Genomic DNA, 57,671 nt, shown 5'->3' on the forward strand with positions numbered 1-57,671 from the left:
GCAAAATGTTGTATTTAGCGTCTCAAAAAATTGTCGAACGCTGGACACAAAGATGTCGAAACTGGGATGTAGTTTTAAGCCAGTTATCAATAATATTTGAGGCCAGAATACCTGCTTGATTTGCCCCTGAGAATAGAATTTCCTGTCTGCAAAATGTTATTCACGCTTTGGCATGCATAACATTCCGCAGACAGGAATGAAAAGTTGACACGGGGCAAATCAGAAAGCCTGATTGCAACCGCAATCCTGTATTCTGTTATTGCTTGAAGGATTATTATTTACACAAAATTTTATGGGTTGCCTTTAAAATTATAAGTGGGAACAGCCTGCATTTGGGTTGTTCCCACTTCTTTAATATTTAACAGGAAAAAAGCTATTGCGCAAACAACACAGGGAATGATTCGATTTGAACCATTCCCTGTGTTTAATTGATTGTCTTTTAGTAATGCCTAATTGACTTTTACTTATTCGGATACAAAAGCTTCAATGGGTTTGAAACATTGTACTTGCCGTTGTCAATATCCTTTTTCTTGGGATACAGCATATTCAGTCCGTTAATTTCGTCTGATTTTGCATTTGTATTGTCTGACAAACGGCTTTTTGGTGTGAGCATTACCAAAGGTTTGATGTTAATGCTTTTTGTTGTTACAGGCTTTTTCTTTGGGTAGAGCATTTGAAGTTCCTTAATTCCCTTGACCGTTCTTGAATCCGGGAAACCCTTGGATGAAGTGCTGTTTTCTTTCAGATTCTCCGAGTTTGTTTTTTTTGTCGGCTTTGGAGAATCCAAAGTAATCTGCCTGAGTTTATTTGATGTAGTTGTCTTTGATACTTTCTCTCTAACAACACTTGGGCTGTCCAAGGTAATCGGACGTTCAGGTTTGTTTACAGTGCTCTGACTGTCTGGAACACTATGTGAAACCTTGTTGTCTAAGTCGGATTTAATTTTAGCCTTGGGCTTTAAAACCTGTGTGTTTTCAGGCTTTGCATTGACCTTGTTTTCGGCATTATTTAAAGTCTGTTTATTGTCGGCTTTTTTTGCCAAAGTTTTGGGCCAATACTTTTTTCTTCTGAACGGATATGTCGGAAGTCTTAACAGCCTAATGTTATTGTCCCACAGATTGTCGATAAATTCGTCGTATCCGATGCAATAAAATTCCGCAAGACTTGTAAGAGCCTTTTTGAAACGCATTTCATCCATTGCTTTTGTTCTCAAAAGTTTGGCTGCATCATTAAGTGAATTTTGAATCTTTTCGTCAGCATTAAAGTTTTTCTTGATACTTCCAATGTAGACATTCGGATTCTTTTCTCCCAAAATTGCAGCTTGTAATGCGTCAACAAGTTCTGCTTTGTTCTTTGCAACAATGGCGGTACGCAGATTAAAATGCTGTCTGCCCTTCATAAGGGTGTAGCTTGCGCTTGCCAATTCATTTTCGGAGCATTCGCTTCTGTTGACAAAGTTAAGTAAGTCTTTGAGTCTGTCAGTCAGCGATTCTTGGCTCTTTGCAGAGAACAACATCAGATATTCTGGTTTTGAAGCATTTGTATTCTTTGGCTTCGGTGCGGATTGCTCGTCATAGCTTTGCAATACTATGTGAGCGTTTGTTCCGCTCATACCGAATGCGCTTACGCCTGCAATTCTCTTTTTGCCGTTGGAATCTTTCCATTCTTTGTTTTCTCTGTTAATAAAGAACGGACTGTCTTTCCAGTGAATGTATTCGTTCACCTGTTCGCAGTTAATGCTTTGCGGAATAGTTTCTTTATACATTGACATAACAAGGCTGATAAAGCTTACTATGCCCGAAGCCGCTAATGCATGTCCGATATTTGGCTTCGTTGAAGTCAAAGCGCAGAAGCCATGCTTGGTGGTGTATTTTTTGAATGCGTTGGCAAGTGAATTGATTTCAATCGGGTCGCCCAGATTTGTGCCTGTGCCGTGAGTTACAATGTAGCTTATGTCCTCGGGATTGATTGCAAATTTATCATAGACTTCTTTAAGTAGGGCGGTTTGTGCGCTTCCGCTTGGAGCGGTAATGCCGTTGGTCTTTCCGTCATAATTAATTCCGCTTCCTATTACCGTTGCATAAATAGGATTTTTGTCTTCCTGGGCTTTATCAAGACGTTTAAGAACAACTGCGGCAACTGCCTCGGCAGGAACCATTCCGTTTGCACGCTTATCAAAAGCATAACATTTGCCGTCAGCGGATAGCATTCCGGCATTTTCCATAGCCTTGTATGTGCCCGGGGTTGTCAGAATGTTGGCACCTGCAACTATTGCTGTGTCACATTCGCCGTTTCTCAAACTTAGGCACGCCTGGTGAATTGCAACAAGGCTTGACGAGCAAGCTGTGTTGATTGCCATATTCGGACCTTTGAGGTTCAGCAGATATGCAAGTCTTGCAGCCAAAACTGCGTTATGGTTTGAGGTTATGCTGAGCTCTTCCGAAAGAATTGTGCGGTAGTCTCCCTCTTCGGCACCTACAAATACGCCAACCTTTTCATTGCTGAGGTTTTCTTTGCCGTAACCTGCGTCCTCAAGTGCTTTCCACATTTCTTCAAGCATAATTCTTTGTCTTGGGTCAATGCTTATAGCTTCTCGAGGAGAAATTTTGAAGAATTGCGGGTCAAATTCGCCGATGTCGGGTAATACGCCCATCTTTCTGCTCTTCAACTGTTCATCGCTGCAGTCGGAATACATTTCCTGCCACTCGGTTCTTTCTTCGGGAACTCTTGAGATTACTTCTCGTCCCTCAAAAAGAATGTTCCACAACTCTTCGATATTCTTTGCGGCAGGGAACTTTCCGCTCATACCTACAACAGCAATCGGAATATTGTCTGCACTTGATTTTGCTTGGGTATTTTTGTTCAGAATAAATTTTTCGTTCTTGCTTTCAATGTACTGTTCGCTGCTGATATTGCTTGCGGAATCGTTGATGTTATCCGATTGCTCGGCTGCAACCGATTCACCATACAAATCATTCATAAGTTCGGAGTGTTCGGTTATCAGGTACTCGGCAATACTCTTTATGCTTGAGTAGCTGAAGAACATATCCGGGGTGATTTCCAAGTCGTATTTTTCACTCAGTGCGGCTGCAAGCTCAACAAGATTAATTGAATCAAATCCAAAGGTCTGCAAGCTGTCGTTTATATCCATCTTGTCAATCGGCAGTTTGAGAATATCGTTAATTACCTTTTTGATGTCGTAGATGATACATTGCTTGACGCTCATATCGCTCATCTCTGAAATCCTCAGCTTGCCCGAAACAAATTGTTTGCTGTCAGAAGTTTTACTTGTTGCGGCAGATACAGGTTCTTTTGGTGTATCTTCTGACGGAGCCTTGTAAAGCTCTGCCATCTTGTCGCTGTATTCTTCTGCAAAATATTTGCTCAGTTCACGAACATTTGGATAACTGTAAAATACGTCTGGGGTTATCTCGATTTCAAGCTTGTCGCTCAAAGCTCCGGCAAGTTCAACCATACTGATTGAGTCAACACCAAAGCTTTCAAAGCTGTCGTCATTGCCGATAATATCGGTGTTGAGTTTCAAAAGCTTGCCCAATACTGACTTAACGTCGGAATTAATGCACTGAAGAACAGACATTCCGTTCATCTCGTCGGTTCGGTTAGTTCCTGCGGATTTTTCGGGCGTAGCCTTGGTTTTGACTTCATTTATTGCAAAGTCTGAGCTTATGCTTGAGTTCAATTCAATGCCGATAAATGAGTTTGCAAGGTTTTTGTCTGAGTCATATACGTTGATGTCAACATATATGATATTGTCTTTTGACTTGCGATATTCAGCCTCAACACTGCCTGTAACAAAGCTGTTGTTCTGAACGTAAATTTCAGAAATTTTTGCAACATTGCAACTGCTAATGCTAAGCGACAAAATTTGTTCAAGCACTTTTACGGCTTTATTGACCGCACCTGTGTCAATTACGCAATCGTGAGTATATGTTGTTGAAGTGTCGGAGCTGTTATTGTTTATGGTAATAACAAATTCTCCCGAATCAGGATTACTTTGTTTGAGGTAGACATTTTCATTGCCTATTTTTTGACTGCTGCCAAGGTTGTTTGTGTCAATCTTGCCTGAGCGGCAGCTTTCCGCAATTTCTGCAACTGCTTCGCAGTTTTTCAGTATATCGGATTCATTTTCTGTTTCCTGATATATTGTGCATCCGTAATTGTTGTTTATCGGATAAATGTTTGTAAAGAAGTCGCTTTCGGGTTTCATCGGCATTGCAGGCACAAGGTCTTTAATAACAACAGCCTTTGGTTTTTGTGTTACTGCCATAACCGTTGCCACACGAACCATTTCTGCCTGTGAAGCAAAGGACACAAAGCCTGATTTATCCAGATATATACCGTTTGTATTATCAGACAAATGTGTTTTGTACTTTTGCTCTGACATATTGGAGATGTTCTCATGTACAAGCGGATGAAGTCTGCTTTGTGTTTCATCAGGGCAAAGGTTTGCCGATGATTTGCTTACAGCATCTTCAACCCAATATTTTTCTTTTGAGAACGGATATGTCGGAATGTCGATGACCTGTAATGTTTCGCCGCCCCAAATTCCGTCAAGATAATTTTCATATCCGCTGCAATAAAGTTCTGCAAGTGAATAGAGTATATCCTGATATTTTCTTGCGTCATTAACAACCGAAAGGCTGCTCTTGGCAAGCTCGTCTACCATTTTGCCCATAGAAACCTTTGGCTTAAATTCTCTGTGGATATTTCCGTAGAATATGTTAGGAGCAACAATGTCGTTTTGAGCTTGTCTCAGCATATAAACGGCGTCTGACTTGTCACGCACAACTATTGCACATCTGTATGTGAAGTGTTTTCTTGTGTCAATAAGCGAGTAGCTTACTCTGTCAAGACTGTTATCCATATCGCTTCTGCTCTCAAGGGCTAAAGCCATGTCCTCAAGTCTTCTTGTGAGGGCTTCTTTGTTTTTGGCAGAGAATACAAGCAGATAGTACGGCCTGTTCAGCTTGGACTGTGCGTTTGAAGCGTCAGACTTGTAGCTTTGAACAACAATATGTGCGTTTGTTCCGCTGAATCCGAATGCGCTTACGCAGCCAAGTCTTCTCTTGTCGCCGTTATCGGTCCAAGGTTTCAGCGATTTGTTAATGTAGAACGGACGTTCATCTGTGTTGATATAGTCGTTTTCCTGTTCGCAGTGTATGCTTGGCGGAATGACGTTGTTATTCATCGCCTTAACAAGGCTGATAAGACTTACAACACCGGAAGCCGCCATTGTGTGTCCTATGTTCGGCTTAACGGAAGTCAGTGCACAAAATTCCTTTTTATCGGTAAATTCCTTAAATGTGTCTGTCAGTGCGTTAAGCTCAATTGGGTCGCCCAGCTTTGTGCCCGTGCCGTGAGTTACAATGTAACTTATATCTTCGGGGTTTATGTTAAATCGGCTGTATGTGTCTTTCAAAAGCTGTGACTGCGCCTTGCCGTTTGGTGCGGTAATTCCGTTTGTCTTTCCGTCATAGTTGATTGCACTGCCTACAATCGTAGCGTAAATTGAATTGTTGTCTGTCTTTGCCTCGTCCAAACGTCTGAGTACCACAACCGCAACTGCCTCACCGGGAACCATACCGTTGGCACGCTTGTCAAATGCATAGCACTTGCCGTCCTTTGAAAGCATTCCGGATTTTTCCATTGCAAGGTATCTTACAGGAGTTGTGAGTATATTTACACCTGCAACGATTGCCGTGTCACACTCTCCGCAGCGCAGGCTTTGGCAAGCTTCATGTACAGCAACCAATCCTGCCGAGCAGGCGGTGTTGATGGTCATATTCGGGCCCTTCATATCCAGAATATACGCGAGCCTTGCGGCAAGAACCGCATTGTGGTTTGAGGTTATTGCGGCGTCGTCGCCTATTATGGTGTTGTAGTCGCCGTCTTCGGCACCGACAAACAATCCGACTCTTTCTTTTGTATAGTTCTTTGAAAAATATCCTGCGTTTTCAAGAGCCTTCCATGTTTCCTGCAACAAAATTCTTTGTCTTGGGTCCATACTTTCGGCGTCTCTCGGCGAAATTTCAAAGAATAGCGGGTCAAATTCATCAATTCCCGACAATGCACCCATTGTGCGCATTGAGGCTTTTTCGGGTTCATCGGCATACATCTTTTCCCACGATTTGCGTTTTACCGGGGCAATGACGTCTTTGCCGTTTTTGATGAGATTCCAAAATTCATCAACGTTGTCAGCCTCAGGGAATTTGCCGCTCATACCTACTATGGCAATCGGGCTGTTTTCTGAAAATGATTTTGAGCTTCCGCCCACAAATGCACTTTGTGCAAATATTTCATTCTGTTTGCAGATTATGCGTTTTCTTGAAGATTTTGTCGTGATTTGAATATCGGTTGGCTTATTGTCGGTGTTTGGAGTTGAAACAAAAGCCTGTGGTTTAATGTCTGCTTCGGCATACAACTTATTCATTTTGTCGCTGTATTTGTTTGAGAGATACTCGCTGATTTTATTTACGGTAGGATAGCTGTATATCAAATCAGGAGTGAACCTTATGTCAAACAGTTCCTCAATTGCGCCTGAAAATTCAACAAGGCTCATTGATTCAAATCCGAAGTTTTCAAGATATTGGTCTGCGTTTATCTTTTCGAGCTTTAACTTTAATACGTCTGCGATAATTTTCTTAAGTCCATATGCAATACATTCCTGTACCGTCATACCTGTCATCTCGGCGGTTCTCCTTGAATCCGAAGCAATTTGTGCCGAATCCGTTTGTACAGGCTGAGGTTCTGCTGTTGCAGGTGTGTTTACAGGTGCGGGAGCAATATTGTTTGTAAGCTCAACAGCCGAAGCAGGGGAGCTTTCGCCGTAATATTCCTCCATTTTGCCGTGATACTTATCGCATAAGAAGTCTTTTAATTTATCAGCCGTGTAATAACTGTAAAATACGTCGGGAGTTACATTGGCTTCAAAATGTTCGGACATAAGTCCCGCAAATTCAACGATTGTCAGGGAATCAAAACCAAAGTCATTGAGGTTATCGTAAGAGCTGATTTTTTCGGGCTTTATTTTCAGAATACTGCCCATAAGCTTTTTAACTTCCCACAAAACGCACTCTTCGACAGTCCAGCCGGTCATTTCTTTTGTGCGCTTTGAATTTGCATTAGCGTTGTGAGCAATATTTTGATTTGTTTCCTGACTTTGAGTTGAGGCTTTGCCTGTCGTTTCGTTCTCTGCATAATCTATTGTGGTTTCAACGATTTCACCGACGCAATTTGCACCGTCAAATCCAAAAACGGGAGAACAATTGTTGTCGTAAGCCGCAATGTTATAACAGCCGTTTTCAGTTTTTTGAATTGTTATCCACTTTATGTTGTCAAGCGAACCGCTGAACATAAAGCTGTCTGTGCCTGATAATACGGAAGAACCGTTAACCGATGACAAGGCAATATTCAGAAGCTTTTGTATCTGTACAGCATTGTTTTCTGATTCCGAATTAAGGTTTATTTCAAGCAAAATCTCATTGCCGGAGTTTACCATAGCCCTGCTTATTGCATCGCCAAAATTGTTATTAATTTTGGTTTCTCGGTTAAAGTTGCTGAGCGACAGTGCAGGTACTATGTTTTTACCCAATGGAATTACGCTTGCCTTACCTTTGCAGGCAACAAGAACCTGTTCGTCATTCAGATTTTGATATACAACCCACTCATAGTTGTTAGGTTTTGAAATGTTTAACGATATATTAAGTTCTTTTTCGTTTTTGTCAACCTTTACCGGTTCACCCCAAATTACTTCTTCAAACTTCAAAGTTTGTTCGGGAACATTTACAATCAGACTTATTGCCTTTGCAGCCATTTCAATGTATGCCATATCTGACATATTTTCGTTAAGAATGTACTGCGAAATATTTTTATCGGTATTTTTAATTTTGGTTGTGAATTTTATACCGTTAAAATCTGATGTGTTTTCCTGAAGCAGAGGGTGGAGATAAGATGTGCCTGCGGGAGTATTGTACTCTGTGATTTTAGGTATGCTGTATTCCTCGTTTGCAAAAGGATAGGTTGGCAGGCTGAGCTTTTTAACAGTTCCGTACTTTTTATATAGCTTTGTCCAGTCAAGTTTGTAGCCCCTTGTCCAGATGTCGAGGAGTTTTTCATATCTGCTGTGCTCAATAAGGTCGTCAACCGTTCTTTCCAATTCCTTGTCTATGATTGAGAACAAGTCGTTGCTCTCGTTTACTTCTCCCTTGTAGATGTTTAAATCATTCTTATCGGGAGAGATGACTTCGTTGAGTTTTTCAACGAGTTCTGAAATTTTAGAAACCGCAAAGCCGATTCTGCAATTCATTGCTTCTCTGCCTGTGGCTAAAGTATAGCTTATTGATAACAAATCATCATCGGTATAATGATTTTCAAAAATGCAGTCTTTTAATCTTGCAGCCTGCTCTTTTACTTGTTCAAAGGTCTTTGCCGACAAAAGAATTACCGCAGTGTAATTATCAGCATGATAATTCGACCTGTTGTCTATGTATTCCTCAACAATAATATGGGCGTTTGAGCCGCCTGCGCCAAAGGCAGAAATTCCTGCACGCCTTGGTGTTTCAATGCCCGAATTGTTTTGGCGTTTCCATTCTGACAGTTCTTCGGAAACAACAAACGGAGTGTCCTTAAAGTCAATGTACGGATTAAGAACCTCGGAATGAAGCGACGGAGCAATTTTGCCGTACTTCATCTGCATAAGCACCTTTGTGAGGCTTGCAATTCCTGCCGCACTTTCGCAATGACCGATGTTTGATTTTACCGAGCCGATTTTACAGAATTGCTTATTGTCGGTGTATTCTTCAAAGGCTTTTGTAAGACCTGTGATTTCAATAGGGTCTCCAAGCGAAGTTCCTGTTCCGTGTGCTTCGATATAACCGATAGTGCCGGCGTCAACATTTGCCTGCTTTAATGCCTTTGAAATGACATTTGTCTGTTGAATCGGATTCGGAACGGTGTAGCCGTTTGTTTTGCCGCCGTGGTTAACTGCGGTGGCTTTTATTACGCCGTAAATATGGTCGCCGTCTTTGATTGCCTTGTCAACAGGTTTTAACAGAACTGCGCCGACGCCCTCGCCTGGAACATAACCGTCGCCGCCTTCGCCGAATGCTGCGCATCTGCCCTTGGCTGAAGCAAATTTGCCCTGTGAAAGCACGAGGAACTTGTTTGGATGAATTGATACGTTTACGCCGCCGGCAATGGCTGCATCACATTCGCCGTTCTTTATGCTCTGGCAGGCAAGGTGAATTGCCGTAAGGGAAGAGGAGCACATTGTGTCAACCACCATGCTCGGTCCGTTAAAGTTGCAGTAATATGAAACACGGTTTGCAATTGACGAAGCCGTGCCGTTTACAGCCACCATATTGCCCTTGAGCTGTTCCTGAGCCGCATACAATTGATATTCTTCGTACATTGTGCCGACATATACGCCCACATTTCTTTCGGCAGAATTTCGGGTGTAGCCTGCGTCCTCCATTGCTTCATATACGCACTCAAGGAAAAGCCTTTCCTGAGGCTCCATAAGCTCTGCTTCACGAGGAGAGATGTTGAAGAATAACGGGTCAAAGTCAAATACGTGGTTTATAAATCCGCCCCACTTGCTGTAAGCCTTGCCCGGCTTGTTTTTGTTGCTGTCAAAGTAAAGTTTGTAATCCCATCTTTCGTTCGGAATTTCTGTAACACAGTCAACTCCGTTTGAAAGGTTATTCCAAAACTCTGTGATATTGTCTGCTTTTGGGTATCTTCCCGCAAGACCTACAATTGCAATGTCGGTTTGGTTTGTGCCGTAGCCACTGCGATTTTGAATGAATCTGGATTTATTCATTCTGTTCTTTAGGCTTGAAGTCGGTTTGTGTTCCGTGACAATGGAAGTTGTGATATTTTCTTTCACATCGTCCGATACGCCTATTATTTCGCTGAGTTTGTCAGCGTGCTTTTCAATAAAGTATTTGCTTAGCTCATCAATGGTTTGATACTCAAAGAACAGAGTTTTTGGCAGTGAACCGAATGTTTTTTCAAGCTGATTTGTCATCTGCATTGTCATTACGGAATCAATGCCGTATTCTTCCATTGAAATGCTTGAATCAATTTTTTGAACAGGTAATTTAATGTTTTCGGAAAGCAGTTTCTTCAAAAATTCAGAAGTTTTTTCAAGAAGTTCTGAGTCTGAAATTTCATTTGCAGACTCTGCGGTTGTTTTTGCAGGTAATGTTTGTCTTGAAACTTCCGCAGCATTGTTTTCCGAAGTTTTTTGCAAAAGACGTCCGAGCTTTTTGTCAGAGCCGTAAAGCACAAGATTCTTGCTGTTGTTTGAATCCAATGCAAAGTAAAATGCGTTGAAAGCGTTTTCTGTGTCAATCAGTTCTATTCCGTTTTCTGACAAGGAGTTTATAACGGCTTCATCAACCTGCATACCGCCGTCTTTCCACAGAGGCCAGCATATTGAAACGGTTTTTCCGCTGCGTTTGCCGCTTTGTGCCAGCAATTGACGGTGCTGTGCAAATGCGTCCATAAATGCATTTGCTGCGGCATAGTCAAGTTGTCCCGCATTGCCAAGTGTGCCTGATACCGATGAGAAATATACCATAAAGTCAAGCGGTATGTCTTTTGTTGCGGTATCAAGATTTACAACTCCGGATACCTTTGGTGACAGGGTGTTCAAAAATTCTTCGCTGCTCTTTTTTATTGCGTAATTATCTTTGATTACTCCTGCGCTGTGAATAATTCCGTTAAGTTTTCCGTATTTGCTTATAATATTCTGTATTGTGTTTTCAACAGATTTAATGTCGGTAACGTCTGTTTGAACATAGCTAACCGAATTTTGACTGTCTGCGTCAAGTCCAAGCTTTTGGGCAAGTCCCTGTTTTGAAGCTGAACGTCCTGTGATTATAATTTTTGCTTTTGGAGCTGAGACAGCGATTTCCTTTGCAAACAACATTCCAATGCCGCCTGCGCCTCCTGTAATGAGGTACACGCCGTCGTCTTTCCATGGCTTTTTATCAGCTTCTGAATTGCATACGGTCTTTTGATATGTTTTGATATACCTTGCTTTTCCGTCAAGTTTTACATATGCATCGGTTGAATACTTGTATTCATCGTACAGTAATTTTGAGATTTCCTCATTGTCTGAACCGCTCCATTCCACTGCCTGTGCGGTAATGTACGGAGTCTCCTTTTCGACGGATTTAAGCATACCGAATATGCCGGAATCTTCGATATTCTCTGTGTAAACAAATTGAAGGAATACATTTTGCTTTTGTGACAGAATATTTTTTATTTCTTCAAATACAGCCAAAGCGTATTTTTTATATTTTTCATCTGCCGATTGATTTTCTGACAAGACGATAACTTCGTCGGCTTTAAGCGGATTTTTGATACGATTTGCCGAGGCAGAGTCAAAATCACAGAGGATTGAAATGTATTTGTCGTATTGATTTTGAGAGTCGGAGATATTAAGAGTTTTTTCACTCCAAGCGTCAGCCGCAATTATCAGTTTTGAAGAATCTTTCAGACTGTCGGAGCTGACGGCACGTGCGGTGTAGCCCTTAATTTCAACGCAAACATTTCCGTTTTCGTCATACAAAGTGATGTCGTATTTGTCAACCTGTCCGTTTGTGCTTTGCATAATGGCAGAAACCCAAACCGACTCTTTGGTACGTTGATAAACCTTTATATCATCAATTGCAAACGGAAGCTTTGCCTGACTGTCGTCGTTATCCATATAAAATGCAATAACGGTCTGGAACGCTCCGTCTATGATACTCGGATGAAGTATATATGCGGATTTGTCATTGCTTTTCGGCATTGTAAGGTGTGCAACTGCTGTATTGTTGTTTTTGCATAATTTATCAATACATCTGAAATTGTTGGAATACTCAATTCCTATATCGGAATACTTTTTGTAACATTCATCTGTATTAATTTCATTGCCGCACTGTGAAAGCAATTCGGAAATATTAACATTAGCCTTACTTTCGTTAGCCCTATCGCTAAATGTAACATAACCTTGGCTGTTGCTTATAATATCTTCGCTGTCCGAATTTTCTGTATAGATTTCATATTTCATTCCCGAATCGGAGTCGGGGATAAGAGATATGTTTATTTGATTTGACTTGCTTGCATTAAATTGACTGAACCAACCGATATTTCTTATTGCAACTTCAATATCGCCGTTATCAAAATCATATTCAAGGTTTGACGCCTTTAAAGCGGCAAAACAAGCCATTTCAAGATATACCGCACCGGGAAGTATTTTCTCACCGTAAATTTTATGTCCTGCAAGGAACGCCTCATTGCCCGTAAAGTGTGAGCTGTATTTTTGCTCGTTAAGGTCAGAGGTGTTTTCCTGCACCAAAGGATGTAAAGCGGCTTTTAATGCACCTATTGAGTTTGAATTTGCCGACTGCGGAATCCAATAGCGTTCGTTGTCAAACGGATAGCCTGAAAGACTGATTTTGTTTGGCACTGAGTGACCGTCATACAGAATATTCCAGTCGATGTCTGCACCCTTTGCCCACAAATCCAAAATTTCATCATATTTTTTGTCAGCCAAAAGGTTGTTAATCCACTGAGACAAATCTTTTTCAATCAATGCGAGTATGTCGGAATCTTTTTTGGCGTTTCCTCTGAAAATATCACTTCTTTGGTCGTCTCCGCCTGCCGCATACAACAGCTTTTCGGAAAGCTCTGCAATGTTACGTGCCGTAAATGCAAGACGATAATCCATAGCCTCTCTGCCAACTTGCAGGGTATAGGCTATGCTGCGCATATCATCTTCGGAGTAATGCTCCTGTGCGATAAATTCCGATAGCTCTTTTGCTTTGATATTTAATTGTTTTTCATTTTTAGCAGATAAAACTATAAGGTAGTTATCTGATGTTTCGCTTTCATTTGGCTTCTTGTTGTATTCCTGAAGAATTACATGGGCGTTTGAGCCGCCTGCGCCAAATGCGGAAATTCCTGCGGTTCTCGGAAATTCCTTTTCGGTTCCGTCAACCTCAATAACAGGTCTTTCCCAGTCGGACAAATCTTTTTGAACAACAAACGGCGTGCCTGCAAAATCAATGTAAGAGTTCAAAACATCTGAGTGAATTGACGGAACAAGCTTTTTGTACTTCATTTGAAGCAAAATTTTTGTAAGTCCCGCAATGCCTGCCGCACTTTCACAGTGACCGATGTTTGATTTTACAGAGCCGATACGGCAGAACTGTTTGTCGTTTGTGTAATTCTTAAATGCCTTTGTAAGTCCCTGGATTTCTATCGGGTCACCAAGCGATGTTCCCGTTCCGTGGGCTTCAACATAGCTTATAATTCTCGGATTTAATCCGGAAGCTTTTATTGCCGAGTCAATAAGACTGCTTTGTGCATTCGGATTTGGCACGGTGTATCCGTTGGTTTTGCCGCCGTGATTTACTGCGGTACCTTTGATTACAGCGTAAATATTGTCGCCGTCCTGCACAGCTTTGTCCAATGGCTTTAGGATAATTGCTCCGACGCCTTCGCCCGGAACATAACCGTCGCCGCCTTCGCCGAAACTTGCACATCTGCCCTTGGCTGATGCAAATTTTCCCTGGGATAGCATAACGTATTTGTGCTGGTGAATTGAAACATTAACGCCGCCGGCTATGGCAACCTCACATTCACCTTGCTTAAGACTTTGGCAGGCAAGATGAATTGCCGTTAGGGAAGAGGAGCACATAGTGTCAATAGACATACTCGGGCCGTGAAGATTACAGTAATATGAAATGCGGTTTGCAATTGAAGCCGGGTTTGAGCTGACAGCTATCATATGACCGTCTTTTTCTTCTTCTGCGGCATACAGCTGGTATTCTTCGTACATAACGCCGACATACACGCCGACATTGCCCGACTTTTCATTTACCTGCGCCAACTTCTGGCGTGTGTAGCCTGCGTCTTCCATTGCGTGGTAAACACACTCAAGGAACAGCCTTTCCTGCGGCTCCATTATTTCCGCTTCTTTTGGTGTTATATTGAAGAAGAGAGGGTCAAACTCATCCACACCGTCAATAAATCCGCCCCACTTGCAGTAGATGGTTCCGTCATTGTTTTTGTCTTCATTAAAGTACGATTCGTATTCCCATCTGTCCTCGGGAATTTCTGTGATGCAATCAAGTCCTGATTTTAGATTCTCCCAGAAAGTGTGAATATCGTTTGCCTTTGGATATTTTCCTGCAAGACCGATAATTGCAATGTCGCAGTTATCATTTGATTTCGGATTGCTTGTGTTTCTTCTTCTGCGGTGCCTCTTTGTCTTTGGCTGATAGCTTTCCGATTCTGACTTTGTGCTGTTGGCATTATTGAGAGAAACAGCTTTTTTGCCAATGAGTTCGGCAATTTTTGACGAGTAGTTTTCTTCAAAATAGTTGCTGAGTTCACCGATTGTTTGATATTCAAAGAACAGGGTCTTTGGCAGAGAACCAAAAACATTTTCAAGCTCGTTTGTCAGCTGCATTGCCATAATTGAGTCGATTCCGTATTCTTCCATAGGAACGTCTATTCCGACCTTGTTAGGCTGGAGCTTCATTCTCTTGGCAAGAATATCTCTTAAAAATACTGAGATTTCGGACTTTGTGGCTTTTGCAGTTACGCCGGAGCCGTTTTGACTGTCGGTATTAATCAGTTCGCTGAGCTTGTCGGCATATTCTTCAATGAAGTATTTGCTCAGCTCTGATATTGTTTGATATTCAAAGAACAAAGTCTTCGGCAGAGAGCCAAACACCTTTTCAAGTTCGTTGGTCAGTCGCATAGCCATAATCGAGTCTATGCCGTATTCTTCCAAAGGAGCTTTTGCGTCAATGCTTTTTAACGGCAGTTTTATTGTGTCTGCAAATATTTTCTTTATAAGCTCTTCAACCTTATTCTTGCTTAGGCTTATGTTATCATTGCCCGTGCTTATAACTTCTTCTTTGCGGACAATCTTTGGTTCAGATATATTGTCAATAAGTCTGGAGAGATTTTTCTTTTTGGCTGAAACACAAATTACTTCGCTTAGGTTTGAACTCCAAGCCTGTTTTAACGCCGCAATACCTTGCTTTGCCGGCATTGGCGACATTCCTACGGAGTCCTCCATGATTTTTTCTATGTTGCTGTCAACCGCCATTCCGCCGTCTTTCCAAAGAGGCCAGTTTATTGCCAAAGTTCTGCCGAATCTTGTGCCGTTGTTTACCTTTGCATTTCTTAGCTTGCTGAAAATATCCATAAAGGCGTTGGCTGCGGCATAGTCTGCCTGACCTGCATTTCCGTTGCTGCCTGTTGTGGAGGAGAACAGAATCATAAAGTCAAGCGGCTGTTTTTTGGTTGCCTCATCAAGGTATTCAACGCCCAAAACTTTTGGTTGAAGCACCGACTTAAATTCCGAGTCGGTTTTGCGGATTATGTAATTATCCCTGATGATTCCCGCACTGTGAATGATACCGTTGATTTTGCCGTATTTGCCTGTGATTTTTTCAATAGCGTTTTTAACCGATACTTTGTTAGTGACGTCCATTTGTACATAAGATACCTTTGAACCGTCAATAGAATCAATTATAGTCTGAATTTTGCTGTCAGGCTTTTTGCGGCCTGTCAATATGATTTTGGAATTTTCTGTGTTGTCTGCAATCTCTTTTGCAAATAAAGTTCCGAGTCCGCCTGTTCCGCCTGTAATTACATATACTCCGTTGTCTTTCCATATAGGTTTGATTTCTTCGTCGGGCTTAAATTCGGAGATAGTTTCGATGTATCTTTCTCCGTCCTTATACAGAATGTTTCCGTTATATGCAAATTCTTTTTCGTTATCAAGAATTTCGGCAATATTTGTTTCGTTGGTTATTCCGATGCTGTGTGCAAAGAACAGGTTTGGTCTTTCAAGGCACGCAGTTTTTAACTCCGCTCCGAGTGCAACGTTTAATTCGTTGAATGATTTGCTGTTGTAAACCAACTGCAAAAGTACCTTTTCGCTTTTGTTTGAGTTAAAAAAATCCTTTAATATGTTAAACAGGCTTACCGCATATCCGCTGTATTTTTCGGCATTGGATTTTCCTTTGCTCTGAAGTTCCTTGATTGCAACTGATTCGTCGCCCTTGTATTTTGCAGACAAAATTGCATATGTTTTTGGCATATTGCAAACCACAACATATCTCTTTGCGAATTGAACATCTTTTTCTGTTCCGACTGTTTTTGTCCAGTTTTTGCAAAGAAGAGCCGTGTCAACCTGTTCGCTGTTATTGCTCTTGGCTTCCATTGTGCGTGAAGCATATTCGGTAATCTTTATGCATACGTTTCCTGCTTCGTCACACAATGAAACGTTGTATTTGTTTATGTTTGAAGACGATGGGCTTGTTTTGCGAACAATTGCCCACATTTCGTCAGTGCATTTTTTGAATACTTCGGCTTTATTAAGCGCAAACGGAATGCTTGGACTTGTTAAGTCTTTCATACTGCCGTCTGCAATATTCATACCGATAATCGACTGCAAGGCACCGTCCAACATTCCTGTGTGAATATACACGTCGTCTCCGATGTTGTTTGACGGCATAACAAGTTTTGCAACAGAGATATTGTTTCCTACATATATGTCCCTGATGCATTTAAAGGTGTCGCCGTACTTCATATCCATCTGCTCGTACTTTTTGTAGCAGTCGTCGGAGGAGATGTGAGTTGAGCACTGTTCTTTTATATTTTCTATGTTTTCCTGAGGAACGACGTCAACCTCTGTAACAGAAATTTTGCCTTGGCTGTTTATTACTTCTTCGTCGCCGCTACCCGTGTAAATTTCGTATTCAATATCGTCTTGATTATCTTCGTACAAAGAAATGTCAACTGTTTGATTTTCGTCGCTTACATCAACAGTAGTAAACCATCCCACATTTTTAAATGTGGTTTTGAGATTTTCCTGCTCTTCTGAATAGCCGCTTGCGTCAAACACAGCTTCACGGGCAAGCTCCAAATATGCAACGCCCGGAAGTATCTTTCTGCCGCCGATGATATGTTCTTTGAAAAATACCTCATTTCCGTCAAAAACAGAGGAGTAGCTTTGACAATCAAAATCTGAAATATTTTTGTGGACAAAAGTGTGCAGCTTTGTAACAGCCTCTTCGGATTTCTTTTCTGCCCAGTATTTTTCCCTCAAGAACGGATAACCGGGGAGTTCAATCGGCTTTTGCTTGCCGAAGATTCCGTAAATTGCGGTTTCGTATCCGCCGCAATAATACTCTGCCAGCTTAAGCGTATTTTGCTCAAAGTTTTCAGAGGTTCTATTGATTTTTGACGCAATGTCAGATACCTTTTTGCTTATGTCTGACTTTGGCTTAAATTTTCTTTCAAGCTCGCCGTAGAATATGTTGTCAGAAGCGTCGCCCTGAATTGCCTTTTGTAACAATTCAACCGCATTTTTAACGTCTTTGGCAACTATTGCACAGCGGTGATTAAAGTGTTGTCTGCCCTCAAGTAGAGTGTAGCATATTGCCTCAAGCGTACCGTTGTTTATATCATTGTTTTCAAGAACATCCTTAATTTCCGATAATTTAAGTTTGAGCGACTCTTCTGTTTTTGCGGAAAAGGCCATAAGGTAACACGGAAGTTTTTTGATGTTGCTTAATTCTTCCTTTTCTTCTCTTTCGCAGCCGCAGCTCTCAACAACAACATGTGCGTTTGTACCGCTGAAACCAAATGCGCTTACGCAGCCCTTTCTTGTGTGGGCGGGACTGTCTTTCCACTCTTTATTTGACAGGTTGAGATAGAATGGGCTGTTGTTCCAGTGAATATAATCGTTGGGTTCATCACAGTTGATTGTTGCCGGAATAACCTCTTTTCTCATTGACATAACAAGGCTGATGAGGCTTACAAGTCCCGACGCTGCCATAGAATGTCCGATATTTGACTTGGTTGAGGTTAATGCACAATATGAAGTTTTGTCTGTATATGACTTATAAACGTCTGTCAAAGCGTTTATTTCAATCGGGTCTCCAAGCTTTGTGCCTGTGCCGTGGGTTACCACATAGCTGATATCTGACGGGTCAATATTAAATGTATCGTATACATTTTTGATGAGCTTAACCTGAGCCTGTCCGTTTGGAGCGGTTATGCCGTTGGTTTTGCCGTCATAGTTAATTCCCGAGCCGATGATTGAAGCATAGATATGGTCGTTGTCACGCTGAGCCGCATTGAGCTTTTTGAGCACGATTACTGCAACCGCTTCTGCCGGAACCATACCTGACGCCTTTTTGTCAAAAGCACGGCATTTTCCGTCGGCAGCAAGCATTCCTGATTTTTCCATAGCGAAAAAGCCGTCGGGAACGGTGAGAATATTTGCGCCTGCAACAATTGCAGTATCACATTCGTTGTTCCACAGGCTCAGGCAGGCTTCGTGTACTGCCACCAAAGCCGAGGAGCAGGCTGTGTTTATGCACATATTCGGACCGTCAAGATTCAGAAAATAAGCTAATCTTGCAGCCATAACCGCGTTGCTGTTTGAGGTGATACTGTTGTCAGAAACTAAAGTTTTGTAGTCTCCGTCCTCTGCACCGAGGAATATTCCGATTTTTTCATTCTTGATTTTCTGTGAACCGTATCCGGCGTTTTCCAGTGCTCTCCAAATTTCTTCAAGGACAATTCTCTGACGAGGATCCATATTTTCCGCTTCGAACGGATTTATTTCAAAGAAAAGCGGTTCAAATTCCGATACTCCGGGAATAACGCCTATTGACTTGGTGCTCTTTGTCTTTTCGTCTGCGCCGTCGTAAACCTTGTTCCATTCGGTTCTCTCTTTTGGCATAGGTTTTGTGACTTCTTTGTTTTCATAAAGAATGTTCCAAAATTCTTCCACCGTTCTTGCGTCAGGAAAACGTCCGCTCATTCCGATGATTGCAACCGGTTCTTTTGAGATTTTTCTGCTGTCGTCAAAAAGCTCTTTTTCGTTTTGACTGTCAAAGTAGCTTGGGACATTTGTGTCCGAAGCGTCGTCAGCCTGTGAAATTTCGGCTTCATCGACAGGAACTTCGTCATTGTGTTCGGGTTCCTCGGCTTTAACGGTTTCAGTCTTTTTTGCCAAAAGGGCTTTCATTTCGTCAAAGTGATTTTCGCAGAGATACTGCGTTATTTTTTCAACAGTATCATAGCTGAACAGCATATCGGGCGTAAACATAACGTTAAGTTCTTCGTTAAGTCTTACCGCAAGTTCAATAATGCTGATTGAATCAAATCCGAAGTGGTTGATTGACTCGTCGGTTTCAACCCTTTCTTCGGGAATCTTAATCAGGTCGCTTATTATAGATACGATTTTTGCAGACAGATTTTCTGTAAATTCCTCGTTGTCCGGTTCGGCAACATCTGAATCGGATTCAATATTTTCTGAGATATTTGTATTGACTACATTGCTTGACGAGGAAGAGGGTGAGTCCGATTTTATATTCAATTCATCAATGAGATAATCGGTTAATGAGCGAATTGTGGAGTATCTGAAAAATACATCCGGCGTCAGTTCAACAGAAAACTCACCGTTCATAGCGCCTGCAAGCTCTATGAAGCTGATTGAGTCAAATCCAAAGCTCTTAAAGTTGTCGTCCTCATCAATTTTATCCACCGAAATATTCATAAGTTTGCCAATAATATTTTTAGAGGCTGAAATGATATTTTCCTTAACGGCGGATTTATCCAAAGCGTTGTCAGCTTGGGTCGGCTCGTTTTGAGAATCAATGCTTTTAAACTTTATTCCGTTAATAAAAATTATTGCTTCGCCCTTAGCGTTATAGAAACTTACATTGATTTTTCCGCCGTCAACGGACTGATTGATTTTTTCTATGTATGCCCATTTTGCGGAATCGCTGTTCTTTGCAAAAGTTATATTTTCTGCGGAGCAAACGCCCAAATTGTGTTCTGACATATAAATGTTGGCAAGTTGAACGCATACATCAAAGCAATCCGGGTCAAGGCAGATGTTGTTGCCCGATTTGTCTGCGTCACAGAACTTTACAAGCAAATTTTCTCTGTTATCCGCCGAGATACTCTCAACAAACTCCTCACTGCTTTTAAAAATTGTGTTGTTGCAGGATTTAATATATTTGTCCAGGGTGTTGCTTGATTTTGGCATAACGGCATTTTTGGCTGTTCCCTTGCACAGAACAGAACCGCTTTGTGCGTCAATCTGCCAATTATATCCGCCGTTTAAATTAGGATATACGTTTACGCTGAACTTTTCGTCAGAATCTGTATCATTTTTTGCCCACTCTGCGTTTTCCATACAAATGCAGGCGTCGCTATTGTCCATATAATTCAAAATGGTTTTTCGTGCCATTTCTATTTGTACAGCTTCTATGATGAACCGTGGATTTTCGGTAAAAATCTTTTCTAATTTTTTATTTCCCGGTGTCATAATACATATCCCTCCTATTAATTATTTTTTCTCGGGTTTCTTCTGCTTACAAATAAATCGCTTACAGAGAAAACCTCGCTTGTTTGCTTATCCTTGTTATCCGCAGCAGGTTTAATTTCTGCTGTTTCGGATGTGTCGGATGAATTTGCCCAGTATGTTTCCCTGACAAACGGATAGGTGGGGATATGAATCAGGGAGGTATCTTTTAGCATATTGCCGCACCAGCTGCTGTATCCCTCACAGTACAGTTCTGCAAGCTCGGACATAATCTTTTTATAAAGAGTTTTATTATCTGTGTGTGCTTGTGCTTCGTTGAGCTTGTTTTCAATATTAAGGCTTATGTCGCTGTCTTCAACAAAGTTTTTGCTTACCTTTGTATATTGTTTTTTGTCTTGCTCATAAAGCATTTTTAGCTTTGTAACCGCATCGTCAAGATTTTCTGCAACAACGGCACATCTTATATTGAGGTGCTGTCTTCCTGCAAGCAACGTGCGGCTGAGATTTTTTATTTCATTATTCTTGATTTTCCCGCTTTCAATATATTCAATAAGGTTTAATATCAGCTTGTCCATTGACTCGCCGGTTTTGGCTGACAATGGAAGTATGAAGCAAGGTTCGGCGGCAGGGCTTGAACGCTCAGATTTTGAAGTGTTTTCAACCACAATATGTACGTTGGTTCCGCTCATACCAAACGAGCTGACTGCGCCGATTCTCGGCTTTCCGTTTATATCATTCCATTCCTTGTTTTCTCGGTTTATGTAAAGCGGCGAATTGTTCCAGTCTATGTAATCGTTAACCTGTTCGCAATTTATGCTTGCCGGAATTAATTGCTCCTGCATAGCTTTTACCAAACTGATAAGGCTTACAATTCCGGACGCCGCAAGTGAATGACCGATGTTCGGTTTAACAGAAGTTATGGCGCAGTTTGCACCCTTTACGTCAAAGCCTGCAAAGGCGTCAGTTAAGGCGTTTATTTCCATCGGGTCGCCAAGTTTTGTGCCTGTGCCGTGGGTGACGATGTAGCTGATGTTAGACGGGTTTATATTATATCTTTTATATACATCGGTTAAAAGCTGCTTTTGCCTTTCGCCGCTCGGAGCTGTTATTCCGTTGGTTTTGCCGTCGTAATTGATTCCGCCGGCAATGATGTTGGCATAGATTGGGTTGCCGTCTTTAATTGCTTTATCTTCTCTTTTTAGCACAACAACCGCAACCGCTTCCGACGGCACCATACCGTCCGCACGTTTGTCAAATGCATAACATTTTCCGCTTGGTGACAGCATTTTGTAATCTGCCATTTTTCTGTATGATTCCGGTGTTGAAAGCAAGCTTACTCCTGCCACAACGGCGGCGTCACATTCGCCTGCTTTTATGCTCAGGCAGGCTTGGTGTAATGCGGTTAAGCCGGACGAGCAGGCTGTGTCAACCGCCATATTAGGACCTTTTAGGTCAAGAAAATATGCAAGCCTTGCAGGCAAAACAGAAATTGCGTTTGTGGTTATTCCCACTTTGTCGCCCTTAAGCAAATTGCTGTAATCGCCCTCTTCACAGCCTACATACATACCGATTCGGTCATTTGCCAGCAAATCACTGCCGTATCCTGCATCTTCAAGGGCTTTCCACGCTTCCTGCAAAAGCAGTCTTTGTCTTGGGTCGATTTTTTCGGCTTCTCTCGGAGAAATCTCAAAGAACAAAGGCTCAAATTCTGAGATTCCCGGAACAATGCCGACGCATTTGTTTATATTGTCATAGGCTTTTTCGCTGTTTAAACATGCCCATTCTTTTCTTTGGGCGGTTATGTCTTTTATAACATTCTTTCCCGAAAACAGAATATCCCAAAGCTCGTCGATATTTCTTGAATCGGGGAAACGTCCGCTCATACCGATAATTGAAATTTTCGTCGGAGTGGAGGTGTCATTACCGAAACCTTTTCTTTTTCGCTTTGACAAACTTCTGTGCTTTTTAGGAGCTTTAACTTCGGGTTGCTCAATATCTGTGTCTTTGTTATCTGAAGTATTTTCTTCCGGTATAATGCTTTCCGAATACTTTGCAAATTCTTGCTTTACATTATCTTTGTCGGCAATGAACTTTGCAAGTTTGCTTACTGTCGGATAACTGAAGAATACGTCGGGTGTGATTCTTGTTTTGAAAACATCGGCAAGTTCGGTTGACAGAGATGTCAAACTGATTGAATCAAATCCAAAGTCTGCAAAATTTACATTCAATGCAATCTTTTCGATTGGCATCATAATTATGTCACCGACGGCATTTTTGATTTTTTCAGTTACGTATGTTTCAATATCAAGTTTGATGCTCGGCTTTTTTATTGAAGCTGTTTCTGATTTTTTTACAGGGACAACAGCTTTTTTTGCAGGCTTATTGTCAACGCTTATCGCCGCTTTTGAGGAGCGTACATTATAGATTTTGTTCAGCCTATCGGAGTATTTATCCATAAGATATTCTAAAAGTTTGTTGACGCTTCCATTTGTCAGTACAATATCTTTATTGATGTTTATTTTATAATATGCTGAGATAATCTGTGATAAATTTGTCAGAGAAACGTTGTCAAATCCTAAGTCCGCAAATTTATCATTATTTTGAATTTCGTATGGAGAGATTTTTAATATTTCTCCGATAAGAATTTTTAAGTCTTCAATTTCAGATTGCTTAATATCGGTTTGTGCCGATTGAGGTGTAACCTTTTTATTAACCGCAAGTTCTTTGTTTTGAAGCACTTGGCTTACATTCAGATTTTCAATGTTGAGAAAACGATACACATTCCCTCTTATGCCGTCAAACACAAGGTGCTGACAGAAATCCATTGACAAGACCTTTTCAAAAACAGCCGTTCCGTCCTGTTCTTCAAGAAGCTTTTGTCCGCTTGACTTCATATACAGCGAACTTGCCTGTTCGTCTTTTAGGTTCATTCCTATGCTGTGCCACAAAGGCCAGTTGATTACAATACGCTTTTTGCCGTCTTTTTTGCTTAGGGCATAGGCTGTCTGGAATCTCTTGCCTGCAGCGTAACATCCCGAACCGAAGTCGCCCAAAATTGCAGCGTTTGATGAAAAATAACATATGAAATCCAAGTCCTCGTTTTTCAGGACTTCGTCGATAACAAGAGTGCCGTTTATGTTGGCTGACAAGATGTCTTTAAACTCTTTTTCACTTTTATCAAGTATGCTGCTTCCGCCCTCAAGACCTGCGGCGTGAATGAATCCGTCAATTTTGCCAAAGGATTCTTTTGCTTTTGCTATAACGTTTTGCATTTGTGAGATGTCGCAAACGTCAGCCTGCAAATATATTGCATCACTGCCGTACTGCTTAATCTGTTCAAAGCGTTCTCTGTTTTTGTCGGGTGAACTTCTGTTTACAAGAACTAATTTTGCGGAATACTTTTGAGCAAGCCATTTTGCAAAAATAATTCCCAATCCGCCAAGTCCGCCTGTTATAACATATACGCCGCCGTTTTTCAGAACATTTTTCGGATTGTTAGGCAAAGCTTCTTCGACAATTGCGGTAACCTTTCTTACGCCGTCTGCATAATATACGTTTTTGTTTTCACTTACATAGGTTTCTTTCCAAAGCAGATCGGCAAAGTTTTCAAATGTCAGCTTATTGCTTTTCTTTGCAAATGCTGTTTTAAATTTTGTATTTGGAATAACAAGCCTGAGCGAACGTCCCAATCCCGCAAGAGCTTCACAGTAGCTGTACTCAATCTCGTTTGAATATTCGCCTGCGACAAGTATTGAGTCAACCTTTAAATCAAGCTCTGCAATTGCCTGCAATGTATACAATATTCCGGTTAAGCAGTTGGTTGAATTTTCAGCCGCATTGTAAAAATACAGCAGAACGTCAATTTTTGAAAGCTTGTTTTTTAATGCGCTTAGGCAGTCAATATATGTTGATTTTTTATAATAATCAATATTAAAAATGTTGCTTGAATCAGTGTTAATGCTGTCGGAAACAAAGGTTATGTTAACATTTGGATTATATTTTGAAATTTTATCTTTTAATATATCCTGACTTTTTTTATCCGATAAAAACGCAACAATGTTTTTAACATTGCTTTTGCCGTATGTAAAGATGTTTTCGGGCTTTAAAACCTCATTAAACGACATCAGTTCATATTTTTTGTCTTCGATTGCTTTGCTTCCGTCAGACGAAAATACAATGCCTTCAAAGCACAGTATTGTGTTCATCTCTGAATCGCATATATCTATATTAAAAGTCTTGTTTGCTTTGTCGGCAGAGATTAAGGCGCAAAAGTATTCTGCACTTGTATTGTTTACATAAACTTTGTGAATTTGTTCTACTGCAAAATTTTTTTGATTGCCAAACAGCGTTTCAAATGTTGTATTTATGCACTGCTCAAGCAAATCAATGTTTAATACAAGACTGCTGTTACTTTTGTGTACATCGTTAAATTCGATATACATTTCGTCGGCGTCATCTGAGCCTGGATTGTTAATCCTTATCTCAAAATCGGTTTTATTGTTATGCTCCGGACTGTAAACGCAGTTTTGAACGATGTCTGCGTTGATTGATTTTTCATCTTCGTCTTCGTCAATACATTCTATATATGCGTCTGCAAAGTTTTCGCCTTGGTCTTCGGCATCAATAATTGAACACTCAATTTCAGAATTCCCGACTTCGTTTAGGTCAATGTAAATTTCTTTGTCGGTTGATGAGATTTCAATTGGTTTATTGAATTTTAGGTCAAACAAGCTCAGAGCACTGTATTCTTCTGCCAGCGAGAGGCTTGTTGCCTTTAAAATCATCTCAAGCTGTACAAGCTTTGAAAGTCGGTTATTTTTGCTATATTTGTTTAAATCAAAATTATCTGAATTAAGAGACGAGCTGAACCGCTGTTCAAAGAAATTTGAAATGTTGTGTTGTATATACGGATGTGTTACGCACTTTTGTTCATCTTCGTCAAGATTGTTTCTCAGCCAGAAATTTTGTTTTGAAAAAGCATATGTCGGCAAACTTATCAGTCTTGGTTCAGGCGAGCTTTCGGAATACAAAACACTCCAGTCAAAGTCAATGCCCTTTACCCACAAGTCGGCAACCTGGCTGTATTTGTTGTGGCTTATAAGTTCGCATATAAAGTTTTGCAGTTCTTCTTCGCGGCTGATAGAGGAGATGTCAACAGAATTTTCGTCGCTGACAAAAATACCTGCCTCGTCTTTCCCAAGTGTTAAATATTTTTTCAGATACTCCACAGCTTCGCTCACCGACGAAGCAACAAAAGCAAGACGGCACGACATTTGTTCACGTCCTACTTGGAGTGTGTAACAAATATTTGCAAAGTCTTTGTCGCTGTACTTTGCAATGCACTTTACAAGACTTTTTGCCATATCGTTAAGGCGGTCGAGGCTTCTTGCCGACAATACAACTATCTTTTCAATTCTTTCGTTGTACTGCTTTTGAAGCATAAATTCGTCAATGCCGCCTGTGACGGATGTAGATTGACTTGAATCTTCTTTTGATGTATCGCTGTCAAAATCAAAGTCAAAAAGGCTTACATTCTTTGGATTTTTCCCTATGTTTTGATACATAAGGTTCCAGTCGATGTCCGCTCCGTTTGCCCACAAACTCATAATTCGTGAATACTTTTTATGTTGAACCAGGGTGGAGATAAACTCCCTCATATCTTCATCACTGTTCATTGCCGCAATTTCCGAGTTGTTTGCGCTTCCTTGGATAACAGAATCCGAATTATCAAAATTAGGATATTTTGATAACAAAGATTTAAGCTGTTCTATGTCTTTTGCAATAAATGCAACTCTTTCTTCCATACGGCTGTATTTGGATTGGAGCGTATAACATATATTTTCAAGGTCAAAGTTATCATAATTATTTTGAATAACAGCTTTTAAAAGCAGGGAGGCAATTTGGCGCAGCTGACTTTTGTTATGAGCTGTCAAAACCGCAATGTTTCCGGGTTCGATATTGCCGCCTTTGTTAACATCTGACATTCATATATTCCCCCTTAATTTTCAGAACAAACAATAAATAAGAAATATATTGTCGTTAATACTCTGTTTATAAATCTATAATAAGCGTAGCGTTTCTGATAACACGTTTTTATTTTAATAATCTACGCAGGTTTAAAAGCACTTTTATATTATAACACAAATTGTGTACAATAATTTAAATATGCTTATTTTTTACATAAAGTACCGATTAACAGAATTTGATATTAACCTTAATTATCAAATTCTTCAATTATTGCGTGTGCGTTTGTTCCGCTTGCGCCGAATGCGGATATTCCGGCAATTCTTTTACATTCGGTTTCTTTTCCGTTAATTTCAACAACGGGGCGTTTCCACTCGCTTGCGCCGTGTTGAACATAGAAAGGCGTTTTGCCGAATGCAATTTTTGGATTTAATTGTTCGGAATGAATTGACGTAACCAATGTTTTGTGATTCATCTGCAAAACTGTTTTTATAACGCCTGCAATTCCTGCCGCACCCTCAAGGTGACCTATGTTTGCCTTTGCCGAGCCTATTGCACAGTACTGTCTGTCTTTGCTGTCTTTGTCAAATGCTTGGGTGAGTCCGGCAATTTCAATCGGGTCGCCAAGCTCGGTTCCGGTTCCGTGGGCTTCGATATAACTTATTTCACGTGCGCTGATTCCGGCTTTGTCAATAGCACCTCGAATAAGCTCTTTTTGGGCGATAGGGTTTGGAACGGTGTAACCGTTGGTTTTGCCGCCGTGATTCAGATTAGTGCTTTTTATCACGGCATAAATGTGGTCTTTGTCCTTTATAGCCTTTGATAACGGCTTGAGAAGCACAACTCCCACACCTTCGCCCGGAACAAATCCGTCTGCGCCTGCTCCAAAGCTTTTGCAGCTGCCTGTTTTTGACAACATTCTCATTTGGCTGAGATAAATATAGGTTGACGGGTGGGTGTAAATATTTACGCCTCCTGCGATTGCCATATCACAGGCACCCCACCTTAGGTTTTCACAGGCAATGTGAAGTGCCGACAGTGAGGAAGAGCACATTGTATCTACCGGAATACTCGGACCGTGCAGGTTAAATATAAACGATACTCTGTTGGCAATTGAACAGAATGATGTAATAGGTCTTATGTCAGAGTGATTCTTTGACAGCTGGCTTCCGTACCATTCATAGCCCGTTCTTGTCACGCCTGCAAAAACACCTACATTTCCGTTGTATTTTTTTGCAATGCGTTCTCTTGTGTAACCCGCGTCCTCAAAGGTCTTCCAACTTTCTTCAAGAAACAGCCTTTCCTGTGGGTCCATATCCATTGCTTCTTTTGGTGAAATTCTGAAAAACAATGGGTCAAACTCTGCAAATCCGTTTATAAATCCGCCCCATTTGCTGTAACTCAAATGCTTTTTTACTGCGGCTGATACGTCGCTTGTATAAAAACCGTTTAAATCCCAACGTTCCTGCGGAATTTCGGTTATGCAGTCTTTTCCGTTCAAAAGATTATCCCAGTATTGTTCAAGGTTATCTGCCATCGGGAATCTTCCGCTCATACCGATAATTGCAATCGGTTCATTTGTCGGTTTTGAAGTAACAAAATTATCGCTTGAATTTGATACCGGAGCTTTTATGGTTTGTTGTTTGATTTGCTGTTTTGTTTGTGCAATGTTTTCAATTCCGAATTTCTTTTGAAGGATTTGACTGTAATGAGATATGAGATATTCGCTGAGTTCTTCAATGGAGTGACATTCAAAGAACAGGGTTTCGCTTATGTCTTCAAAGTCTTTTTTCAAAACTTCGGTGAGATGAATAATGATTATTGAATCAATTCCGTATTTTTCAAGCTGTTCATTGGCATTTAGCTTTGACACGGGAACCTTTATTTCTGTTGATATGGTGTTTTTTAAGAACGCAACGGTTTTTTCTTTTAATACCGAATTTACTGCGTTGTTTTGCAGAAAAGTTACATTCTCTGAATATTCGGAATTTACAGGGCTGTTATTTTCGGAAATTCCGAATTTTTTACACAATTCATTATGATAATTGTTGATGAGATAGTCTGCAATTTCCTTGATTGAGCGGCACTCAAAGAAAAGAGTTTCGCTGATGTCGCTAAAGTCTTCCTTAAGTATTTCGGTAAGCTGAATAATTAATATTGAATCAATTCCGTACTTTTCAAGAGGTTCATGGGCATTAAGCCTGCTGTACGGAATTTTAATAGCGTCTCCGATTATTTTCTTGAGATATGCAACGGCTTTTTCGCTCAGAGCATTATCGTCAATGCCGCTGATGCCATTGTCGGAAGAACTGCCGACAGCGGTCTGATTGTTTTCATATACAGGATTATCGCTTGGAGTGTTTATGTAATAATCTTTTTCGGCGTTGTCGCTGACGTCTTCGTTTGCAGTTCCTTCGTCGCTGATTGTTCCGAATGCGTTTGTTGACTTTACATATACGAGCTGAGGCGCATCGGAGGCAAGTATAATCTCCATTGCATGCATTGCCTTTTCGGGAACAATGGATTCCATTCCTGAGTTTTGCAAACGAATAATTGAAGAATTAGGCATTGACTCACTGATTCCGACGTTGCCCCAATATCCCCAGTTGATTGCCTTTACTTTGCAGTTAAGCTCTTTTGACAGACCGTAGGCATACATATCTTTAAAGTTACAGCCTGTTGCGTATCCGCTTTGACCTGCAAGTTTTTGGAATGAAGCTATGGACGAGAAAAAGACAATAAAATCAAGATTTTCTTTGCAAAAAACTTTTGCAATACAAACGCTGACGTCAATTTTTACGCCGATTACGTTTTTATAATAGCTTTCGTCCATGTTAATTATGCTTTTGTCAAGTGCGCCGATTGCCGAATGAATAACGCCGTTTATATGACCGAATTTTTCTTTTATTTTTATATATGCATTATTTAGCGAGTTAAAATCGGATGCGTCTGCGGAAACATAAAAGACCTTTTTATCTTTGCTGATTTTCTCAATTTTGTTTGAGATTGCTTCATCTTGTTGACGTCTGCCAATCCAAACAATTTGTGAGTTGTAATTATCAATTACATACTTGCTCCAAATCTCTCCGAGTCCGCCGGCTCCGCCTATCACAACATAGACCCCGTCGGTTTTGTATTCGCTTTTAATAGGCTGTATATTGCTGAAAACAGAAACCGTGCACTTGTACCATTTTCCGTTTCGCATTGCATACGCATTGCCGTCTTTGTCAATGTCAATTCCGAAAATTGAGTTGACATCTATATTTTCGTTTATATCAAAGTCAAGAATACGAACATTCCATTTTAGAAATTCTTTTGCAATTGTACTTGCCAATCCATGAACTCCGGAATGGATTGGGTTTACATACTCGTTTTCAGTAACAGCCTGTGCGTTGAATGTGATTACCGTTAAATCAATTTTGTGATTTTGCAAACCGAGACTGCACAGCTTTTTGACAAACTTATAAAGCAATAACACACCGTCACTTTGCTTGTCTATAACGGATAAGTCGGTGAGCGATTCTGCCGAGAAATTTGGCAAAATCCATACTATGCGGTTTGTTTCACACAGTAAATTGTCAATGCTGTCAAGTTTGTTCTTTAGTTCATATATATCAATTATTGTGCTGTTTTTAAATTTACTTTGAATTTGTTCTGACTTTGTGCCGCCCTCAGATACTATCAACACTTTATCATCAAAGTTAGTTTGATGATAGTTCTGATTTGCAAAGATTTCCCACACGGGCTTCATAATCAAACTGTGGCTGTCGGTTTTAAAGTCGTTAATAAAATCAAGCTCATTTGTGGCACTGAGTAACAGATTTCCTGCTTCGTCAAATACTTTTACGTCAAAGGCGTCCAAATTTTTATCTATTACAGATTCTGCATAGATTGTTCCGCTAATTTCGCCGTACAGACAAACATTTTTAATGTGAATTTTATGACCGAGTGCTGCTGAAATTCCGCTTAATACAAACTCAATTGCCTCTGATTCAACACCTGCGGAAATGCTTAAAAAGTGTGTTTCTGTGTCGCCTTGGCTGAGCACGCAGGCGTTACAGTCAAATATTGAATTTGCAAAGTTTTTGCCTTTTAAATTGTCATATATATTATTGATTTCGGTATTGTTGTTAAGAGTGTTTTTTATTTCGTCGATTTTTAAATTTTTATTTGCAGGTTTGTTTAGTAATTCAATTTCTGCGATAAAAACATCTCTCTTTTTATTTCTGTCATAAATTGATATGCTGAAAGTTTTATCGTTCTTTTTTAAAATTGTGTCAAGGACTATTCTTTGATTTGAAGAAAAATCCAGATAGTCGTAGTTTACGCTGTTAAATTTTATAAGGTTCAAGGGGATTGAGAGGTCGCCGCATGAAAGCTCCAAGGCTTTTTTTGCCATTTCTAAATATACAAAAAACGGAGCTGTTTTTTTGCCGTTTAACTCATAAGAGCCAAAAAAGTCCTCTGTTCCCACAAACTGAGAAATATAGTGCTGATTTGAGAATGTAGAAATGTTCTTATGTAACAGCGGATTCAATCTTTTGATTGATTTGTTGTTTTCATACGGGATTCTAAATGCTGTGCGCTTAAACGGATATCCGGGCAATGCAAGGTGTTTGTATTCATCATCACACACCATACTAAGTTTGTTGTCCAATCCTTTTGCATAGCTTTCGGCAATGTTTTTCAGAATGGTTTTATAGTCTAAACTGCCGAGTTTTTCGCCGATTGGTGCATGGCTTGTATCATCTGTATTTTTGCTGGTATCGCAGTCAAGTCCCACAAATATATCGCTTTGGCTTATCGTAGAGTTTAAAAATTTATTAAGCTTCTCGGACAAGTCGTTTACATTACTGCATATAATTGCAACACGGTTGTCAAAATGTTCTCTGCCGTTAATCAATGTTGCCTCAACATCAGAAAGGTTGCTGTCCGAGTTGCGGCTCAGCCACTCCAGCAGATTGCGTGCCTTTTCGTGCAAAACATTTTTATCCTTTGCAGAAAGACAAATCAGGAACAATTTTTTGTCGCTGTTTTCCTCAGTCTCGTTTTTGGGAGCTTCCTGCAATACAATATGGCCGTTTGTTCCTCCGAATCCAAACGAGCTGACGCCTACAATTAACGGATAATTTTCGTTACTGTGTTTAAATTCTGATGGCTCGGCGGCTATATAGAACGGAGTATTGTCAAGGTTCATACGGCTGTTTAACTTTTTGTATCCGTGCAGGGGAGGTATGCGCCTGTTTTCCATAGACAAAACGGTTTTAATAATACCCGCAACTCCTGCGGCGGACTCAAGGTGACCGATATTTGGTTTGCCAGAACCCAAACAACAGGTTTCAGACTTTACGCTTCGGTTTCCGTATAACGTTGTGAATGCCTGCATAAGACCTTGCATTTCAATAGGGTCGCCCTTTGGTGTTCCGGTGCCGTGCGCTTCAATATAGTTTATGTCTTCCGGAGACACTTCTGCCTGCCTGAATGCATTAACAATTACTTCTGCCTGTGCATTCGGATTCGGGTAAGTAAGTGAGCGCACCTTGCCGCCGTGATTGATTGCACACCCACGGATTATTGCGTGAATATTATCGTGGTCTGCAAGTGCGTTTTTTAACGGTTTCAGCAAAAGCAGACCTGCGCCCTCGCCTCTTACGTAACCGTCTGCGCTGTCGTCAAAGGTGTTGCACAGACCTTTTTTTGAGAGCATTCTCATCTTAGAAAACGAAATATGGCGTGAAGGGGTCAGAATAAGACTTATTCCACCCACTAACGCCATATTGCACTTTTTTGAACGGATTGCCTGGCAGGCAATATCTAAGGCGGTAATTGAGCCGGAGCAGGCAGTATCAACCTGCACACTCGGTCCCCTAAAATTAAACCAGTATGACAATCTGTTCGGTATTATGCTTGAAGATGTACCTGTTGAATAGTGTGCCTGTATATCTTCTTCGCCTTTGTTAATAAGTTCTTCAAAATTATTGTTAAATGTAGCTATGTATACTCCGGTTTTGGTGTCGGACATTGAAGACGGTTTGATTCCGGCGTCTTCAAAACAATTCCAGGCAAGTTCCAGCATAATTCTTTGCTGAGGGTCCATTGCCTGGGCTTCAATATTAGAAATATTAAAAAATTCCGAGTCGAATTTATCTTCGTTGCTGATAAACGCCCCCCATTTAGCTCCGGCGTTATCTTCATATTCTTTATAATCCCAACGTTTGGTTGGAATTAGGCTTACACTGTCTTTATTTTGAATGAGATTATTCCAGAATGCCTCATAATTATCTGCACCCGGAAATTTGCAGGACATTCCTATAACCGCAATGTCCTCTCTTTTGCCTTTTAACATATTTCCGTACGTTATGATGTATAAAAATACATTCATTTCCTTTCTGTTGAAATTTGTAACATATTAATATAACCTAAATTTTTGCCAAAATTCAAGTACCTAAACCCAATTTATATTATAAACAAACATCACATTATTTTCAATAGGTTTAACAACATTTTAAGCTTATATTTCAAATTTTGTGTAAATATATAATAAATATTTTGTTTATTGCGGCTGGTTCACAAAATGTGTGTAAAAATTCGATTTTAAACGGTTCAGAATGTAAAACAGCAAAATTTTGCCATAAATATACAAACAATTGCAATTAACATCACATTTTGTGAGCATATTTTTAACTCTCAAAAATCAATATGCAGTTTTTGTCGGTGATATTTTAATGACCGATTTTAACATAAAAAAGATTTATGCCAAAATTTATTTTTACATTGATAAATTTGTTTACGATTTAAGAATTTTTTTGGCTGTTAGAGCTGTATCTTTTGTTAAAGGCAAAATATATCACTTGTTTTTGATTAATGTGATTTTATAAATTTTTTGATATTTGAAAAATATGGAATAATATGGTTTTGTCTTTTAATTGCAGATTTATATTATTTTTTATCTTGTTTTAAGATACAATGAAATAAATTATTATGAAATTTAGCTTTGATGTAATATTTTTTGATATGAGTGTACACAAATTGTGCGGATATTGGATATGTTACACCAAATACCTGCAAAGCAACAGAAAATTTGTATATATTACTGGATTTTTGACTAACCCTATGCTATAATATCAATGTGAATTAGTAAATAGTAGATAAAATTATTTGCTTGAGGGTGTGTAAAAAACGTACGGTTTATACATATATTTTACATAAAACTGTATAAATATTTACACAGATTGAAAAAATTACTATATTTTTAACAAGAGATGGTGTTTGATATGACTGATAATACAAAAAAAGATTTATCGACTTTGATAGAAGAACTGTCAATCAGTTTAGCGGATGAACTTTATATTGAACCGGAAGAAATTGACGTGGAAATGAATTTCACGGATATGGGACTGGATTCTATTATCGGTGTTGAATGGATAAGAAGTTTAAACAAAAAATACGGAACTTCAATCAGTACGGCAAAGATATATCAGTATTCCAACCTGATTGAATTTGCAAAGTATGTCCTGTCCGAATTAAACAAATCGGCTTCAAATGCAGATTCTGAGACAAATATTAAAGAACAGAAAACATCAGAGACTGTCGAGACTCAGTCTGTTGATTCCGAGCAGGCTTCGGCAGATGATAACGTTCAGAATGGTGCGGATACTTCCGTTTCGGATGAAGAATATGAAAAGCTCGTTGAAGAATTGGTAAAAAGTTTGGCAGACGAGCTGTTTTTAAGTGTTGAAGAAATAGATGTGGAAGCAAGCTTTTTGGAATTGGGGCTGGACTCTATCATCGGCGTTGAATGGATAAGAAGCATCAACAAAAAGTACGGAACATCAATAAGCACCACAAAGATATATCAATATCCGGATATAAAGAGTTTTGCGGCATATCTTTACAAAGTTATTTACGGTGACAACGGTACAAAATCAACCGTTTCTGAAGCGCAAAAAAATGAAACTGAATTAAAAGATGTTGATAATACGAATGTTGACGCCAAAGATCAAAAACACGATGAGGGCTACGAGGACAAAGCTCTTGATGATTTGCTGTGGGCAGTATATCAGGGTGACACCAACCCCGATGATGCTGCCAAACTGTTGGATGATTTGGACGAGGGTGAATGAGGATGACAGTTGAGAGTATATTAGAGCAACTCAAGAAAAAACAAATTACTCCGGACGAGGCAAGAAAAAGGCTTGCCGAGTTGAAGAACATTGCGGAAAATGCTTCACAGTCTAAAAATAATGTATTTGACAAAAACGCTATTGCAATCGTAGGTATGTCGGGTCGTTATCCCGGCGCAAAGGATATTTACGAATACTGGGATTTGCTTGAAGAGGGCAAAGAGGGCATACGCGAAATTCCCAAAAGCAGATGGGATATGTCAAAATATTATGACCCCGAAAAAGGCAAAGAGGGAAAAATATATTGCAAGTGGCTTGGAATGGTCGATGACGCAAATTGCTTTGACCCTATGTTTTTTGAGATTCCGCCGTCAGAAGCAGAATCTATGGAGCCTTTGCATAGGGTTTTTATCGAAGAGGGATACAAAGCCTTTGAGGATGCGGGCTATACCCGTCAAAGACTGAGCAATGTTAAATGCGGTGTTTATGCCGGTATGATTACCGGTGAATATGAAAAATTAAGTCAAAAATACGGAAACGATAATACAACCATAACAGGCTCAAGCAACGCTATCGGCGCCGCACGTTTGTCATATTATTTTAATCTTAAGGGACCTGCGGTTTCTGTGGACACCGCATGTTCTTCAGCCATGGTTTGCACACATATGGCGGTGCAGGCTCTTCAGCGCGGAGAAATTGATATGGCTCTTGTCGGAGGCTCGAGTCTGTATCTTTCTGCAGGAGCATATGTGGCAATGTGCTCGGCAGGAATGTTGTCGCCCGAGGGCAAATGCAAAACTTTTGACAATGATGCAGACGGATTTGTGCCTGCTGACGGAGCAGGAGCTTTGGTTCTGAAAAGGCTTGAGGACGCACAGCGTGACAATGATAATATTCACGGCGTTATTATTGCCTCGGGAATGAATCAGGACGGAAAAACCAACGGTATAACTGCGCCCAATTTAGGAAGTCAGATTGAGCTGATTAGGGATGTATACAGCAAGTATAAGATAGAGCCAGAGAGTATCAGCTATGCGGAGCTTCACGGAACCGGAACCAAGTTGGGCGACCCGATTGAGCTTGAGGCACTGGCTTCCGCTTATTCGGAAAAAACAAACAAGAAAAATTACTGTGGCATAGGTTCGGTAAAGAGTAATCTCGGACACACCTCTGCCGCGTCTGGAATGGCGTCTATTCAAAAGGTGCTTTTGTGTATGGAACACAAAGAGATGGTTCCTACGCTTAATGTCAAGAAGCCAAACGAGCACTTTGATTTTAAAAATTCGCCGTTCTATATAAACACATCATTACATAAATGGGATGATAATAATCAGCCGAGACGTGCGGGCGTAAGTTCGTTCGGTTACAGCGGAACAAACACGCATGTTGTTTTGCAGGAATATGTATATCCCGATAACAGCGAAGCCGATGAAAATTATTTTTCATCGGATAATTTAGGTGTTTTTGTATTATCTGCCAAGAACCACGAACAGCTAAAGCAGTATGCTGAGAAAATGTTAAAGTTTTTAAACAGCGAAGACGTTAACTTTACTAATCTTTTGTTTACTTTGCAGCTCGGCAGAGAAGAGATGAAAGAAAGACTTGCAATTGCAGCTGAAAACAAAGGCAATCTGGTTAAAAAATTGCAGCAATTCATTAATTCAGGCTCTGATAATACTACGATTTTCAGCGGCAGTATATCCGGCGGCAAAAAGAACTATAAGCTTTTGGCTAAGAGCCTAAGCAAAAATAATTCGGCTGCTCCGGAAGATTATAAAAATCCTCTGACCCTTGCCAAAGAATGGACAAACGGCAAAAAGGTCGAGTGGAAAAAACTTTATAACTCATCTTGCAAGGCAAGGCGCATAAGCCTGCCGACAATTCCTTTGGCAAGAGAAGTGTTCTGGTTTGAAAAGAAGACAAACGGCGACAATTATCATCTGAACCTGAACAACGTTTGTGAAATAAAACATCCTTTGGTTCATCAGAATGTTTCGGATTTCAGTGCCCAAAAATTTGTATCGACCTTTAGCGGAGATGAATTTTTCCTTAATGAGCATCAGCTTAACGGTGTAAAAATTTTGCCGGGTTCTGCCGTTATCGAAATGGCAAGAACAGCTGCGGAATTGTCATCGGGATTAAAGGTGTCGTCAATCGGTGACATTGTGTGGCTCAGAGCCGTTAAGATTGCAGACAATAATACAAAGGTATTTGTTGAACTGTATCCTGAGATGAAGTCCGCAAAATTCGGAGTATACGTTTCACACGGCGACGGCGAAAAAACTCTTTGTGCAGAAGGTAAAGTAAACTTCAGCGACAAAAATGACAGCGTAGATGTTCCTACAATTGACTTGCAGGGCATTAAACTGCGCTGTGAGCATATAGTGGATAAAAAGGATTTGTATCCGAGCAGTTCTGAGGGAATCCAATACGGAAATCATTTTAAGGTTATTTCTTCAATGCGCTTTAACAACTCAGAGGTTTTGTCTGTGTTGGAGCACAGGGACGTTTCGGGCGAATACAAAGAAGAGCTTGATAAGTATGTTCTGCATCCGTGTATTCTTGACGGTGCGTTGCAGACGGTTTCGCCTTTGATGAATAACAGCGACGGAAAGGTGTATCTGCCGTTTTCGGTAGGCAGCCTTAAGATATTCTCAAAGCTGACCGGAAAAATGTTTGTTCACACCGAAAAGCTTATCAGTTCACAAAGTGATAATTCCGTTTATTTTAATATTATAATTTCGGACGAAAACGGAAATGTGCTTGCCAAGGTAAATAAATTCAGCCTTAAGCCTATAAATAATATTGCTGTTTTAAAAGCTAAAACTTCCGCCAACAGTATTGACAATGTTTTTCTTAAAACCGTATATGAGAAGAAAAATATTACCTCGGGCGTATTGTCTAATGATGACATCGTTGTATTTGATACTAACAGATATTTATTTGACAAACTGAAAGAAAAAAACAGCAACGTTATATTTGTTGAATTTGGAAAGAAATTTGAAAAGAAGTCGGACAATGAATTTGAAATTAATATAAACAATGCACAGTGCGTGGCAGAAATAATTAATTATCTGATTAAAGAAAATGCATGCAGTTGCAGTAAAATTGTGTATGCTTCGCATATGAACACCGACTTTGATAACAGACTTAATTATTCCGCTTATAAGTTGCTTTCGTTGTCAAAAGCACTTATAAATATGAACTTGCACAGAGAAATAAGGCTTGTTCATTTATTTGATACGGATATGTTAAAGCATTTGCCAGAATACAGTGCACTGGGCGCATTTTTCAAGACTCTTAATATAGAAAATGAGAACTTCTTGTTTAAAAATGTAGGATTTTCATTTACAAAAGCTTCCGCCGATGAAATTTCCGACGCTTTGCTCGGTGAATTAAACTGCGCTCCGAAAGATTTTGAAGTTGTCTACAAAAACAACCAAAGATTTGTTTGTAAGGTAAATGAAATTGAAAATGTTAATATACCCGATTCTTCAAATGTACTGAAAGATAACGGTGTGTATATTATTACAGGCGGCACAGGCGGAGTAGGATTAATTTTTGCAAAGTATCTTAGCAAAGCAGAAGGCAGAAAGGTTATTCTTACCGGAAGAAAGCCGTATGACGACAGACTGAAAAAGCATTTACAAGATATTTTTGGCAACAAGTCAAATGTGGTTTATGTTCAGGCTGACGTTTCCGATAAAAACCAAGTAAAAGGACTGGTAAACAAAGTAAGAAACAAATTCGGAAGAATTTGCGGTGTAATACATTGTGCAGGCGTAAACCACGACGGATTAATACGCAATAAAAGCGAGCGGGATTTTGAGAGCGTTATCACTCCTAAGGTATATGGAGTGAGGTATCTTGACGACGCTTTGTCGGACGAAAAACTTGATTTCTTTGTTATGTGTTCGTCCACATCTGCTGTTCTTGGCAACTTCGGACAATGTGACTATTGCTATGCAAACAGTTATATGGACGCCTATGCAAAGTATAGGTCAAATTTGGTTAAATCAGGCGAACGCTTTGGAAAAACAGTATCAATAAACTGGCCTTACTGGAAAAACGGCGGAATGCGTATTAACGAACAGCGCGAAAATCTGATGAAAAATTCATTGGGTATGTATCCGCTTGATGACAATGACGGAATTGACGCATTGCTTTACAGCATAACATCGTCGGAAAGCCGTGTAATATGCGTTAAGGGCAACAGAGATAAGATAATTGATACATTTTGTTCCGAGCATATTGCAGAAAATAAAAATATTAAAGCTAAAACTCAGGGCGCAGTGCCTGAGGGTAATCTTAAAGAAAAAACAGAAGAATATCTTAAGCAGGTATTTTCTGAAATAATGAAAATAAAGGTCGAAAAAATAGATTCTTCCGAATCCTTTGATACTTTTGGAATAGACTCAATTATAATTATGAGCTTGACCAAAAGACTTGAGGAAGATTTGGGTGAACTTCCTAAGACCTTGTTCTTTGAGTATCAGAATATTGATGAACTTTCGGATTATTTTGTTGAAAATCAGGGTGCGGTTATTTCTGAATTTTTTGCAAAAGACGGCTCAAAAGAAGTTAATGACGCTGTTTTGTCGGATGAAATATATGATGACGAAAAAATTTCGGGAAGCCGTTTTTGGAACAACATCGAAAACAGCAATTCATCCCAAGTTTGTGATGATATTGCAATTATCGGTATCAGCGGCAAGTACCCGATGGCAGATAATCTCGGAGAATTTTGGGAAAATCTTAAAAACGCAAAGGATTGCATAAGTGAGATTCCAAGCGACAGATGGGACAACAACAAAATCTTTGACAGCAAAAAGGGCGTTCCTGCCAAAACTTACGGCAAATGGGGCGGATTCATCAATGATGTTGACAAGTTTGACCCGTTGTTCTTTAACATCTCACCCGGAGAAGCGGATTTTCTTGACCCACAGGCAAGACTGTTTTTGGAAGCAGTCTGGCACACAATGGAAGACGCAGGTTACACAAGGGCAGCACTCGGCAAGAGCAAGGTTGGCGTCTTTGTGGGCGTTATGTACAGCATGTACGAACTGTTTGAGGGAGAACTGAAGAACACGAGAGTTCCTGTTGCTTCCTCGTTCTCGGCTATTGCCAACAGAGTATCGTATTTTATGAACTTTACCGGACCGAGCATTGCGGTTGACACAATGTGTTCATCATCGCTTACCGCACTGCACTTGGGCTGTGAAAGCATAAAGAACGGAATGTGTGAATGTGCCTTTGTCGGCGGCGTTAACCTTACCGTTCATCCGAATAAATATTTATTGCTCAGTCAGGGACATTTTTTGTCTACCGACGGAAGATGTAAAGCCTTTGGCAAAGACGGCGACGGATATGTTCCGGGCGAGGGCGTCGGAGCGGTAATGCTCAAGCCTCTTAGCAAGGCTGTTGAAGACAAAGATAATATATATGCGGTTATTAAGGGCAGCAGCATAAACGCCTGCGGCAAAACCAACGGCTTTACTGTTCCAAGTCCGAAGATACAGGCTCAGCTCATTAAAGAAGCGTTGAAAAGGGCTGATGTTAAGGCTGAGAGCATAAGCTGTATTGAAGCGCATGGAACAGGAACATCTTTGGGAGACCCTATTGAGATTCAGGGACTGAGCAGTGCTTTTGCAGAAACCACACAGGCAAAGCAATTTTGCTCAATCGGTTCTGTAAAATCAAATATAGGTCATTTGGAATCTGCTGCGGGTATTGCAGCGGTTACAAAAGTGGCTCTTGAGTTAAAGAACCACAAGCTTGTGCCGTCTCTCCATTCGGAAGACCTGAATCCGTATATTCATTTTGAAAATACGCCTTTCTATGTTCAGCACAAGTATGAAGAATGGGAAAAACTTCCCGATAATGATGATAACGATGATGACAAGCTCTATCCGAGACGTGCCGGAATAAGTGCTTTTGGCGCAGGCGGTTCAAACGCCCACGCAATACTTGAAGAGTACGATAACAGCGACGACGTTCAATTTGATGACTCGGGTGACAAAATTTACGTTTTCTCTGCAAAGAGCAATGTAAATTTAAGAGCTTATCTTGAAAACTTTGTTAAATTCCTTAACGGCTCTTACAACTACCACATTGAAACATATCACAATGATGTTGGCGGCAACGATGACATTCTTATGTCAAAAGCCAAAATTATAAAGAATTTGTTAAGTGAAGTAGTAAAAATAGACGTTAAGGCGCTTGATATATATGTTCCCGTAAAAGAATATATTACCGACATCTATATCTTCAGCGAATTTAGCCAATCGGTATGCAGTCGCTTTAAACTGGGCAATAATCAGGGTCTGATTGATACGTTTGACACTGTATACGATATAGCCAAAAAGGTTATGGATTGTGACGGCGAAAGTACTTCGGACAGCTGTATTAATCTTTCGGAGACTTCAGTTGCGTTTACACTGCAAACAGGCCGTGAGGCAATGGAAGAAAGGCTTGCTGTTAAGGCACAAGGCCTTAATGAATTGGCTGACAAGATAACAAAATATCTTAATGGTCTGAACACTGTCGGCGTTTATAGTGCAAACATTCTTGACGTAAAGGATGACGACAGCAAATTTGCAAGATTGCAGCAGGATAAACAAAATCTTGATGAAGATATAAAACACAAGAATTTAGATAAAATCGCAGCTTTGTGGGTTCAGGGCGCGGATGTAAACTGGAAAGAGCTTTACGGAAACGAAATGCCTCAAAAAGCATCTTTGCCGGGTTACTGCTTCACAAAGGAGCATTGTTGGGTGCTCAGCCTTGAAGAAATGTCCGAACGCGGAAATTCTGCCGCTGTTGACAGACTTCACCCAATGCTGCACAGAAACACATCGGATATTTATGAATTAAAGTTTAGCTCTGTTTTTAACGGAAAAGAATTTTTCTTGAGAGACCATACAATTAACGGCACAAATATTCTGCCGGGTGTTGCATATCTGGAAGTGGCTATGGCTGCGGCAAAACAGATTTTGCACACCGATGACGAAGAAAGAGTATTTTTAAAGAATATTATTTGGATTAAGCCGTTTGCGGTGGGTCAGGAAACAAAAGAACTTAACATTAAATTCAGCCCGTCAAAAACCGGAGAATTTAGTTTTGAGATATACAGCAATGACAGCGCAGGAGCAAAAGTATCACATTGTCAGGGCGTTTTGGCAAAGGAAAATAACGCTGACAGTCCTGTGGTTGACATTGAAAGACTTAAACACAACTGTACTCAGTTTATCAGCGGAGAGGATTGCTATAACGATTTTGAAAAAATCGGAATTAAGTACGGCAAGTCTTTCAGAAGCATTAAGTCTATTTTAAGAGGAAACGGTCAGGAATTGGTTTCAATTTCGGCACCTCAAGAGGTTCTCGGAGATTTTGATTTGTATCAGCTTCATCCGAGCATTTTGGACGCAACTCTTCAGGCAAACATAGGATTTGCTAAGAGCTCTTCAATAAATCTTCCGTTCGCACTGAATGAAGTAAGGTTTATAAAAAAATGTTCCGAAGAAATGTATGCTCTGGTTACCGAGGAAAAGCAGAGCAACGGTACATCGCTGAATGTTGACCTGTTTGACGGAGACGGAAATGTCTGCGTTCAGCTAAAGAATGTTGTGTTCAGACAGTTTGACTTACATGCCGCCGTAAACAGTACGGCAAAAATGCTTTATAAACCTGTATGGCATGCAAAGAATGTTACGGCTGATGTTTATAATGCACCCGACAAGAGAATAGTTATTATATGTGATGCCGATAATAACAAGCTTAGTGAGATAAGGGAAAATGTCGGCGACGCAGACGTAACTTCAGTTAATCTCGAAGCAGCCGATATATCCACAAAATATACTGAGTATGCAGTTAGCATTTTTAATACCGTAAGACAGATTATCAAAACCGGAAGTCAAAAGAAGACCCTTGTTCAAATCTATTTTAACAATAGGGGCGAAAATTGTCTGCTTGAGGGTTTGTCAGGACTTGCCAAAACAGTTTCAAACGAAAATCCGAACATAATGTGTCAGTTGATTCAGTCTGATTCGGAGTGCAGTGCTTCTGAAATTTGTTCTCTTTTGAACGAAAACGCAAAAGATTCAAATGAAAGAAATATCTGCTATAAAGATAGCAAACGTCTTGTGCAAAAGCTTGAAGAGTACAGCGCAGAATACGACAGTGCAGACAGTAAACTGTGGAAAGATAACGGAGTTTATCTGATAACAGGCGGAGCAGGCGGACTTGGGTTTATTGCGGCTGAAAATATAGCTGAGAATGCCAAGAATGTAAACCTTGTTCTTTCGGGCAGACGAGAAATAAATTCCGATATTTCCGAAAATATTAAAAAATTGCAGGCTCTCGGTGCAGATGTTGAGTACATCAGCGCAGACGTTTCAAATAAAGAATCCACCGAAAATCTGATAAACCGTGTTATGAACAGGTATCATAAGCTGAACGGTATAATTCATTGTGCGGGCGTTATCAGGGACGGCTATATTGCCAAAAAGTCAGAAGAAAACTTCAGAACCGTTTTGGCACCGAAGGTTTACGGAGTTTACAACCTTGACAGAGCCGCCAAGGATATTTCGCTTGATAACTTTATTATTTATTCTTCACTTGCAAGTGTAATAGGCAATCCGGGTCAGTCGGATTATGCAACAGCTAACGGATTTGTTGACAGCTTTGCTTCTTACAGAAACGAGTTGGCAAAAACTGGCGCCAGAAGCGGACGCACAATTTCGATTAATTGGTCATTGTGGCAAGACGGCGGAATGCAAATCGGCGCAGATATGGAGAATGCCGTTAAAAATTCATCAGGCTTGACTCCAATAAGTGAAGAATCGGGAATGTGGATGCTTAACAGAGCGGTTGAAAGCAATCTGCCTCAGCTTATTGCGGTTGAGGGAGTAACCGACAGGGTAAGAAAATTCCTTACTCCGTCAGAAGCAAACAGCGTTGAAAGCAACACAAACAAAACAGATATAAAAATTGATGATTCAAGACTAAAACAGATTAGTTCTAAACTTATAATAAAACTAAAGGAAATCCTTGCTTCTGAAATAAGACTTGACGTATCAAGAATAGATGAAAGGATTCCTCTTGAAAACTACGGAATAGATTCTGTAATGATTATTCATCTTACAAACGAGCTTGAAAATTATTACGGAACACTTCCAAAAACTTTGTTCTTTGACAATCAAAGCATAAAGGAATTGTCGCAGTATCTTTGCAAGAATTATTACGAGCAAACCGTTAATATACTCGGCATTTCCAATGCTGACTTGGGCAAGAATGACGACATTGCACAGAAGAATGTCAATGCGGAAAATTCCGACCAAAACGCAGAAAGCTTTTGGCTTAGAGGCAAAGAGCTTAACAGCAACACAGCTTCTTTAAACCGTGAAAACGGACCTTTGGACATTGCGATTGTCGGTGTTGCAGGGCAGTATCCGCAGGCTGACGATTTAAAGCAATATTGGGACAATCTTGCGAACGGAAAAGATTGCGTAACAGAAATTCCGAAAGACAGATGGGATTGCTCAAAATATTATGACCCCGATAAGAGAAAACAGGGAAAAACATATGCAAAATGGGGCGGATTTATTAACAATCCTGATTGCTTTGACCCGATGTTTTTCAATATCTCTCCTGCCGAAGCCGAAATTATGGACCCTCAGGAAAGATTGTTCTTAGAGTGCGTATATCACGCAATTGAGGACGCAGGATATACCAAGAATAATTTGTCAACCGAGGGAATAGCGGGACTTTCAAATAACGTCGGCGTTTTTGTCGGAGTTATGTATGAAGAATATCAGCTGTACGGTGCTCAGGCACAGGTTAAGGGACACAATATTTCGCTTAACGGAAATGCGGCTTCTATTGCAAACAGAATTTCGTATATATGTGGTTTCCACGGACCGAGCGTTGCGCTTGACACAATGTGCTCATCATCGTTAGTGTCGGTTCACCTTGCGTGCAACAGCATTGTCAACGGAGAGTGTGACGCCGCAATTGCCGGTGGCGTTAATCTTTCAATTCATCCTAACAAATACCTTACACTGAGCAGGGGCAAGTTTGCTTCAAGCGTAGGCAAGTGTCAGACATTTGGCAAAGACGGCGACGGTTACACTCCGGGCGAGGGCGTAGGCGCAATTGTTTTGAAGAGCCGCCAAAAGGCGATTGAAGACGGCGACCATATTTACGGTATTATCAGAGGAAGCTCTGTAAATCACGGAGGCAAAACAAACGGTTATACCGTGCCGAATCCGCACGCACAGGAAAGCGTTATAAGCCGTGCGATAAAACAGTCGGGAGTAAACCCGAGAGCAATCAGCTATATTGAAGCTCACGGAACGGGAACGTCTCTTGGCGACCCGATTGAGATAACCGCATTAAGCAGAGCTTTTGGCAAATATACCAATGACAAGCATTTCTGCAAAATCGGTTCTGTAAAATCAAACATCGGTCATTGTGAGAGTGCCGCAGGCATTGCCGGAATTACAAAAATACTCTTGCAGATGAAATACAAAAAGTTGGTGCCGTCCTTACATTCCGCTCAGCTTAATCCAAACATTGATTTTGAAAATTCACCGTTTGTTGTTGAGCACGAGTACGAAAATTGGAAAAGACCGATTGTAAATGAAAACGGTACAGAAAAACAGTATCCGCTGATTGCAGGTGTTTCGGCATTTGGTGCAGGCGGTACAAACGCACATATAATTATTGAAGAATACAGTGACGATTTTGTTTCGGATAAAACAGATTCAAATTCCGAACAGATTATTTTGCTTTCCGCACGCAAGGAAAAACAGCTTAATCAAATGGTTGATAATCTTGCAAAATGGTTATCGTCCTATGAGGCGGAAAACGTATCGTTACAAAGCATTGCGTATACATTGCAGGTGGGCAGAGAATCCCTTGACGAAAGACTTGCTTTTGTTGTTGGCAGCCGTGACGAACTTAAAGACGCCCTTGAAAAATACAAACACGGCTCGGGAAGTTTTTACAGAGCTACCGTTAAGGACTCAAGCGCAGTAATTGACCTTGACGACGAAGACATGCAGGCTGTTGTGAAAAAGTGGTATGATTCGGGCAAATACAGCAAAATTGCAAAGCTTTGGGTTGACGGCTCACAAATAAATTGGAGCAGTTTTTATGGCGAAAACAAGCCGCAAAGAGTCAGCCTGCCGACATACCCGTTTGCGGAAGAAAGATATTGGATTTCAAAAGAAGCAATTGATTTGGACACAATGGTTGATTCAAACAAGCTTTCTTACATACATCCGTTGATACACAAAAATGTGTCAGACTTCTTTGAGCAAAAATATGTTTCTGAGTTTGACGGCTCCGAATCGGTATTTGCGGACCATATTGTCAACAACAAAAAAACGTTGCCGGCGGTATGCTATCTTGAAATGGTTCGTGCAGCATTTGCCGAGGCTATGAATATCGGCGAACAAGATTGCCCGTTTGAATTTAAAGATGTGGCTTGGTTGAATCCGCTGACAGTAAACGGCGGACAGCAAAAGGTGTATACGGTTTTGACCGCTGTAAACGACAGTGCGGCTAAGTTTGAAATCTTTGAAAATGCCGATGAAAACAAGCTGTTACACAGCAGAGGAACAATATCAAAGCAGAGCGGTGAAGATAACCCGATTTGCAAAATAACCGAGATAACCGAAAAATGCAATGCTCAAAGAATTGAGGGCAGCAGTATTTACGACCTGTTTGACAAGGTAGGAATTAAATACGGCGAATCTCAGAGAGGCATAAAGTATATTTTGTGCGGCGGCAAGAATGAGCTGCTGGCAAGAATTGAGATTTCGGAAAGCCTGTATAATGAGAAATCTCAGTATACTTTGAATCCTTGCATAATGGATTCAGCTTTGCAGTCGGTTATAGGATTTTCTGTTTATAACGAAGACAAGAGTTCTTCGCTTAAACTTCCGTTTATGATTGACAGGGTTAAAGTTTACGGAAAGTGCCCTAAAGAAGTTTGGGCTTATGTTACGGCTTCGGAAGGTTCGGACAAAGTGTCTGTTCGCTTGTGTGATGATAACGGAACTGAGTATGTTGAAATGTTCGGTGTATATTACAGAACATTCTCGGGCTCAGATGAAAATGAAGCTCATCAGGAATTGCAGACCGATAGTCATAGTGTTGTTGAAGCACACGGTCAGCAAACTGATGACGACAATTCAGAGAGGCTTTATGGTCTTACTTTGAATTTGCTTAAAGATATTTTCTCAAAGGTACTGAAGTTCCCGAAAGAAGAACTCGAAGAAGACGTTCTGTTTGAAAAATACGGCATTGATTCAATCCTTATAATGAATCTGAACGATTACCTTGAAGAAAAATTCGGCAATATTTCAAAGACCTTGTTGTTTGAATATCAGAATTTAAAGGATTTAACTTGGTACTTTATTGACAATTACAGGGATAAAGTTTGCGAGTTGACAAACGAAAACAGTGCGGATACAAAGTTGTCTGCACCAATACAGAAAGAATCCGAAAGCAAGTCTCTGCGTGTTATGCTCAATGACAGCAACGAGATTTGTGATGATGAGATTGCAGTAATAGGTTTGTCTGGCAAGTATGCAAAAGCCGACAGTGTTGAGGAATACTGGAACAACATCAAAAACGGCGTTGACTGTATTTCTGAGATACCTCAAAGCAGATGGGATTATAAAAAATACTTTAATCCCGACAAGGATAATCAGGGAACAACCTATACAAAATGGGGCGGATTCCTTAATAATGTTGACGGCTTTGAACCTTTGTTCTTTAACATTTCACCGAGAGACGCTGTTATTATGGACCCTCAGGAAAGACTGTTTATGGAGTGCGCTTACTCTACACTTGAGGACGCCGGATATACACGCAAAGAGTTGGGTTATGCCCCCGGCTCAGAGGTAAGAAGAAATGTCGGTGTTTATGTGGGCGTTATGAATGAGGAATATCATTTGTATGCCGCACAGGAACAGAACAAGGGCAATATAAAAGTATTGTCGGGCAATATATCGCAGGTTGCAAACAGATTTTCATATTTCTGTGATTTCCACGGCCCGAGCTTGTCGCTTGACACGATGTGTTCATCGTCACTTGTTGCAATCCACCTTGCTTGCCAAGCTATCAAAAACGGTGATTGTGAGATGGCAATTGCCGGCGGCGTGAACGTTATGGTTCATCCAAACAAATACTTTGTATTGGCAAGCGGAAAATTTGCTTCCACAAACGGAAAATGTATGAGCTTTGGCGAGGGCGGCGACGGATATGTGCCCGGCGAAGGCGTGGGTGCTGTGCTTTTGAAAAGCAAAAAACAGGCTGTTGCCGACGGCGACCATATTTACGGTATTATTAAGGGAACTGCCGTTAATCACGGTGGCAAGACCAACGGCTACACCGTTCCAAACCCGATTGCCCAGGAGGAAGTTATTCGTTCGGCTATGAACAACGCAAAAGTAACTCCCGAAATGGTAAGTTATGTTGAGGCTCACGGAACAGGAACAGCATTGGGAGACCCGATAGAGATTAACTCTATAAATAAAGCGTACGCAGACAGTAAACTCAGCCGTCACAGCTGTGCAATAGGTTCTGTAAAATCGAATATCGGACATTGCGAGAGTGCGTCGGGAATTGCTGCGCTGACAAAAGTTTTGATGCAGATGAAGTACAAGAAGATTGCTCCGTCTCTGCATTCAAAGTCGCTCAATCCAAACATCGACTTTGACAGAACGCCGTTCTATGTTCCTCAGAAATTAGAAGATTGGAAGTCGCCTGAAATTATTGAAAACGGCATTGAGAAGAAGTGCCCGAGAATTGCAGGCATATCTTCATTCGGTGCAGGCGGAACAAACGCCCATATCATTGTTGAAGAGTATGTGCCTGATTATCAGAGCGAAAACTCTTATGACGGTTTTGAAAATGCAATAGTTTTGTCGGCAGGAACAAAAGAACAGCTTTCAAAGATAGCCGAGAATCTGATTGATTATCTTGAGTCAAGCAGGGACTGCAATTTTGACAGCGTTGCCTATACTTTGCAGGTTGGCAGAGAGCCGATGGAAGAAAGATGTGCATTTGTCGCAAATTCAAATCAGGAATTGATTAAAAAGCTGAAGAGCTATGTTGAAGACGACTTTGGCAAAGATATATTTGTCGGAACAGTGTACTCTGCTAAAAAGCTTGACGGCGAAGAAAGAGCAAAACTTGACAAGGTTGTAAATGAACATAATTCCGCAGAAATATGCAGGCTGTGGATACAGGGAGTCGCAATCGACTGGAAGTCGTTGTATTCGCCCGAGAAGCCGCACAAAATTTCATTACCGACATATCCGTTTGCAAATGAAAGATACTTTATTGATATTACCGATGATAACGGCACAGACGGTGCAAGCGTAATATCTCCTGTTCTTCATTACAACCGTTCAAGTCTTTATGAACAGAAGTTTGAGTCCGTATTTACAGGAAATGAATACTATTTGTCACAACATCAAATTAATAATCAGCGAATTTTACCGGGTTCGGTTACGTTGGAAATGGCAAGAGCCGCTGGAAGCGTAAGTCTTGAATATCAGGTATTCATTATGAGAGACGTTGTGTGGACAAATCAAATCTCAGTCGAAAACGGCAACAGAAGTGTATTTGTCGAACTTGATTCCGATGATGAATGTGTTAATTACAGAGTATTTACTCAAAACGGCGAAGAAAAGCAAATTTGTTCTGAGGGCGGAATTTCATACGATGACATAAATGATTATGAAATCAGTGACGAAAAGCTAAGTGTTGATGAAATCACAGCTGATTTGGACAAAGAAATAACTTCTGATATATGTTATAACGCTATGCAAAGCGCCGGATTGATTAACGGCGGAAGCTTCAGAGTAATTGACAAAATTTTGTATAACAATGCTCAGGCTGTATCATATATGAAGCTTGTTGACAAGGCACTGAACGATGAGGACGAATATGTTCTTCACCCTGCGTTGATTAACGGTGCATTCCAGTCCGTTGTTGCACTTTTGTCAAACAAAAATACTCAAAAAGATACTGTATTCTTGCCGTTTGCATTGGATGAAATCAGAATTTTTGCAAATGTAAATGATGATTGCATTGCATATATAACCGAAATTCCGAGCGACAATGAAAATATCTATAAGTGCGATATTGTTATCACATTGCCAGACGGAACATTGCTTGCTCAGATAGACGGATTTACCTTAAAGTCGTTTAAGATTGAGCACACGGAAGATTTGCAAAATTCCAAAAGTCAAAATCAAGATGACGGAAAATTAAATTTCTATACTTCCGTATGGAATGAGAAGGAGCTTTCACAAGCAAATTCAGACGCTGCCGATAACAATACAATACTTTTGTTTGACGACAGCGGCGTGTTGTACAAAAAGCTTGGCAGTATGAATAATCTCAGGGTTATTCATATTGCCTCGGGCGAGTCTTTCCGAAGAATTAATGACAACAGCTATAATGTCGGCAATTCTCAGGAAGATTACATAAACCTTTTTAAGGATATTCTTGACAGCAAAATATCTGTGAACAGAATGATTGTGTATAAATCTGCGTCGGATTATCAAGATGACAGGGAGTCGCTTGCACACATAGATATGCTCTATAACATAAGTCAGTCTCTTATGTCCCTAAAATACAGCAAGGAAGTAAAACTGCTGTGGGTATTTGAGAATTTACACGATGATTCAATGGCAGAATATTATGCGGCAGGCGGATTTGCCAAGAGCCTTTATATGGAAAATCTCAGATATAACTATAAGGTGATTGGAATTGACCAAATAAGTGAAAATTTGGTTGACGTAGTTTTAAGTGAATTTGAAACTGCTTTTGACGACAGAGAAATACGTTATGTCAACTCAAAAAGATATGTCAGAGAACTTGCTGTTGCCGACGTTACAGAGAACAGCGACGGCTGCAAAATAGTTTCGGGCGGAACCTACATTATCACCGGCGGAGTAGGAGGCTTAGGCTCAATTTTTGCTGAGCACTTAAGCAAAATCAGCGATATAAATATTGTGCTTACGGGAAGAAGAGCGCAGGATTCGCCTGATATATCTGAAGTTATCGACAGACTTAAATCCGTAAACCCGAATATTACATATATACGTGCAGATGTTTCAAAAAGAGACGATGTGGAAAATCTGTATAAACAGGTTAAGGAAAAGTTCGGTGCGATTAACGGCATAATTCATTCCGCCGGAGTTACAAAAGATTCATTTGTTCTGAAAAAGAAGTCGGAAGAAGCAAAGTGCGTGTTTGCTTCAAAAATTTCCGGAACAAAGTATCTTGATGAAATATTTAAAGATGAAAAATTAGACTTTTTCGTGTTGTTTTCATCAATTGCCGGTGTTTTCGGAAATATAGGACAAAGTGATTACAGCGTTGCGAACAGCTTTATGGATTACTTCTCGGTATACAGAAACAAGTTGACAGAAGCAGGACAGCGTTTTGGTAAGACATTGTCTGTTGACTGGCCTTTATGGTTAGACGGAAAAATGCAGGTAGACGCTCAGACGCAAAAAATGATGAGGGATGAGTCAGGATTGTCTCCTATTACAAATGAAGAGGGTATATTTGCCTTTGACAGCGTTTTAAAAGCTGATTACAGTCAATTTATTGTTCTTAAACAGGTTGATTGTAAGTAGCAGGTATTTGTAACCTATGGGATTGGATAGGTCTGAATTGAATAACGTTCGGTGCTTATTCAATCCCGGGTTTTACATAAATATGCCAAAATGATTATATAAAGAGGCATTGCAAGATGGAAAATAATCAAAAACCAAATCATATTGATAACACAAACAAAAACCGATTGTGGGAACTTGCGGTCGATTATTTAAAAGACCAAATTTCAAAACAGACGAATATTTCAAAGGAAAGAATACGCAACAGGGATTCGTTGGACAGATACGGAATAGATTCTGTTGCGATAATGAGTATGACAAAAGCAATGGAAAGCGACTTGGGAAAGCTTTCAAAGACATTGTTTTTTGAATATAACACAGTTGATGAATTAGCTAAGTATTTGTTTGATAATAAACATACGGAGCTTGCAAAGTTGTTTGGCGCAGACGCAGGCGAAACTGCGGTGCCTGAAAAAAAGTCTGATGTAAAGTCAGCTGCGGGAATCGGCAAACTTGGAATAATCAAGAAAAAGGATTCTTCGGTGCCACAAAAGCCTGTAAAAAAAGCCGTTAAAAAGGGCAAGCCGAACTTAGCTGTTCTAAATAATCAATTTGATGACGATATTGCCATAGTAGGTGTAGCAGGAAAATACCCTATGGCTGATGATATTGATGAATTTTGGGATAACCTTAAAAACGGCAGAGATTGCGTGACTGAAATTCCCGATAAAAGATGGGATAACAGTGTTTATTATTCTGACAAAAAGGGAGATATAGGAAAGACCTATGCAAAGTGGGGCGGATTTTTAAACGATGTTGAAATGTTTGACCCGCTGTTCTTTAATATGACTCCGCTTGAAGCCGATTTTACAGACCCTCAGGAAAGGCTCTTCCTTGAAACAACCTGGAAAGCTTTTGAAGAGGCGGGCTATTCCAAAGAGGAACTGAGCAACAAAAATGTCGGCGTTTTTGTCGGCGTTATGTTCGGTTTGTATCAGCTCCTTGAAACATATGATTACGGGGCAAAGATGACCGGTAGGTGTAACTTTGCTTCAATTGCAAATCGAGTTTCGTACTTCTATAATTTTCACGGACCGAGCATTGCGCTGGACACAATGTGTTCTTCGTCGCTTACCGCACTGCACCTTGCGTGCAACAGCATTAAAAACGGTGAATCCGAGATGGCTGTTGTCGGCGGTGTAAACCTTATACTACATCCGAATAAATATGTTCAGCTTAGCCAGGGCGGATTTTTGTCAACTGACGGAAAGTGCAGAAGCTTTGGCTCGGGCGGTGACGGATATGTGCCCGGCGAGGGTGTCGGCGCAATTGTAATCGAACCGCTGAAAAAAGCTGTTGCGGACGGCAACCATATCTACGCCCTTATTAAGTCAACCGCTGTTAATGCAGGCGGAAAGACAAACGGTTACACTGTTCCAAACCCTGCTGCTCAGACCGATGTTATAAAAACGGCTTTGAAGGAAGCAGGTATAAGTGCAAGAACAATAAGCTATATTGAAGCTCACGGAACCGGAACAAAACTTGGCGACCCGATTGAAGTTACCGGTATGACCAATGCTTACCGTGATTACACCGATGACAACGGATATTGTGCGGTGGGCTCGGTTAAGTCAAACGTGGGACACCTTGAATCCGCTGCCGGAGTTGCGGCTATTACCAAGGTAATACTGCAAATGAAAAACAAGAGCCTTGCGCCGTCAATCCATTCAAGGCATCTTAACGAATTTATTGATTTTGAGGACACTCCGTTTTATGTACAGCGTGAACTCGGTGAATGGAAAAGACCGATTGTTGAAACCGACGGCAAGGAAGTTGAATATCCGAGACGTGCGGGCATAAGTGCTTTTGGCGCAGGCGGAGCAAACGCACATATTATAATTGAAGAATACTGCAATGATGAGGCAGTTAAGATAAATAACGAGAAAAAGCCGAGACTTTTTGTTTTGTCTGCAAAAACCGAAGATTGTCTTGAATCTTACGCTCAGGAAATGCTTGATTTTGTGTGCCGATACACAGGTTCGGACGAACTTCAAAAGGACAAGCAAAACGCACTCGGAACAGATGATTTTGCAGACATAATAAAGAACGCTGCCAGCAGTGTTTTGGGTATAAAACCAAGTGTTATCAGTGAAGACGATTACTTCTGTGACTTGGGCTTGGACAGATACCAACTGAGCAGTTTTTGCGACATAATAAAGGGCAAAACCGACAAGCCGATTTCTATTGATTTTATAACCTTACAGCCGACCGTTCATAAACTTGCAGAACATCTTTCTGAGAAACCCGAAACAAAAACCGAGGTTAATCATAAAGACGTTGACCTTGATTTGGACGATTTTGCCTACACATTGCAGCTTGGCAGAAGCGAGATGGAAGAACGCCTTGCAATAATTGCTTCCGATGTGTGGGAGTTGAGAGATTTGCTGTATGATTATCTAAACGGCAAATCAAACGGAAGTATTTTCTGCGGAAATACAAATAATTACACAGAGCAATTTGACGAGTTTGTAAAGTCGGACTCAGGTGTTGAGTATGCCGATAAATTATTGGCAGACAAAGATTACAATAAAATTGCGGAATTGTGGATTAGCGGCGTTTCGTTTGACTGGAACAAGCTGTACAGTCACAAAATGAACAGACTTTCGTTGCCTACATATCCGTTTGCAAAGGTTCGCTGTTGGGTAACGGAAAATACAGAAAGCGGAAGATTGGTTGAGGAGCAGTTCTTGCCTGTAAACAGAGTAAAATCCGCTTTGCCGAATTTTGTGCCGCATAATTCCGGAAACGTTGAAACTAAGAACATAACCGACGCCGAGCTAAGAAATATGGTTGTTGAATACCTTAAACAGGCATTTTCTGCGGTACTTAAAATTCCTGTTGAACAACTTCAGGAAAATGTGGACTTTGAGGCGTACGGATTAGATTCAATATACATAAATCAATTAAATACGTATTTTGAAAATTACTTTGGCAAATTGCCTTCGTCATTGCTGTTTACGTATAAAAATCTTAAATCTCTAAGCAAGTATTTTGTAAAAGAGCAGAGAGAAAAAGTGCTGAATGTCTTATTCGGCACAGAGAATAATTATGCAGTATCGGATTCTTCTTCGGCTGACGACCGTGTTGTTCAGGTTGAAAGTTATCCTCAATATAACGGCAATGAGGACGATGATATTGCTATCATCGGTATAAGCGGACAGTATCCGCAATCAAAGGATTTGGATGAGTACCTTGACAATCTTCTTAACGGCAAGGATTTAATTACGGAGATTCCGCCCGAACGCTGGGATTACAGGGATTATCCGGAAGTAAAGTGCAAGTGGGGCGGATTTATCAGCGATGCAGACAAGTTTGACCCGCAGTTCTTTAACATAACTCCGAATAATGCAAAATATATGGACCCTCAGGAGCGTATTCTTCTTGAAAAGGTTTGGAGCTGTCTTGAAGATTCAGGCTATTCTCCAAAAAGTCTTTGCAGTGACGATGAAGACGACACAAGAGGAAACGTTGCAGTTTATGTAGGTGTTTCGTTTAACACGTACGGACTTAACGGCGTTGAAGATAAGAGTATGCCGATAAACACACAGCTTTATTCCGTTGCAAACAGAATATCCTATGTGTTGAATTTAAAGGGACCGAGCCTTGCGGTGGATACAGCGTGTTCATCATCGCTTTATGCAATTCATATGGGTTGCGAAAGCATTATTCACGGAGAATGTGATATGGCTATTGCCGGCGGCGTTAACCTTTCACTGCACCCAAGCAAATATGTAACCCTTAATTGGGGCGGATTTTTGGCGTCTGACGGTCATTGCCGAAGCTTTGGCGAGGGCGGCGACGGCTATGTACCCGGTGAGGGCGTCGGAGCAATCTTGTTAAAGCCGCTGAAAAAGGCGATTGCCGACAACGACCATATTTACGGTGTAATTAAGGGTACGGCAGTAAATCACGGCGGCAAGACAAACGGATATTCTGTTCCAAACCCTGTTGCTCAGTCAGAGGTAATCAGAAAAGCATTGGGCAAGGCAAAAATAAATCCGTCAACAATAAGTTATATTGAAGCTCACGGCACAGGAACATCTTTGGGCGACCCGATTGAAATTGACGCTCTTACCGATGTGTTTAAAAAATATACTGACAAAAAGCAGTATTGTGCAATCGGTTCGGTAAAATCCAATGCAGGTCACCTTGAGGCTGCGGCAGGTATTGCTCAGATAACAAAGGTGTTGATGCAGTTTAAATCGGACACTATTTTCCCGAGCAGGCTTAATTCTGACAGCCTGAATCACAATATTCACTTTGAAGACACATCGTTCTATGTTCAGACGAGCGCACAGAAATGGGTTGTGGATAACAATCTTGAAAACCCCGAGGGGTTAATGAGAGCCGGAGTAAGTTCGTTCGGTGTTGGCGGAGTCAACGTACACATTGTGCTTGAGGAATACCGTGAACCCGAGAGAGAGAAAGCCGTAAAGAGCGAAACAACTTTGCTAATTCCTCTTTCTGCTCTCAGCAGTGAAGCTTTGGAGCGCAATGTTAAACAGCTCAGAACATTCCTCGAAGCAGAATCTCTGCCTGATATAAGAGATTTTGCATATACCTTGCAGGTAGGAAGAATTGAGCTTGCTTACAGAGTAGCATTTGCAGTACATTCATATGATGAATTAAAGAGTGTATTAGATAAATATATAAATAATGATTATAAGGACGATAAAAGAATATTTGCGGCAAAAGCCAAAAGTATAGTGGATTGTCCCGATAACAATATGCCGTTTATCATAAACAATGCATTGGATGAAACAATTCTAAGTGCAGCACGGTATTGGATAAACGGAAAATTAATTGATTATTCAAATCTCTATGTTGAATATGAACCTCACAGAGTTTCATTGCCTACATATTCGTTTGAAAAAGAGTCCTATTGGCTATATGAGAAAAAGGTTAGCAAAGCTACCGACGAAACAGAGACTTCCGAATCTGCTTCCGACGAGACCTCAGACATTTTGACAGATGACGCTCAGTCAGAATCCGTTGACGGTAGTCAGGCAGGAGGCATTGACCAGGAGTTTATCGAGTCGATAATGGATATGCCGCTTTCCGAGCGTATGGAGAATATGGTTTCATACATTCAGGATGTGTTTTCCGAACTGTTGGGATTTGCAGAGGGCAGGCTTCCTGACCCTGACCAAGGATTCTTTGAACTCGGTTTGGAATCAATTGAAACGACAAGGGCATATAACCGCCTGACCGAAATATTCGGTTTGGAACTGGATATGCAGTTGTTCTTCAATTACCCAAATATAAACAAGCTTTCAGATTATATTCTTGAATTGTTGGAGGAACAGGAATCTGCCGAGCAGCTTGATGATACAGAGGAAGAACAGGCTGAAAAGAGTATCGGCGCAGTTTACTTTAACGACAGCTGGATACCTGTTGTTCAGGAAAATAACAGAGTATCAATTGATGATGTTTTGGTATTCACAAATGACAGGGCAATGTTTAATGCTGTTAAGTCCGCCGACGGCAATGTTTCGGTAGGCAGAGCAATTCAAGTAAGACAGGGCAAAAAATTCGGTTACAACAGCAAGAACAGCTCGCTTACGGTTGCAGATGAAAATTCATATAATATGTTGTTCTCAACATTGGAAGACAAGGAAATCAAAGTTGAAAACATCGTGTATCTTTGGGACTTTGCAAAATCACAGGACGAAGCAGGAGACGAAAAGTCAGTTATCAACAAACTGTATGATACAATTTTGTGCGTAATGAAGTCTTTGATGAACACAAAGAACAAGTGCAATTTTGTGTTTGCGTTCAATTCTGAAAATACTGTAATTCCTGAAAAAGAAGCCGTTATCGGTTTGTTTAAAACAGTGCAGATAGAAAATCCCGCAATTTCCTGCAAGCTTGTTGAATTTACGGACAGCAATGCAGATTGTACATCGGTTGCAAACACCCTGCTTCAGGAGCTTACATATGTTGGCGGCGGATTATCCGTCAGATACAGCGAAGGTCAAAGGTATGAAAGCCAGCTTCAGGAAATCAAAAGCAATGACAGCAACGCTATTCAGCTCAGGAGCGACGGCGTATATGTTGTTACCAACTTTGACGGTGTGCTTGGCTTGTTGATTGCACGTTATCTCAGCAATACGAAAAACTGCAATGTCATAGTAGCAGGCAACAGAGACCTATCCGACGATGAGCAGGCTTACATTTCAAATTCGGCAATCGGCGACGGTTCGACAATAAATTATATAAATGCAAACCTGACCGATTACAGCCTTGCAAGCCGTTTTGTTGAAAAGGTTCACTCGGAATACGGAAACATTAACGGTGTTATCCATACTGCCGAAAGCGCAAGGGATAACAAAATATATATGAAAGACCTGTTATATTCTGAGCAGATTATATCCGAAAACTTGGTTTCGGCAATTAATCTTGACGCTGTGTTAAATGATGAAAAACTGGACTTCTTTATGTTAATCTCATCGTTCATAACACTGCTTGGTTACACGGGTCAGTCGGACTATTGTT

General features: G+C 40.5%; 6 protein-coding genes (1 of these 6 running past the window's edge). 3 read left to right on the forward strand and 3 right to left on the reverse strand.

The genetic code is table 11. From position 1 onward, the window contains the following. Window positions 1-460: 460 nt before the first annotated feature. From BLP46_RS01965 to BLP46_RS01975, 3 genes are all read right to left on the reverse strand, one after another. The gene (locus tag BLP46_RS01965) at window positions 461-20,386 is read right to left on the reverse strand and encodes an SDR family NAD(P)-dependent oxidoreductase (RefSeq protein WP_092974809.1); all 19,926 of its coding nucleotides are present in this window, start codon (window positions 20,384-20,386) and stop codon (window positions 461-463) included. Between the two features lie 17 nt (window positions 20,387-20,403). Continuing rightward, complete coding sequence (locus tag BLP46_RS01970) at window positions 20,404-26,367, reverse strand: type I polyketide synthase (RefSeq protein WP_092974812.1); 5,964 nt, start codon at window positions 26,365-26,367, stop codon at window positions 20,404-20,406. Between the two features lie 230 nt (window positions 26,368-26,597). Beyond that, a complete protein-coding gene (locus BLP46_RS01975; RefSeq protein ID WP_092974815.1) occupies window positions 26,598-32,729 on the reverse strand; it encodes a type I polyketide synthase in 6,132 nt (2,043 codons plus the stop codon). A gap of 892 nt (window positions 32,730-33,621) precedes the next feature. On the opposite strand from BLP46_RS01975, the gene BLP46_RS01980 reads away from it, so the two are divergent. The 3 genes from BLP46_RS01980 to BLP46_RS01990 all read left to right on the forward strand — a co-directional run. Beyond that, window positions 33,622-34,470: an acyl carrier protein gene (locus BLP46_RS01980; protein WP_167669142.1), complete on the forward strand. Its 849-nt coding sequence runs from the start codon at window positions 33,622-33,624 to the stop codon at window positions 34,468-34,470. Beyond that, on the forward strand, window positions 34,467-51,137 hold the full coding sequence (locus BLP46_RS01985) for an SDR family NAD(P)-dependent oxidoreductase (RefSeq protein ID WP_092974821.1): 16,671 nt from the start codon (window positions 34,467-34,469) through the stop codon (window positions 51,135-51,137). The genes BLP46_RS01980 and BLP46_RS01985 overlap by 4 nt, the downstream gene beginning before the upstream one ends. 116 nt (window positions 51,138-51,253) lie before the next feature. Beyond that, window positions 51,254-57,671, forward strand: the 5' portion of a protein-coding gene (locus BLP46_RS01990) for a beta-ketoacyl synthase N-terminal-like domain-containing protein (RefSeq protein ID WP_092974824.1). Its footprint extends 419 nt past the window's final position; the window shows 6,418 of its 6,837 coding nt (coding positions 1-6,418); the start codon lies at window positions 51,254-51,256; its stop codon lies off the right edge, out of view.

It is taken from the genome of Ruminococcus sp. YE282 (assembly GCA_900101355.1).
Classification (GTDB): Bacteria; Bacillota; Clostridia; order Oscillospirales; family Acutalibacteraceae; genus Ruminococcoides; species Ruminococcoides bromii_A.

Coding starts and splice junctions, on each gene's coding strand:
- BLP46_RS01965 (WP_092974809.1), bottom strand. CDS start 20,386: ATGACACCGGGAAATAAAAAATTAGAAAAGATTTTTACCGAAAATCCA.
- BLP46_RS01980 (WP_167669142.1), top strand. CDS start 33,622: ATGACTGATAATACAAAAAAAGATTTATCGACTTTGATAGAAGAACTG.
- BLP46_RS01985 (WP_092974821.1), top strand. CDS start 34,467: ATGAGGATGACAGTTGAGAGTATATTAGAGCAACTCAAGAAAAAACAA.
- BLP46_RS01970 (WP_092974812.1), bottom strand. CDS start 26,367: ATGTCAGATGTTAACAAAGGCGGCAATATCGAACCCGGAAACATTGCG.
- BLP46_RS01975 (WP_092974815.1), bottom strand. CDS start 32,729: ATGAATGTATTTTTATACATCATAACGTACGGAAATATGTTAAAAGGC.